The sequence below is a fragment of the Haemophilus haemolyticus genome (assembly GCF_003493605.1).
Taxonomy (GTDB): domain Bacteria; phylum Pseudomonadota; class Gammaproteobacteria; order Enterobacterales; family Pasteurellaceae; genus Haemophilus; species Haemophilus haemolyticus_J.
The window spans coordinates 1-57,671 of the sequence record NZ_QQKA01000004.1; the positions used below are offsets into that span (position 1 = coordinate 1).

Here is a 57,671-nt window from a genome sequence, read left to right on the forward strand (position 1 = left end):
TGATGAATTTTCAGTTAAGCACCTATTAAGACTTCAAAATTAAAAAATATTTTTAAAACAAGTCAATCAACAAGTGCCCACACAGATTGTCTGATACATTGTTAAAGAGCAAAAAACAACGACGCACGCGGAAACTTAAATACTTCACAACAGTGCGTCGTTGTGTGCGGTGCATTATAGGGATTTTCAAAACCCTTGCAAGTACTTTTTGTAAAAATATTTAAAAAAATGATCTTTTGGATAAAGTTAATACAAAAAGGTCTATTTGACATCAATTTTAGTCTATTTTTATTACATCCAAAGATTCAAATCCCCATAGATGTAAAGCTTTTTTAAATTGAGATTCTTCAGGAAAATGCTCGGTACAAAACATTTGATTATGTTTTTCACCTTGAGCTCGTACACATTTACCATCAAGTAAATATTTTATCCGCTTAGCAATCGCCGCGCCAGGATCCATAAAATATTTAATTTGTGGCAAGCACAACTGAATTTCATCTTTGATGAGTGGAAAATGAGTACAACCTAAAACTAATGTATCTAAATCTGCCATGTCTGCCCACGGAGATAACTCATCTTTTAAACTAATTAGATCAACGGAATGACCACGAATTTTTTGCTCCGCAATTTCGACTAATTTTGTTGTTCCCAATCTCTCAACAACACAATCTTGCGCAAATTTATCAATTAAATCATCGACATAATGACGTTTTACAGTACCCTTTGTAGCTAATAAACCAATATGTTTTGTCTTTGTCATTTCTGATGCAGGTTTAATGGCTGGTACAGTCCCAATGATAGGAATATCAAAAGCAGCTCGCAAAGGCGGAAGTACAACTGTACTCGCTGTATTGCAAGCTATCACGATTGCATCTAATGGATAACATTGATTAATAAATTGGCAAACTGCTAAAGTGCGGTGAATAATACTTTCTTCTTCTCGTTCTGAATAAGGGAAACCGGCATTATCAAAACAATAGAGATAATGCCAATTTGGTAATAATTTTTTAGCTTCACGATATACGCTAAACCCACCCACTCCAGAGTCAAAAAAAAGCACAGTTGGGCGTTTTTCTTTTTTATCCATTTAAAACTCTTTGAAAATTGACCGCACTTTTAAGCGTTCGAGTAAATCTCTTTGTTATTTAACCAACGACGAATCAGACTTTCTGCTAGATCTGGGTATTTTTGGATAAGTGATTTCGCATAAAATTGCACCGTTGGTATCATTTTTCTATCTCGCATTAAATTTGCTACTCGCAATTCAGCGATGCCCGTTTGTTTCGTTCCAAGCACTTCACCTGGTCCACGAATTTCTAAGTCTTTTTCCGAAATAACAAACCCATCTTGGCTATCTCGTAGCACTTGCAAACGTTTTTGCGAAACTTTACCGAGCGGAGGTTTATACATTAGTACACAAAAAGAAGCCGTACTGCCTCGACCGACGCGCCCTCGTAACTGATGAAGCTGCGATAAACCTAAACGTTCTGCATTTTCGATAATCATCAAACTCGCATTCGGCACATCCACGCCCACTTCGATGACTGTCGTTGCCACCAATAAATCCAATTCTGCATTTTTAAAACGCATCATAACATCTTGTTTTTCTTGTGGTTTCATCCGCCCGTGCACTAACCCAATATTTAACATAGGTAATGCCTTAGTTAGATCTTCCCAAATTGCTTCTGCGGCTTGAGCTTCTAACACCTCTGATTCATCAATTAACGTACACACCCAATAGGCTTGGCGTTTTTCATTAACACAAGCGTTTTTTACACGCATCACAATTTCAGCGCGACGTTCTTCAGAAACTACCACTGTTGTTATTGGCGTACGACCTGGAGGCAATTCATTAATAATTGATGTATCTAAATCTGCATATACGGTCATTGCCAACGTTCTTGGAATCGGCGTGGCGGTCATAATTAACTGATGGGGATAAAATCCCGCTTTTTCGCCTTTCTCACGCAACATTAATCGTTGATGCACACCAAAACGGTGTTGTTCATCAATAATCACCAATGCTAGATCGGAAAACTCGACTTCTTCTTGGAATAAAGCGTGCGTCCCCACCACCATTTGCACGGCACCAGTTTTGATTTTTTCAAGCTCTGCTTGTCTTGATTTTCCTTTTACTTTACCGGCTAACCAGCCTACTTCAATGCCTAAAGGCTCAAACCAACGTCGGAAATTATTCGCATGCTGTTCTGCAAGAATTTCTGTTGGCGCCATTAAAGCGACTTGTTTGCCGTTATCAATTGCCGTTAAAGCAGTCAATGCAGCAACCAATGTTTTTCCCGAGCCCACATCCCCTTGCACTAAGCGCATCATCGGATAATTTTTAATAAGATCTTGTTCTATATCCGACACGACTCGCTTTTGCGCATTAGTGGGTTGAAATGGCAAGGTGGCTAAAAATCGCTGTTTCAAATCTGTTTGATAATGTAGCGGTAAGGCAGAAAATTGCTGCGTTCCTAACCGCACTTTTTGCATAGCAAGATTATGCGCCAATAATTCTTCAAAAATTAATCGTTGTTGTGCAGGATGCTTACCTTGCTCTAACATTTCTAATGAAATATCTGGCGGTGGACGATGCAATAATCGCAACGCCTCTTTTAAGCTATATTGATGTGGATTAAATTCATTAGGCAAAATTTCTGCAATCTGAACTTTGTCGAGTAATGCCAAAGCCTGATCCGTTAATTTTCGTAATGAATTTTGTTTTAGCCCTTCCGTTGTGGAATAAATCGGCGTTAGAGTTTCTTCCAATACTATGGGCGCATTATCTCGCACAATTTGATATTCTGGATGATGAATTTCTGGCATGTGACGCCCACGTTTTACCTCTCCAAAGGCCTTTACTCGCACACCTGCTTGAAAACTATTACGCATTCCCGCATTAAAATTAAAAAAACGTAACATAATTTTTGATGTGCCGTCTGACAAACTGACCGATAAAATCGGCCGACGACCAAAAGTAACTTCACAGGTTTGTACAATTCCTTCAATGGTAAAATATTGTTCAGGGCGGAGATTAGCGATTGGCGTAATTCGCGTACGATCTTCATAGCGAATAGGTAAATGAAAGAGTAAATCTTGCAGGTTATGAATGCCGATTTTAGCCAGTTTATTAGAAATGGCCGCACCAACACCAGAGAGGCTAGTCAAAGGTACGGCATCAAGAAGTTCAAGGCTCATAGCTCATTAATATTGCGTTTGACATTAACGACGCCAGTGATGCCTTTAATGCGATGAATGATATTGGCTAGGTGTTTGATATCTTTTACACAAACCTGCAAAATCACAAGCAATAAATTATTCTCTAATTCTTCCGTCCAAATATTTTGGAGACTGCTTTCGCTCGCAGAAATTGCAGTCATTAAACTAAGCAAGGCATTCTGCTCATTCAATATTTCTATTTGTAATTCAGCCTCAAAATTCACCGCACTTTGAACATTATCCCATTTAGCCAACGATTGGTGACAAGCATTTTTCAAACTTGCACAATGTTGATGATGCACCACAACGGTGTTTTCTTCGGTACGACATCCCACAATAGGATCACCTGGAATTGGATGGCAACATTGAGCAAATTGTGTTTTACCCACTTGCATTGGTGCAATAGTGAGTATTTTTGCTTCAAATTCAAAATTCTGAGTATTAGCAGATTCTAACGGTACGCCCACAAATTGATGCGCAATGATGGCTGCAGACTGATTACCTAAACCAATTTCTCGTAATAATTCATCTAAAGAAGAAAGTGCTAAAGCATCTAGTACAATTCTAATTTGTTGAATAGAAAAATCACCTAAATTATGAGGCTGTAATGCTGCATTAAGCTCAACTTCCCCTAATTTCACCGCATCCTCTTCACAACGCTGTTTGAGATAATGGCGAATCCGTGTTTTCGCACGAGCCGTTACCACAAAATTTAACCACGCTGCTTTAGGATATGCATTTGGATCAGTAATGATATTGACTGTTTGACCAGACTCAAGGGCTTGTGAAAGCGGATAAGGTTTATGCTCAACAGTCACGCCAACACAAGTATTTCCCACATCTGAATGCACGGCATAAGCGAAATCCACTGCCGTTGCGCCCATTGGCAGCTCAACAATTCGACCTTTTGGCGTAAAAACATAAATTTCTTTCGGGAAAAACTCTGATTTTACATTCTCAATAAACTCAAACGAGTTCCCTACACTTTGTTGAATTTCGACCAAACTTTGCAACCAGCGTTGTGCGCGGATTTGTGCGGTTGTACTGTCGTTTTTACCATTTTCTTTATAAACCCAATGCGCCGTAATGCCCATTTCGGCGACTTGTTCCATATCCTCAGTATGGATATGAACTTCTACGGGAACACCTTTCGGCCCAATCATTGAAGTTTGCAAAGACTGATAGCCATTTGCTTTAGGTACGGCGATATAATCCTTTACTCGACCAGGGCGTGGCTTATAAAGATTATGCATTTGCCCCAAAACGCGATAACAATCATCCACATTTTTTACAATCACACGGAACGCATAAATATCCATAATAGAGTGGAATTCTTGATCCTTTATGCGCATTTTTTGATAGATCTTGTAAAGGTGTTTTTCACGTCCCCACACTCGGGCAAAAATGCCTGCGTTTTCTAACCGCACTTTAATCTCTTGTGAAATACGTTCGATTAAATCTTGTCGATTACTACGCGCAACATCAATGAGTTTTTTTAACACCTCATAACGATGTGGATGCATTGCTTGAAAAGATAAGTCTTCTAATTCATTTTTGATATGCTCAATGCCTAAACGATGAGCAAGCGGACAATAGATTTCAAGCGTTTCTTTCGCAATACGGCGGCGTTTATCTGGTCGTAACGAACCAAGCGTGCGCATATTATGCGTGCGGTCAGCAAGCTTAATTAACACAACACGAATATCACGCGTCATCGCCAAAATCATTTTGCGAAAATTCTCGACTTGTGCTTCTTGGCGAGTACGAAATTTCAACTTATCGAGTTTTGATACACCGTCCACAATTTCAGCTACACTGGCACCGAACTCTTCTTTCAGTTGTTCTTCCGTATAAGGTGTATCTTCAATAACATCGTGCAAAAGCGCAGCCATGACCGCTTCGTGATCTAAATGTAGTTGAGCAATAATAGAGGCTACCGCCACAGGATGGGTAATGTAAGGTTCGCCGCTGGAGCGAAATTGCCCTTCGTGCGCATCTCTTGCAATCACAAACGCACGCTTGATGAGCTCAATTTTATCTGCGGGCAAATACCCTTGAATAATTCGATCTAAATCCGCAAACAGTTCCAAAGGAGACCTACTTATCGTTGAAAGAGAAAGTGCGGTTAAAATATCGTGATTTTTTACCGCACTTTTAAAAGATTATTCTGTAATTAATGCAACAGCTGCTTCTTCAGTTTCTTGCACTTTAGCCATTTCTTGGAATTCTTGTGCATCCATAATATCTTGATTAATCAAACCTTTTTCGATTTCACGCAATGCGATTACTGTTGGTTTGTCATTATCTTCTGGAACTAACGGCGCACTTTGGTTAAGTTGTAATTGTCTTGCACGACGCGCAGCCGTTAAAATTAAATCAAAACGGTTACCAATTTTTTCTACTGCATCTTGCACAGTAACACGAGCCATAATTTACTCCGATTTGTCAAAAATTACTCTATTGAAAGGGCGTTATAATACTCAATTTCGCCCTATTTTGCTAGTAGCTGTTGAATTAACATTGCATTTTGTTTTTGTTGATAATCTTTAGTTAAGCGTTCCGACTGCAAAATACTTTGTAAATCTTTTAATGCTTTCTCAAAATCATCATTCACAATAACATAATCATATTCATCATAATGCGAAATTTCACTTATCGCTTTTGACATTCGTTCAGCGATAACCTCTTCACTATCTTGCCCACGACCAATTAAACGATGTTCTAATTCTGGTAATGAAGGCGGTAAAATAAAAATGCTTTTTACCGAAGGCACTTTTTTACGGATTTGTTGAGCGCCTTGCCAATCAATATCTAAAAATACATCAATACCTTTTGCTAAATTTTCTTCAATCGCAGGTAAAGAGGTTCCATAATAATTTCCACCAAAAACTTTGGCATATTCTAGAAATAAATCTTGCTCAATGAGCGATTCAAACTCTTCTTTTGATACAAAATAATAGTGTACGCCTTCAACTTCACCCAGACGTGGAGCACGAGTCGTATGTGACACAGAAACCATTTTTTGAGTTGAGCTATCTGATGCCAATAATGCTGAAATTAATGAAGATTTTCCCGCACCACTTGGTGCAGACAAAATATAAAGATTACCTTGAGACATAGAACATTTAACCTTCTCTAACAATTTCAGTATATTATGCAGATTTCTCTATAAAAAATCATCAAAAGTGCGATGATTTTTTACGGTACTTTTTCATTCTAATGATGATTTGATATAGATCACAAAAAAGTAGTAGGGTTTATAGTTTTATAAAAATGCTCGTGCTATACTCTGTGCGCTGTCTTACTGAGTGAGCAGTATTACTCAAAGCAAACAGATTTGTTTAACTTAAATAAAAGGTGAAAATCTTATGGCAATTAAAATTGGTATCAATGGTTTTGGTCGTATCGGCCGTATCGTATTCCGTGCAGCACAACACCGTGATGACATCGAAGTTGTAGGTATTAACGACTTAATCGACGTTGAATACATGGCTTATATGTTGAAATATGATTCAACTCATGGTCGTTTCGACGGCACTGTTGAAGTGAAAGATGGTAACTTAGTCGTTAACGGTAAAACTATCCGTGTAACTGCAGAACGTGATCCAGCAAACTTAAACTGGGGTGCAATCGGTGTTGATATCGCGGTTGAAGCGACTGGTTTATTCTTAACTGATGAAACTGCTCGTAAACACATCACTGCAGGTGCAAAAAAAGTTGTATTAACTGGTCCATCTAAAGATGCAACGCCAATGTTCGTTCGTGGTGTAAACTTCAACGCATACGCAGGTCAAGATATCGTTTCTAACGCATCTTGTACAACAAACTGTTTAGCTCCTTTAGCACGTGTTGTTCATGAAACTTTCGGTATCAAAGATGGTTTAATGACCACTGTTCACGCAACAACTGCAACTCAAAAAACTGTAGATGGTCCATCAGCTAAAGACTGGCGCGGCGGCCGCGGTGCATCACAAAACATCATTCCATCTTCAACAGGTGCAGCGAAAGCAGTAGGTAAAGTATTACCTGCATTAAACGGTAAATTAACTGGTATGGCTTTCCGTGTTCCAACTCCAAACGTATCTGTTGTTGACTTAACTGTTAACCTTGAAAAACCAGCTTCTTACGATGCAATCAAACAAGCAATCAAAGACGCAGCTGAAGGTAAAACTTTCAACGGCGAATTAAAAGGCGTTTTAGGTTACACTGAAGATGCCGTTGTTTCTACTGACTTCAATGGTTGTGCTTTAACTTCTGTATTTGATGCAGACGCTGGTATCGCATTAACTGATTCTTTCGTTAAATTAGTATCTTGGTACGATAACGAAACTGGTTACTCAAACAAAGTATTAGACTTAGTAGCTCACATTTACAACTACAAAGGCTAATTAAAACTTTGAAAAAATTAACCGCTCTTCGGAGCGGTTTTTTATTACCTAAAATTTAGTTTACGATCTAAAAATGAACAAGGGATCACTAAAAATAATTTAAAACAATCAATATTCTTCTAGCTTTTATTCCTATTTAAGATTATATTAGCGCACAACTGTTCGCTCAATGAAATGAAAAAATAGGGTTAATATGAATCTCGATCTCCATTTTGTTCATCGTATTCAACAACAAGCCAAAACTCGTGCAAATATGACCGCACTTCGCTATAAAGAATACGGCTTGTGGCGAGATATCTCTTGGAAAAATTTTCAAGATCAACTCAATCAACTTTCTCGAGCATTGCTTGCTCACAATATTGGCGTGCAAGATAAAATCGCCATTTTTGCCCATAATATGGAACGTTGGACAATCGCTGACATTGCGACCTTACAAATTCGAGCAATTACAGTACCTATTTACGCAACCAATACAGCCCAGCAAGCAGAATTTATCCTAAATCACGCCGATGTAAAAATTCTATTCGTGGGCGATCAAGAGCAATACGATCAAGCATTGGAAATTGCTCATCATTGTCCACAATTACAAAAAATCGTGGCAATGAAATCTACAATTCAATTACAACAAGATCCTCTTTCTTGCACTTGGGAAAGTTTTATTGAAACAGGCTCAAACGCACAACAAGATAAACTAACCCAACGATTAAACCAAAAACAATTATCGGATTTATTTACGATTATTTATACCTCAGGCACAACGGGAGAACCTAAAGGTGTCATGTTAGATTATGCTAATCTCGCTCACCAATTAGAAACGCATGATCTTTCACTTAATGTAACAGATCAGGACATTTCACTTTCTTTCTTACCGTTCTCTCATATTTTTGAACGAGCTTGGGCGTCTTATATTCTTCATAGAGGTGCAATACTTTGCTATTTAGAAGACACCAATCAAGTGCGGTCAGCTTTAACGGAAATTCGCCCAACTTTAATGTGTGCCGTCCCACGTTTTTACGAAAAAATTTATGCAGCCGTATTGGATAAAGTTCAAAAAGCCCCAAAACTTCGCCAAATTATGTTTCATTGGGCAATTTCCGTGGGACAAAAACATTTTGATTTACGTGCGAATAACAAAGCTATTCCGTTCTTATTGAAAAAACAATTTGCTTTGGCAGATAAATTAGTGCTCTCAAAACTTCGCCAATTATTGGGAGGGCGTATAAAAATGATGCCTTGCGGAGGAGCTAAATTAGAACCTGCTATTGGGCTATTTTTCCATGCTATTGGTATCAACATCAAATTAGGCTATGGCATGACAGAAACAACTGCGACCGTTTCTTGCTGGCATGATTTCCAATTTAACCCAAATTCAATCGGCACACTCATGCCAAAAGCAGAAGTGAAAATTGGGGAAAATAATGAAATCCTCGTGCGCGGCGGAATGGTGATGAAAGGCTATTACAAAAAGCCAGAAGAAACGGCTCAAGCCTTCACAAAAGATGGTTTCTTAAAAACTGGCGATTCGGGAGAATTTGACGAACAAGGCAATTTATTTATTACCGATCGTATTAAAGAATTAATGAAAACCTCAAACGGTAAATATATCGCGCCACAATATATCGAAAGCAAAATCGGTAAAGATAAATTTATCGAACAAATTGCGATCATCGCCGATGCAAAAAAATATGTATCCGCACTGATTGTGCCTTGTTTTGATAGCTTGGAAGAGTACGCTAAACAGCTCAATATTAAATATCACGACCGTTTAGAATTATTAAAAAATTCTGAAATTCTAAAAATGTTTGAGCAACGTATTAATGCGGTGCAAAAAGAATTGGCTCATTTCGAGCAAGTAAAAAAATTCACACTACTTTCTCAAGCATTTAGCATTAAATTGGGTGAAATTACACCAACATTAAAATTACGTAGAAAAGTGATTTTAGAACGTTATCGTAAGGAAATTGAAGATATGTATAATTCAAAAGGATCAAAAAATTCATAACTAAAAGGCTCTCATTTGAGAGCCTTTCTCTTGCCAATTATTCAGGAAATTTTTCTTCCAAAATTAATGCTAACCCATCTTCATTATTGGTCGTGGTGACTACATTTGCAGCTTGTTTAATTTCATCAGGTGCATTTCCCATTGCCACCCCAAGCCCTGCATGTTCTAGCATATCCAAATCATTAAAATTATCACCAAACGCAATCACCTCATTGGTTTGTACGCCAAAATAATCTTCCAAAAAACGCACCGCACTTCCTTTGGTTACACTCTTGTGCATCACTTCTAAAAAGTTAGCATGGGAACGACAAATACTCAGATGTGGAAATGTTTCCTTTAAAATAATTTCAATCTCAATGATTTCTTGTGCTTCCCCAATAATCTGAATTTTATGTGGCGAACGTGTCGCTACTTCATCAAAAGGATGGATCTCAATTTTGGTAACACTGCGTTCATAAATCACCCATTTATTTTCTACGTCGCGAGCATGGCAATCATTATTTGTATAATAATTCACGCCAAGCAAAGGGTGATCCGCCAACACAGTATTAATATCTAAAATATCTTTTGGCTCAATTTGTACGCTATAAATTGGTTCAAGATGTTGATTCAAAATAAGCGCGCCACTAAATGCAACAAGCACATTATTCGTTTCAAGCTGTTTCCAATAAGGCAAAATACCCAAAGGAGAACGCGCCGAAATTGGCACAAAAGGAATACCATTTGCCGTTAAACGCTTAATTGCGGCAACAGTTCGAGGGGAAATGGTATGTTGAGAGGTTAATAAGGTGCCATCAAAATCACTAAATACCGCTTTATACATCATTACTCCGAATAAAGATTATTTCTCTGCTAGATAAGGATCATCAAAGCCTAATCCTTGCATAATTTGGGTTTCTAAACTTTCCATTTCTTCAGCTTCATCGTCTTCAATATGATCATAACCAAGTAAATGTAAGCTACCATGCACCACCATATGCGCCCAATGTGCCATTAATGGTTTATCTTGTTCTACGGCTTCTCGCTCCACAACTTGACGACAAATAACGAGATCCCCCAGCAACGGTAATTCCACTTCATCGGGACATTCAAATGGAAATGAAAGCACGTTAGTCGGGCGATCCTTGCCACGATAAGTTAAATTTAATTCGTGGCTTTCGGCTTCATCCACAATACGAACCGTCATTTCGACTTCATTGTCCTCAGGCTGAACAGCCGCCGTTGCCCACTGAACAATTTGTTCTTCTGCTGGTAAACCCTCTATATTTTCTGTGGCAATTTGCAAATCAACCAATATACTTCCCATTTTACTCTCCTAAATTCTTTTCAATTTCTGACCGCTCTTTTTGACGTTCGGCTTTACGAAGCTCCGCTAATTCTTTGCGACGAATTTCATCTTGTACTTCCCATTCTTCGTATGCTTGCACCACTTTAGCCACCACCGGATGACGCACAATATCTTTGCTATCAAAATAGTTAAAACTTAATTCTGGTACATTTTCCAACACATCAATAGCATGGCGTAAACCAGATTTGGTGCTACGAGGTAAGTCAATTTGCGTAATATCGCCCGTAATCACGGCTTTAGAATTAAAACCAATACGGGTTAAAAACATTTTCATTTGCTCAACTGTCGTATTTTGGCTTTCATCTAAAATAATAAAACTATCATTAAGCGTACGCCCACGCATATAAGCCAAAGGCGCAATTTCAATAACATTACGTTCCATTAATTTTTGCACACGCTCAAAACCTAGCATTTCAAACAACGCATCATAAAGCGGACGTAAATAAGGTTCGATTTTCTGACCTAAATCCCCTGGTAAAAAACCTAACTTTTCGCCCGCCTCCACCGCAGGTCGAGTAAGTAAAACGCGACGAATTTCTTGACGCTCTAAGGCCTCAACTGCAGCAGCAACCGCTAAGAATGTTTTCCCCGTTCCTGCTGGTCCAATACCAAAACTAATATCGTGAGTTAAAATATTATGCAAATATTGAACTTGATTTTCGCCTCGAGGTTTAATCACACCTCGTTTAGTTTTAATCGTTGTACTAAAAACATTATTTTCAGCACGGTTCGGTTCAACTTGAGATAGCATTCGGCTTTCCTGCAAAGCCATATGCACATCTTCCAAATCTAACTCTTTCACTTTACCTTTTACGGGCGCAGTTTCTACATATAAATCTTGGATTAATTTCACCGCACTTTTTATCAATTTTGCATGATGAGGTTTTGGATCCTCTTCCACTGTATCAATATTAAAAGTGAAATTATGACGAGCAATGACAAGATTAAATTCTTTTTCAATAAGTTTTAGATGATCATCAAATGCACCACATAAAGATTGCAAACGTGCATTATCTTGAGGTTCGAGAGTAAATGAAAGCATGAGGATACTAAGCAGGTGAAAATTGCGGTTATTCTAGCGTAATTACCACTTCATGGGAAATAATCATCGCTTTGTTTTTCCCCATATCCTCTCTATAATATGCATTCTTAATTATGTGACAAACTGGATATATTATGGCTGAGCAAAATAACCCTTACGACGAACTTAGATACTACTCAAAACCCTTTTCTTATACGAGCATTGCGCTTTTGGAAGGAAATGCAACATTATGGGGATTAACACCGCCAGCACTCAAAGGTGCTAAAGTATTAGAATTAGGTTCTTCTTTTGGCGGAAACTTAATTTCTCAAGCGGTTTATTATCCAGATACTGAATTTGTGGGCATTGATTTATCAGATAGTCAAATTACTCAAGGTAATGAAATCATTAAATCAATGGGATTAACAAATGTTCGTTTAGAAGCAAAAAATATTCTCGATATTACGCCTGAATTTGGCGTGTTTGACTACATTATTGTACATGGCATTTATTCTTGGGTACCAAATAATGTTAAAGATAAAATTCTTGAAGTTTGCCGAGAAAATTTAACGCCAAACGGTATTGCTTATATTTCTTACAACACCTATCCGGGTTGGAAAAACCGAGAAGTTGCACGAGATATTATGCTCTATGCTAATAAATACACACAAAATTTACCGCTTTCTGAGCAAACTCGTCGTGGCAAAGCCGTTGTTCAGTTATTCTCCGATGCAATTAAATCGATTGAATCAGAAAAAGAACGAAATAAATTTAGAATTTCAAATTTTGATACTATTCAAAATCAAGATGACCATTATATTGCGCATGAATATCTTGAATATCACAACGACCCTCTCTATTTAAATCAATTTGTGGATAGCGTCAATCAACATCAATTAGCTTATATTGGTGATACAAGTTTCCAACTTTCATATATTTCTTGGATGCCACAACACTTAAGAAATATGATTAATCAATTATCCGAGACAGATTATGTCGCCCGTGAGCAATGTCTTGATTATCTTTACGATGTTGCATTTAGAAGAAGTTTGTTATGTCATGCTAATTTACAAGATAAAATTAACCGTACTGAGAATATAAATATAAGTTTATTAGATAAATTAACCTTTATTAATCAAAGTAAAGAAAATAATCTGAGCAATATATTCAATAATCAAGACATTATAAGATTACTTGAACACTTTATTTATCAAGTAGGTAGTTTTACTATTAAATCATTAACTGATTATGTATCGAATAATAAAGAGTTTAAAAATATCACTAAAAATGAAATTTACTCTTCTGTATTACTATCTATAGTTCTAGGCTATATCAATGTTTTCCGCACACCATATCAAATATATGCATTTGAAGATAACAAAACTTATATACCAAAACGGTTTACTCAATATATACAGGCTTTGTTAGAGGGGGCAAATGAATATATTGGTGCGGGCAATATGTATAATGGAAGTATTGAAGATTTGAATAAACTTCATCTTCACATAATGTCCCAAATGGAAAAACCAACAACCCAAAAAGCACTTAACGCTTCACTCAAGGAATATTTAATTCAGAATGAATACAGAGATATGAACAATAATAAACTTATTGATGAAGAATATGATTGTTCAGGATTGTGTAATTCTCTTTGTGAAACTTTAGCTAACTTAGGTTATATCCAACCTGCCACACTATAAACAAAACTCAAAGAAATCAATATATTGAAGGAGAGCTAACAGCTCTCCTTTTGTTTTGCCATAAATAAAAATTGAGAATTATTTGCATTTGAATGAATTTAGAAATAGAATAAAGGTCATTCAGACTTAATTAAAACATTCATTCTCATAAAACAAGGAGTTTTCAATGACATTCAAATCTTTCAAAATTGCGACACTTGCTGCTGCACTTACATTCTCAGCAAGTAGCTTTGCCGACATTACCGTTTACAACGGCCAACATAAAGAAGCTGCAAAAGCCGTAGCTGATGCATTTACGCAAGAAACCGGCATCAAAGTCACTTTAAATAGTGCTAAAAGCGAACAGTTAGCTGGTCAACTTAAAGAAGAAGGCGATAAAAGCCCAGCCGATGTATTCTATTCAGAACAAACATCTCCATTTGCCGCACTTTCTGAAGCGGGTTTATTAGAGCCACTTTCAGCCAATACAATCAAACAAACCTCTCACCAAGGTGTACCAGTTGCACCTAAAAAAGATTGGATTGCATTAAGTGGTCGTTCTCGTGTTGTGGTTTATGATCACACTAAACTATCTGAAAAAGATATGGAAAAATCAGTGCTTGATTACGCGACACCAAAATGGAAAGATAAAATCGGTTATGTACCAACCTCTGGTGCATTCTTAGAACAAGTTGTGGCCATTGTTAAACTAAAAGGCGAGAAAGTTGCGCTTAATTGGTTAAAAGGCTTAAAAGAAAATGGTAAACTTTACGCGAAGAACAGTGTTGCATTGCAAGCTGTTGAAAATGGCGAAGTGCCTGCAGCCTTAATTAATAACTACTACTGGTATGCATTAGCAAAAGAAAAAGGCGCAGAAAACTTAAAAACTCGCTTGTACTTTATTCGTCATAAAGACCCTGGTGCGTTAGTCACTTACTCTGGTGCTGCAATCTTAAAATCATCTAAAAATAAAGAAGAAGCGAAAAAATTCGTGGACTTCTTAGCAAGCAAAAAAGGTCAAGAAGCCTTAGTTGCTGTACGTGCAGAATATCCATTACGTACAGATGTGACTTCTCCATTCAATATGGAACCTTATGCTAAATTGCAAGCACCTGTCGTTTCAGCAACTACTGCTCAAGACAAAGAACAAGCAAATAAATTAATTGAAGAAGCTGGTTTAAAATAAGCCCGCTAACGTCGCAACTGTATTTTCACCCAAAGTGGAGATACAGTTGCCACATATAAAGGACTATCTTTTGACCCGAACGCCCCCACTTTGGCTCACCATCATTATTTTACTTATTGGTTTACCGCTCTTATTACCATTTCTATATATTCTTTTCCGTGCGATTGAAGTCGGATTAGATCGTAGCCTTGAGCTTCTTATTCGCCCGAGAATGGCGGAATTACTGAGCAACACAATGCTTCTCATGGTCTGCGTAACTATTGGATCCATTTTTCTCGGTACGCTTTGTGCATTTTTACTTGAACGCTATCGTTTTTTCGGCAAATCATTTTTTGAAGTGGCGATGAGTTTGCCACTTTGTATTCCAGCCTTTGTGAGCTGTTTTACTTGGATCAGCTTCACCTTTCGAGTAGAAGGTTTTTGGGGAACAATTGGCATCATGACATTAAGCTCTTTCCCACTCGCTTACTTGCCAATTTCAGCTACGCTTAAACGACTAGATCGCTCCCTTGAAGAAGTAAGCCTTTCATTAGGAAAAAGCCAAACTTACACCTTTTGGCACGCTATTTTTCCGCAATTAAAACCAGCAATCGGTAGTAGCTTATTGCTGATAGCATTACATATGCTCGTGGACTTCGGGGCGGTTTCTATTTTGAATTACCAAACATTCACCACTGCTATTTTCCAAGAATATGAAATGTCTTTTAATAACAGCACCGCAGCACTACTTTCAGCTGTATTAATGGCAATTTGTAGCATTATTGTGCTGGGAGAAACATTTTTCCGCGGTAAACAAACGCTTTACAACAGCGGCAAAGGCGTTACTCGTCCTTATCCAGTAAAAACGCTTTCTTTTGGCAAACAATGTTTAACCTTCGGATTTTTCTCTAGCATATTCATCTTAAGCATTGGCGTGCCGGTGATTATGTTAATTTACTGGCTTATTGTGGGAACTTCACTCGAAAGTGCGGGTGATTTTTCAGAATTTTTATCGGCATTCAGCAATTCATTTATTATTTCAGGCTTAGGCGCATTGCTTACCGTAGTTTGTGCTTTGCCATTGGTTTGGGCAGCTGTACGCTATCGTAGCAAATTAACCGTTTGGATCGATCGATTACCTTACCTATTACACGCTGTACCCGGCTTAGTTATCGCATTATCGCTGATCTACTTTACGATCAACTATGCTAACAGCTTATATCAAACCTTTTTAGTTATCATCGTGGCTTACTTTATGCTCTATTTACCAATGGCACAAACCACACTTAGAGCCTCACTTGAGCAACTTTCTGATAATATTGAGAAAGTCGGACAAAGCCTAGGACGAAGCCCATTCTATATTTTCCGAACTTTAACATTACCTGCAATGCTACCAGGCATTGCGGCGGCATTCTCTCTAGTATTTTTGAATTTAATGAAAGAGCTTACTGCAACGCTTTTGCTCACGCCAAACGACATCAAAACCCTTTCTATTGCCGTTTGGGAATATACCAGTGATGCGCAATACGCTGCGGCAACGCCTTATGCCCTAATGCTCGTTCTCTTTTCAGGGATTCCTGTGTTTTTATTGAAAAAATATGCATTCAAATAAAATGATAAATAATCCGTTATTAACTGTTAAAAATCTTAATAAATTTTTTAATGAACAGCAAGTTCTTCACGATATTTCCTTTACCTTGCAACGAGGTGAAATCCTCTTTTTGCTTGGTGCTTCTGGTTGTGGAAAAACAACGTTATTGCGAGCGATCGCAGGATTTGAACAACCTAATACGGGCGAAATTTGGCTAAAAGAGCGGTTAATTTTTGGCAAGAATTGCAATCTACCAACGCAACAACGCCATCTCGGTTATGTGGTGCAAGAAGGTGTGCTTTTCCCTCACTTAACTGTCTATCGCAACATTGCTTACGGATTAGGGAATGGCAAAGGGAAAACAGATGAAGAGAAAATGCGAATTGAGCAAGCAATGCAACTCACTGGAATTAGTGAACTAGCGGAACGTTTTCCTCACCAACTCTCAGGCGGACAACAACAACGTGTGGCTCTTGCTCGAGCGCTAGCGCCAAATCCAGAACTGATTTTATTAGACGAACCTTTTAGTGCCTTAGATGAACATCTTCGCCAGCAAATTCGTCATGATATGCTAAAAGCACTACGTCAAAGTGGTGCATCAGCGATTTTCGTCACCCATGATCGTGATGAAGCATTACGTTATGCGGATAAAATCGCTGTTATCCAACAAGGAAAAATTTTACAAATCGACACGCCTCGTACACTTTATTGGTCGCCTAATCATATTGAAACCGCAAGTTTTATTGGTGACAACATCGTGCTATCAGCGAATCTGATTGATGAAAACACAGTTCAATGCCAATTAGGTAATATTCCTGTAAAAAACAAATCAATCTCACTGAAACAAGGTAAGATTTTGCTTCGTCCAGAACAATTTAGCCTGTTTAAAACATCGGAAAATCCAACCGCACTTTTCAAAGGGAAAGTAAAACAAATTGAATTTAAAGGGAAAATTACCGCTATTCAAATTGAAATTAATGGATACGCAATATGGATTGAGAACATCATTTCCCCCGATTTATCGATTGGCGATGAGCTGCCAATTTATTTGCATGGAAAAGGGCTTTTTTACGCCTAAGAATAAAGCCTTATCTTCACGATAAGGCTTTATTTTTAAACAATATATTCAGAAAAAATTTGTTCAAGATTTGATATTAAACAGTCTGCGCCTAAAATATTTTCCCCTTTCCACGCCTGTTTCAAAATGTCTGGAGAAAATTGCTGGCTTGCTAATTCAGCTAACGGCAAATAACTGATATGCCAAGGCTCCCGCCCCACTTTTTTATTAGACTGCATATTCATAAAAGGCAAAGCAAAATCAAAGTGCGGTAAATTTTCGGTAAGAAATTCACTCAATTCAAAGAAATAGCCGCCTTTTTCATATTCCCAAGGCTCCAGTTGTAAAGATTGACCTTGTGGTAAAAGATCAGGATCGAAAATATCCACTTCCGTTCCCCAATGATGACGGCTAGCACCCGGCAATGCAGACCAACGTAAAATCGCCTGACATTTTTGCCAGTCCTCTAATTGGCTCAATTCTAATGCTTTTCCTTCGTCATCATGGACTTTTCGCTCGCCCTTAAATTTGCTATTCCAAATAAGCTGTTGGCGTTCAAAATCACGAAAACTACTCGCTGGCTGTAAATTAAAGCCATTTTTTGCCGCACTTTGTTGCAATCCTTGAAATGCTTGCACAGCTTGTGTTTGCAAAAAATGATTTGATGAATGAGTTGCGGGTAAATTGACTAAATGCTCACGGGACTTTCCTGTAAGCATTTCTGGCGTTAATTTCATTTTAGCTATCCAATAAATTCACTAACATTTTGTGATAAATTTCACCGCACTTGCCAAGTTCTTCTACGCTGACACATTCGTTGACTTTATGAATTGTTGCGTTAAGTGGACCAAATTCCACTACTTCAGCGCCCATCAATGCAATAAAACGACCGTCTGACGTGCCACCACCCGTTTCAGCCTTTGGCGTTATGCCTGTGGTTTCCTCAATAGCGCTAGTTATCGAATCTAATAATTTACCCGGTTTTGTTAAAAACGGTTTACCTGATAAATTCCATTCAATACGATATTTCAAATTATGTCTTTCTAGCATTTCAGCTACTTTTTGCTTAATGATTTCATCCGTGACTTCTGTGCAATAACGCAAATTGAACTGAATATATAACTCGCCTGGAATCACATTATTACTTCCTGTGCCCGCATGAATATTAGCAATTTGTAGGCTTGTTGGAGGGAAAAACTCATTGCCTTCATCCCATTGGTAAGTTGTTAATTCTTGCAAAAATGGGGCTGCTTTATGGATCGGATTTTCAGCTAAATGCGGATATGCCACATGTCCTTGAATCCCCTGAATATAAAGGTTTCCTGTAATTGAGCCACGGCGACCATTTTTGACGACATCGCCTAAGTTTTTAGCACTCGATGGCTCACCAACCATACAATAAGTAATTGTTTCATCACGCGCCATTAAAGTCTCAACCACACGCACAGTGCCATCTTTTGCGGCGGCCTCTTCATCAGACGTAATCAATAATGCAATTGTGCCTTTATGATCAGGATTTGCTTTTACATATTCTTCAGCCGCCACAATCATTGCAGCAAGAGATCCTTTCATATCCGCCGCACCACGACCATAAAGCATGCCATCAATAATCTCAGCAGAAAACGGCGGAGACGACCACTGATTTTCATCACCTGTAGGCACAACATCCGTATGACCTACAAAAGCAATAACTGGCTCACCCGTTCCATGTTTTGCCCATAAATTCAACGTATCATTAAAAGGCATCAATTCAATTTGAAAACCTAATTTTTCTAAACGTTCGGCAATAATTTTCTGACAGCCTTCATCATTAGGGCTAATAGACGGGCGACGAATTAAATCTTGCGCCAACAAAACCACTTTTTCTCTCATAAAAACTCCTAAAAAATAACCGCACTTTAAGCAAAAGCAGCCTGATATTCCTTTTCATTAAATCCAATTAATGCCTTTCCATCTTGTAAAATAATTGGACGTTTAATTAAAGTTGGATTCTCAGCCAACACGGAAAGTGCGGTGGTTTTATCAAGAGAATTTTTAACTTGCTCATCCAAATTACGCCAAGTTGTACTGCGTTTATTTACCAACACATCCCAACCAAATTTAGCTTCTGCTTGGACTAAAAAATTCGAATCTAAACCATCAACACGGTAGTCGTGAAGTTTGTGTTCAATATTGTGATCCGCCAGCCATTTCAAGGCTTTCTTCACTGTATCGCAATTTTTAATGCCGTAAACTGTAATCATATTTCACCTAAAAAGAAAAATCCTCAATCTAATCAGATTGAGGATTTTAACCCTTATACTACTTCATCTCAAATGAATTAACCTAACAACTTATTGATACGTTTAATAAACACAGCTGGATTTTCCAAAGATCCACGCTCTGCTAACATAGCTTGTTCAAGTAATAATTCCACCCAATCAGCAAATTCTGTTTCATCGGCAATATCCGCTACTTTTTTCACTAAATGGTGTTCTGGATTAAGTTCAAAAGTATATTTTACTTCTGGTACAGGTTGCCCTGCGGCGGCAAACAATTTCGCCATTTGGGTCGTCATTTGATCATTATCTGTAGAAACTACCGCTGGTGTATCCGTTAAATTGTGAGTTAAACGCACCGTTTTCACACGTTCGCCAAGCAAGTTTTTCACACGCTCAATAAAACTACCAAAGGCTTCATCTTGTTGTTTTTGTGTTTCAGATTCTTTATCTGCTAAATCGCCTAAATCCAAATCGGCTTTCGTGATACTTTGTAACGGTTTACCGTCGAATTCAGTTAAATAGCTTAACATCCATTCATCAATGCGATCGGAAAGCAGTAAAACCTCAATGCCTTTTTTATTGAACAATTCCAAGTGCGGACTATTTTTCGCTGCAACATAACTATCTGCTGTAATGTAATAGATAGCTTTTTGCCCCTCTTTCATACGCGAGATGTAATCTTCTAAAGACACAGTTTGCTCGCTGCTATCATTATGTGTCGAAGTAAAACGCAATAACTTGGCGACGGTTTCTTTGTTAGCAAAATCTTCTGCAGGGCCTTCTTTCAAGACTAAACCAAACTCTTTCCAGAATTGAAGATATTTTTCTGCATCATCTTTTGCTAATTTTTCTAGCATTTGTAATGAACGCTTAGTTAATGCTTTGCGTAATGCAGCCGTAATTTTGTTATCTTGCAAAATTTCACGAGACACATTTAATGGCAAGTCATTGCTATCGATTAAACCACGCATAAAACGGAGATAATTCGGCATAAATTGCTCCGCATCATCCATAATAAATACGCGTTGAACATAAAGTTTTAAGCCGTGTTTATGTTCGCGATTAAATAAATCCCAAGGTGCTTTAGCTGGCACATAAAGCAAACTAGTATATGCTTGATTTCCTTCAACTTTGTTATGCGCCCAAGTCACAGGATCTGAGAAATCATGGCTTAAGTATTTATAAAACTCTTTGTATTCCTCATCAGAAACATCATTTTTAGAACGCGTCCAAAGTGCATCGGATTTATTAATTTTCTCCCATTTTTCACCGCACTCTTTGCCTTCATCATCGTATTCTTTCGTTAGCATTTCCACTGGCAAGCCAATATGGTCAGAATATTTACCGATAATTTCACGTAAACGCCATTCGTTTAAAAATTCTTTCTCATCTTCGCGTAAATGTAAAATCACATCTGTGCCACGGGATTTTTTCTCAATATCCGCCACAGAATATTCGCCTTCACCAGCAGATTCCCAAAGCACCGCTTTATCCGCCTCTTCGCCAGCTGCTCTAGTTTTTACAGTCACTTTATCTGCCACAATAAAAGCTGAATAAAAACCCACACCAAACTGCCCAATAAGCTGGCTGTTTTTTGCTTGATCTTGGCCAAGTGCGGTTAAAAATTCTTTTGTTCCTGATTTTGCAATCGTACCCAAATGATCAATGACTTGCTCGCGAGTCATACCAATGCCGTTATCACTAATCGTGATCGTTCCTTTATCCGCATCAAAGCTAACACGCACACGCAAGTCGCCATCGCCTTCATATAAAGCTGGGTTGGAAAGTGCTTTAAAGCGTAATTTATCTGCCGCATCAGAGGCATTAGAAATTAATTCACGTAAAAAAATCTCTTTGTTGGAATACAAAGAATGAATCATTAATTGGAGGAGTTGTTTGACTTCAGATTGGAAGCCACGAGTTTCTTGATTTTGTGACATAATTTTTTTCCTTCATAAAGATAAAAATTGAACGTCACAGATATAAGAATAAAAAGAAAGATTTCAAGGGGGAAAGCAAAGTGCGGTGAATTTTCACCGCACTTTTATCAGGCTAGCATTAATTACTCTTTTCTTTCCTTCACATTTTCAACCCAGCGTTCTATTAATCGTTTCGCCTCTTGATCCGAACCAAATTTGATGAAATCAATATCAAGTAATTTAAGTTTTGCCGGCTCTGAAAGATGTGGATGTGCTTTGGCATGAATATTTGTTGGCAGTTGGTAAGAATCCGCCTCACGCCAAGGAATTTCTTGAGCTTCAGCAGAAAGCACAAAATCCACAAAGCGTTTAGCATTCTCTAAATTGCGTCCATTTTTAATGATACTGACCGCCCCTAACGTATAGCCTGTGCCTTCGCAAGGTAAAGCACCAATAACCGGTGCGCCTTTATCCTTTTCACGCACATAAGTATGCATAAAACCAATATCAACTGCGGCAGCACCAGTAGAAATATTAGCCGTTGCTAATCCAGTTTTCGTGTATTGTGCAATGTTTTTGTCAAGTTCTTTCAAATAAGCAAAGGCTTTATCTTCGCCCATAATTTCAATTAAAGTTGTAAGAATGGTGTAGCCTGTGCCCGATACTCGAGGATCTGGATATTGAATTAACCCTTTAAATTCTGGTTTTAATAAATCAGCATAACATTGAGGCTTCGCGATATTTTTTTCAGCTAGCAGTTTTTCATTCATCCCAATGCCAAGTTCCATAAGATAAATAATCGATGTGGTATCGCCACGTTGTTCCGTTAGCTTTTTGAATTGAGGCATAATTTCTTTTTGTAGAGGCGAACGATAAGTTTCTAACAAACCAGCATCTCGAGCTTGAAAGTGCGGTTCCAATGTACCACCATACCACACATCTGCTTGTGGATTTTCTTTTTCGGCTTTGATTTTGCCTAATACAGTCCCTGTGCTATTACGCACAAACTGAGTGTCCACATTATATTTTTTGCTAAAAGCGTGAGCGACTTTTTCACAAGTCGTGTTTTGGACGCTGCAATACAGTACTAATTTACCTTCTGCTTGAGCAGAGGTTGATAAACTTAATCCTAATAAGCCGCAACCAAGCACGCTGGAAAGTGCGGTCAATTTAAAAGAATTTTTTAAAGAAAAAGAGAGTTTCATGATGCATCCTTACTTATATGAATACAGAAAAAAGTAAGTCAGCCCTTTAAGGAGGAGAGATTAGTTTCCTACGCCAGTGCTAACTGTTTCAGGTTCACGGGTATTTTCTCAGCGATGTCCGCACCCCGACTAACCGCGAATCAATATAAGTTGTAATACTATTTTTGTAAAGTCGGATAAGTTTATGATTTTCTTGATTGTGATATAAAAAAATTAGACTTATAATTCCTGTAAATTTGAACAGATAAAAATTTCATCATGGATATTTCTGAATTACTTGACGGACTTAACGATAAACAACGCGAAGCCGTAGCTGCTCCTCTAGGTAATCACTTAGTGCTAGCTGGTGCAGGCTCTGGTAAAACGCGTGTATTGACGCACCGTATCGCTTGGTTAATTGCGGTAGAAAATATTTCTGAGGGCAGCATTATGGCTGTGACGTTTACCAATAAAGCAGCAGCAGAAATGCGTCATCGTATTCAAGCTACCCTTGCCAAACACGCACAACATCAATTATTTGGTATGTGGATTGGCACCTTTCACAGCATTGCCCATCGTTTATTACGAGCCCATCATTTAGATGTAGGATTACCACAAGATTTCCAAATTCTGGATTCAGAAGATCAACTTCGTTTAATTAAACGGTTATTAAAATTACATAATTTTGATGAAAAAGCTTTTCCGCCTAAACAGGCTTGTTGGTACATCAATAACAAAAAAGATGAAGGCTTGCGACCAAACGACATTGAAGATTTTAATGATCGTCAAGAACGTGAATGGATTAAAATTTATCAGATCTATCAAGACACTTGCGATCGCGCAGGATTGGTTGATTTTGCTGAATTATTAATTCGAGCCTATGAATTATTTGAGAAAAAACCATTAATTTTGCAACGTTATCAACAACGTTTTCAGCATATTTTGGTGGATGAATTTCAAGACACCAATAAAATTCAATATAAATGGATCAAAATTCTTGCTGGAAAAACAGGCAAAGTAATGATTGTGGGCGATGATGATCAATCTATATACGGTTGGCGTGGCGCACAAATTGAAAATATTCAAAAATTCTTGAAAGATTTCAACGCCGAAACAATTCGTCTTGAACAAAATTATCGTTCTACAGCCAATATTCTAAACAGTGCAAATGAATTGATTGCAAACAATAGTGATCGTCTTGGTAAAAATTTATGGACAGAGGGCGAAAAAGGCGATCCTGTGGGCATCTATGCCGCCTTTAATGAATTGGACGAAGCAAAATTTGTCGCTTCACAAATTCAGGATTGGGTAGAACATGGCGGAAAACTTGATGATTGTGCTGTACTTTATCGTAGTAATAGCCAATCACGGGTTATTGAAGAAGCCTTAATTCGTTGTCAAATTCCATATCGTATTTATGGCGGTATGCGTTTCTTTGAACGACAAGAAATTAAAGATGCCCTAGCCTATCTTCGTTTGATTAATAATCGTCAAGATGATGCGGCTTTTGAGCGTGTCATTAATACGCCCACCCGTGGCATTGGCGACCGCACTTTAGATATATTGCGTAACTTAACACGGGAACGCCAAATTACCTTATGGCAAGCAGTACAAGTCGCAACACAAGAAAATATGTTGGCTGGGCGAGCCTCAACAGCATTATTACGTTTCCAGGAATTAATTAATTCACTACAACTTGATACTGCAGAAATGCCACTTTTCGCACAAACCGATTTTGTGATTAAACATTCGGGTTTATATGAAATGTATCAACAAGAAAAAGGCGAAAAAGGCGAAGTGCGTATTGAAAACTTGGAAGAGTTAGTCAGTGCAACCCGTGAATTTATCAAACCTGATGATGCAGAAGAAATGACCGAACTCACTGCCTTTTTAACTCACGCCTCTTTAGAAGCTGGTGAAGAACAAGCCTCGCCGCATCAATCTTGTGTAGAAATGATGACATTACACTCCGCTAAAGGCTTAGAATTTCCTCGTGTATTTATGGTTGGCGTAGAAGAAGGTTTATTCCCAAGTTTCCGTTCTTTTGAAGAACCTGGACGTTTAGAAGAAGAACGTCGTTTAGCTTATGTTGGTATTACTCGCGCGAAGAAAAAACTAACCATCTCTTATGCGGAAAGCCGTCGATTATATGCCAAAGAAGAACGCCATTTACCATCACGCTTTATTGCGGAATTACCGAGAGAATGTATCCAAGAAATTCGTTTACGAGGAACTGTCACGCGCGCAATGAATCTAGCCAAAGTCGGTTCATTGTCGAATACAAGTGCGGTCGAAAATGAATGGAAAATGGGTCAAAAAGTCAAACATGAAAAATTCGGTTTTGGCACAGTCATTAATGTGGAAGGATCTGAAAATAACACACGCTTACAAATAGCATTCCAAGCACAAGGCATTAAATGGTTGATTGCTCATTTGGCAAAATTGGAAAAAGTACGGTAGAATCCAAGAGTATTATATTTTTTACCGATTAATTTCTTTGAAAAGTGCGGTGAATTTTTACCGCACTTTTATTATCTACGAGTGATGGAATGTTTAAATTTGTATTCAAACGAATCTTAATGGTAATCCCTACTTTTATTGCCATTACTTTTATTACCTTTGCCCTTGTGCATTTTATTCCTGGCGATCCTGTGGAAATTATGATGGGAGAACGTGGCTTAACGGCAGAAGTACATCAACAAATGATGCACCAATTGGGTTTAGATTTACCTCTTTATCAGCAATATTTCCACTACATTGGCAATGTAATTCAAGGGGATTTCGGTGCATCGTTCCGCACTCAACAACCTGTCCTTACTGAATTTTTTACACTTTTTCCTGCCACCGCCGAATTAGCATTTTTTGCATTATTTTGGTCGTTATTAGGCGGGGTGATTTTAGGCACAATTGCCGCAGTAAAAAAAGACAGTTGGATTTCTCACACCGTTACAGCCGCATCGCTCACTGGTTATTCTATGCCAATTTTCTGGTGGGGATTGATTTTAATTTTATATGTTTCACCACAACTCGGTTTACCGCAAGGTGGTCGTTTAGATAATGAATTTTGGATCGATACACCAACAGGATTTATGCTTATTGATAGCTGGCTTTCAGGTGTTTCTGGTGCTTTTGAAAATGCAGTGAAATCCTTAATTCTTCCTGCCATAGTCTTAGGCACAGTTCCTCTCGCCATTATTACGCGTATGACACGATCTGCGATGCTGGAAGTATTAGGCGAAGATTACATTCGGACGGCAAAAGCAAAAGGTTTAAGCTATACTCGAATTGTTATTGTTCACGCATTGCGTAATGCGTTAATTCCTGTTGTCACTGTGGTGGGATTAATTGTAGGTCAATTGCTTTCTGGTGCAGTTCTCACAGAAACCATTTTCTCTTGGCCGGGAATTGGGAAATGGATTATTGATGCTATTCAAGCGCGCGATTATCCAGTATTACAGGGTTCTGTACTGATTATTGCGACAATTATTATTGTGGTGAATTTAACTGTTGATTTACTTTACGGCGTGGTCAATCCGCGTATCCGTCATTAATTGTAGGAGAAATTATGTCTGACACGCCTTCAACTTTCGCGCCGAAAACGCCCTTACAAGAATTTTGGTTTTACTTCAAACAAAACCGAGGCGCGCTAATCGGTTTAACCTTTATTGTGATTGTTGCCTTAATCAGCATTTTCGCGCCTTATATTGCGCCTTTTGATCCAACAGAACAAAATCGTACCGCACTTTTACTGCCTCCCGCGTGGTATGAAGGCGGCAATCCTGCCTATCTACTCGGAACAGATGATATTGGGCGAGATATCCTTTCTCGCATCATTTACGGAACGCGAATTTCTGTCTTTGCGGGATTTGTCATTGTATTACTATCTTGCGCCTTTGGTACCAGCCTTGGCTTAATTTCTGGTTATTATGGCGGCGTGCTAGATACAATCATCATTCGCCTAATTGATATTATGCTCGCGATTCCAAACTTGCTTTTAACAATTGTTGTCGTCTCTATTTTAGAGCCATCACTCGCCAATGCCACTTTAGCGATCGCTGTGGTATCGATTCCTAGCTATGTGCGTTTAACGCGAGCGGCAGTAATGAATGAAAAAAATCGTGATTATGTCACCTCCTCTAAAGTCGCTGGCGCAGGTATTTTACGCCTCATGTTTATTGTGATTTTACCAAACTGTCTAGCCCCTTTGATTGTGCAAATGACGATGGGCATTTCTAATGCGATCTTAGAACTCGCGACACTTGGTTTCTTAGGCATTGGTGCAAAACCGCCAACACCAGAACTTGGCACAATGCTTTCCGAAGCACGCGGTTTTATGCAAGCGGCAAACTGGTTGGTTACAATTCCCGGCTTAGTGATTTTATCTTTGGTATTAGCTTTCAACTTAATGGGTGATGGCTTGCGTGATGCCCTTGATCCAAAACTCAAACAATAGGAAAACAGAATGGCATTATTAGACGTAAAAGAACTTTCTGTTCACTTTGGCGATAAAAAAACGCCATTTAAAGCAGTGGATCGCATCAGCTATCAAGTCGCACAAGGTGAAGTGCTCGGCATCGTTGGAGAATCAGGCTCAGGTAAATCAGTGAGTTCGCTCGCTATTATGGGATTAATTGATCATCCCGGACGTGTATCGGCAGAATCCTTGCAATTTGAAAATACTGATTTACTCACTTTAGAAAGTAAAGCTAAACGCCAGCTTATTGGTGCTGATGTAGCAATGATTTTCCAAGATCCGATGACAAGCTTGAATCCAGCTTATACTGTGGGTTTCCAAATTATGGAAGCGTTAAAAACTCATGAAGGCGGCACAAAAAAGGCGAGAAAAGACCGCACTTTAGAGCTTTTAAGATTGGTCGGTATTCCTGATCCTGAATCTCGGATTGATGTTTATCCCCATCAGCTTTCTGGCGGAATGAGTCAGCGTGTGATGATTGCGATGGCAATTGCTTGCAGACCTAAATTATTAATTGCAGATGAACCCACTACGGCATTGGACGTGACTATCCAAGCTCAAATTATGGAACTCTTACTTGAATTGCAAAAGAAAGAATGTATGTCCCTAATTTTGATTACTCACGATCTGGCACTTGTGGCAGAAGCAGCAGATCGAATTATCGTGATGTATGCAGGGCAAATCGTTGAAGAAGGCACCGCAAAAGATATTTTCCGCGAGCCAAAACATCCTTACACTCAGGCCTTGTTACGTTCATTACCTGAATTTGCAGAAGGAAAATCTCGCTTAGCGTCATTACAAGGTGTGGTACCTGGAAAATACGATCGCCCAACAGGCTGCTTATTAAATCCTCGCTGTCCTTATGCAACCGAATACTGTCGCCAAGTCGAACCTCAATTGCATCATATCGGTTCTCGCAAAGTAAAATGCCATACTCCGCTGAACGAGCAAGGCAATCCCGTTGAATATCAAGGAGCTTAATAATGACGAATGAACTAAAAGAAAATGCGCCATTATTAAATGCCATTGGCTTAAAAAAATATTACCCTGTAAAAAAAGGCTTGTTTGCAAAACCACAGCAAGTAAAAGCGTTAGATGGTGTATCTTTTCAGCTTGAACGAGGTAAAACTTTAGCTGTCGTGGGGGAATCTGGTTGTGGAAAATCAACGCTAGGGCGTTTGCTAACCATGATTGAACAACCAACCGAAGGCGAACTGTATTACAAAGGGCATAATTTTTTAGAAAATGATCCTGAAACAAAGGCGCTACGTCGTAAAAAAATTCAAATAGTTTTCCAAAATCCTTATGCATCATTAAACCCACGTAAAAAAATTGGTTCAATTTTGGAAGAACCATTGATCATCAACACAAAACTTTCCGCCAAAGAACGTCGAGAAAAAGTTTTATCGATGATGGAAAAAGTGGGCTTGCGCGCTGAATTTTATGATCGTTATCCCCATATGTTTTCAGGTGGACAACGCCAGCGTATCGCCATCGCTCGTGGTTTAATGTTAGAACCTGATGTTGTCGTTGCCGATGAACCTGTTTCTGCATTAGATGTGTCCGTGCGTGCACAAGTACTGAATTTAATGATGGATTTACAAGATGAATTAGGCTTGTCTTACGTGTTCATTTCACACGATCTTTCTGTGGTAGAACATATCGCTGATGAAGTGATGGTGATGTATTTAGGTCGTTGTGTTGAAAAAGGAACGACAGAGCAAATTTTCTCTAATCCTCAGCATCCGTATACCAAAGCGTTACTTTCAGCAACGCCACGTTTGTCACCAAACTTGCGCCGTGAACGTATAAAGCTTACGGGCGAATTGCCAAGCCCGATTAATCCGCCAAAAGGCTGTGCATTTAATCCTCGTTGTTGGAAAGCAACAGAAAAATGCCGTGAAAATCAACCGCACTTGGAGCAACATACTGATGGCAAATTAATCGCTTGTTTCCATATTGATTAAATTCATTTTGTCAGACTGATAAATAGGCTCATTTTTTCTCTCGCCAATAGGTTGCAAATCGAGGTTTTCCACTATTCGTAATGCCTCGATATTTATAAGTAATCACGGATCCTATCGGAGGGGGATTTTCTCGTTCGTTTAAATTAAAACCCGAACCGATTTTAAATTCTCCCCGATGATTTTTACAAGTTAAAGCACCCATCACATTTTCAAATTGTCCTTTGCCTTTATGGTGTGCAATGACCGTACATTCTTCATCTTGAGTCGTTTTTAATTTTAAAATTCTATGGCTACGTTTTCGTTCATAAGATGCATTAGGATCTCGTACTACGACGCCTTCCCCCTTCAAAGATTCGATTTGATTAAGAAACTCATATAAATGCGCTTTATCTCTCACTGGAATTTGTTCAATAATTTCAATATAAGTTGTTGGATGTTCAACTAAATACGCTTTCAATTTAGCTAAGCGATCAAATAAATTGCCTTCTGCATCAGGCACATCAAAAACATACAATTTAAGTTTTTCCCAACCATCGCCTTTAAAAGATTTTGTGATTGATGAAATTTCCTCAAAATAATTTCGCTCACTAAATAATTCACCATCAATGGCAAAAGGCGGAAAATCCTTAATGAAATAGGCTGGCGGTAATAAACGTTGCCCTTGTCGGGTTAATAATTGCTTTCCATCCCAATAACCGCGTACGCCATCTAATTTTTCAGACATTACCCAACCTTCTATTGGTTGATTATCGTAGGTATGAAGAAGCATTAAATCTGTGTTAGCCAAAGCGAAAGAGCTCACGAAGAAAAGTAACAAAGTGCGGTAAAATTTCATGATATTTTTGTAAATTTTAGTGCTGGTCATTTTTCTCAGAATAAGTTTATCTGGAATAATCTAAAAGCACGCAAATTCACTATTACGATCTAAATCGCAAAAAATCTTTACTTCATTGGAAAAAGATGAATTTTTATTTACGCTAGCGGAGAATGTTTATCTGCTATACAATGCCATCGCGATTTTATTCCCAACAAGGAGCAATCAATGTATTTAGAGCAAATAAAAGCAGAACTTGTGGAAGCACAAGATGTGTTAAACAAATTTATTTCTGATGAAAATAACATTAAATTAATTCAAGAAGCGGCATTATTAATTTCGAATAGCTTCAAACAAGGAGGCAAAGTGCTTTCTTGTGGTAATGGCGGTTCGCACTGTGATGCGATGCATTTTGCAGAAGAATTAACGGGTCGTTATCGTGAAAATCGTCCTGGCTACCCCGCTATTGCGATTTCAGATGTAAGTCATTTAAGCTGTGTAAGTAATGATTTTGGTTATGAATATGTCTTTTCACGCTATGTTGAAGCGGTGGGTCAAAAAGGCGATGTGTTATTCGGATTATCGACTTCAGGCAATTCAAAAAATATCTTAAATGCCATTGAAGCGGCAAAAGCAAAAGGCATGAAAGTGATTGCGATGACAGGCAAAGATGGCGGAAAAATGGCTGGATTAGCAGATGTTGAAATCCGTGTACCACATTTCCGTTATGCAGATCGTATTCAAGAAATCCATATCAAAGTCATTCATATTTTAATGATGTTAATTGAGTTTGAAATGGCAAAACAAGCTTAAAGTGCGGTTGATTTCAAGCGAGTTTTTTAAATCCCAAAATTTTTTGGGATTTTTTATTTATGCCACTTGCATAATTATGCATAAAAATGTAATATTTTTTCATCTTATAAAGCATAGAGAAGAAAAATGGCTATTCGTGTTAAAAATCTCAATTTCTTTTACGGTTCATCACAAGCGTTATTTGATATTAACCTTGAAGCAGAAGAAGGCGATACCGTTGTGTTACTGGGCCCAAGTGGCGCAGGAAAAAGCACATTAATTCGTACATTAAATTTGTTAGAAGTGCCAAAATCTGGCGAATTAAGCATTGCAAACAATGATTTTAATTTATCCAATGCAATAGCAAATCCAAAAGCAATTAGACAACTACGTCAAGATGTAGGAATGGTATTTCAACAATATCATCTTTGGCCTCACTTAACGGTAATTGAAAACCTAATTGAGGCACCAATGAAAGTACGTGGCGTAAGTGAAAATGAAGCGAAAACCGATGCAATGGAATTGTTAAAACGTTTACGTTTAGAACAACTTGCCGATCGCTTTCCATTACATTTATCAGGCGGGCAACAACAACGTGTTGCAATAGCCCGCGCACTGATGATGAAGCCACAAGTTCTGTTATTTGATGAACCAACGGCTGCATTAGATCCAGAAATTACGGCGCAAGTTGTAGATATTATTAAAGAATTACAAGAAACTGGCATTACGCAAGTGATTGTGACCCACGAAGTCAATGTGGCGCAAAAAGTGGCGACAAAAGTCGTCTATATGGAACAAGGTAAAATCGTCGAAATGGGATCGGCTGATTGCTTTGAAAATCCAAAAACCGAACAATTTAAACACTATCTTTCTCACTAGAAAATAAGGAGCTTACGATGAAAAAAACATTATTAACTGCAATTTTATTAGGCGCATCCGTAGCAGCAAGCGCACAAGAACTCACGTTTGCAATGGAACCTAGCTATCCACCATTTGAAACCACAAATGAAAAAGGCGAAATTATCGGGTTTGATGTGGATGTGGCAAATGCAATTTGTCAAGAGATTCAAGCAACCTGTAAATTCAAAGGGGAAGCCTTTGATGCGTTAATTCCAAATTTAAAAGCAAAACGTTTTGATGCTTCAATTTCCGCTATTGATATTACTGATGCTCGTGCAAAACAGGTTTTATTCTCTGATGCATATTACGATAGCACTGCAAGCTATGTTGCTCTTAAAGGCAAAGCGACATTAGAAAGTGCAAAAAATGTCGGTGTTCAAAATGGCACCACATTCCAACAATATACCGTAGCGGAAACCAAGCAATATAGTCCAAAATCCTATGCAAGTTTACAAAGTGCCATTTTAGACTTAAAGAGCGGTCGGATTGACATTATTTTTGGCGATACCGCCGTGCTCGCCGATATGATTTCCAAAGAGCCAGAAATTCAATTTGTAGGCGAAAAAGTGACCAATAAAAAATATTTTGGTAATGGTTTAGGTATTGCAATGCACAAATCAAACAAAGATTTGGCTGCACAATTAAACAAAGGTTTAGCTGCAATTAAAGCAAATGGTGAATACCAAAAAATCTATGATAAATGGATGACAAAATAATCTATGAGTTATGATTTTCTTTCTTTAATGCTTACCGCAGCCCTAATGACTTTAGGGCTTGCGGTCTGTTCATTGATCTTAGGCTTATTTTTAAGCCTAATTTTTGCCGTACTTGAGGCAAATCGTTTTGTAGGTAAACCAGCGGCTATACTCATTGCCTTATTGCGTGGCTTACCCGAAATTCTTGTTGTATTACTTGTCTATTTTGGTTCTACTGAATTAGTAGAAATGCTGACAGGAGAATACATTGAATTTGGAGCATTTGGCTGTGGTGTGTTTGCGCTTTCTCTTATTTTTGCAGCTTATGCATCGCAAACATTACGCGGAGCAATTCAAGCTATCCCGAAAGGTCAATGGGAGTCTGGCGCAGCGTTAGGCTTAAGTAAAAGCTATACCTTTATTCACATTGTTATGCCACAAGTATGGCGTCACGCCTTACCAGGTTTAAGCAATCAATGGCTTGTATTACTAAAAGATACGGCATTGGTTTCATTAATTGGCGTAGATGATTTAATGCGCCAAGCGGATCTGATTAATACCAATACACATCAACCCTTTACTTGGTACGGTATTGCTGCGTTAATTTATTTATCGGTGACATTAATTAGCCAAGTTGGTATTCGAAAATTAGAGCTGCGTTTTACTCGTTTTGAAAGGGGCGTGAAATAATGTTTCAAGAATATTTAAGCGTGATCGCACAAGGGATCCCAACGAGTTTACTACTCACAGTCGTATCCTTACTGATTGCTTTCTTTTTAGCCTTATTTCTTACTTTTTTACTTTCAATGGAAAATAAATGGATAAAAAGTGCGGTCAATTTATACCTTACTTTATTCACAGGCACGCCACTGTTAGTACAGTTCTTTTTAATTTATGCAGGACCCGGTCAATTCCAATGGATTATTGATAGCCCATTATGGTTTTTCTTATCCAATGCGTGGTTCTGCGCCGCATTAGCTTTAGCACTAAACAGCGCGGCCTATTCCACACAATTATTTCACGGCGCAGTAAAAGCTATTCATAAAGGACAATGGGAAAGTTGCGCAGCGTTAGGGTTAAGCCGATTACAGACACTCAAAATCTTAATTCCCTACGCATTAAAACGCGCATTGCCGTCTTACAGTAACGAAATTATTTTGGTATTTAAAGGCACGGCGTTAGCTTCCACCATTACCATTATGGATATTATGGGCTACGCACGCCAACTTTATGGTACAGAATATGATGCACTCACAATTTACGGCATTGCGGGTGGTATCTATTTAATTATCACAGGCATTGCGACTTTATTACTACGTAAATTAGAGAAAAAAGTGTTGGCATTTGAACGTTTTGAAGTAAGCAAAGCATAAAGTGCGGTAAAATTTTTAGTGATTTTTAAATCCCAACCTAGGTTGGGATTTTTTCATTTGAAAAGTAAAAGCTACTTCGTCACATCTTTGCCTTGTGCTATACTTTGCCAAAATATAGTATTAGCGAGGAAAATAATGAATTTTGAGCAAATTATAGAACAACGTATTAAAGCCCTAAAAGAAGCCCATGTCAGCAATCAAATTGAAGGAGCAGATATGGGCGATAGTGCATTTTCTACTATGCTTGAAAGAGCTAGCGCACCGATTACCAATGAAGAATTTGAACGACAAGAACTATTATTTGTTAAACAATTATTCGCCCAATGAGAGAAGACTATCAATTATTTGAAACACAAATCTTTAACAAATATTTTTATCCAAATAACACGTTAAAGAACAAACTAAGCATTCAAGACAAATCGAAACTTCTTCAATATGAAGATATGATTGTTTCATTAAAAATGCCGACTCGACCTAAACTTCAGTCTTTTTCTCTACAAGAAATTCAATTACTTCATTATCATTTATTCAATGAAATTTATGAATGGGCAGGTAAAATAAGAGATTACCAAACAATGAGAGGTAAAAATGCTATTTTTTGTGCACCTAAGTATATTTATTCTTACTATAATAAGACGATTACAAAAAGATTAGAAAATCTAATTTTTCCTATCAAAGAAAATTTTATTTATCAGGCTGCATATTTCATTAATGAATTTAATGTTATTCATCCCTTTCTTGATGGAAATGGTAGAATCACACGACTTTTCTTACAAGATTTAGTTGAAAAAAATGGTAATTCTATTGACCTAACAAAAGTCAATAAAGATTCTTGGTATATGGCTATGGCTCACGGATTTGATACTGATTTATCGCTTTTAGAGCGAGAAATCGAATCTCTGATCATTTAATATTAATTACTACAGGTTGTATATAGTAATTTGTTAAAAGCACGTTAATTTTATATATCTCAAAATCAAAAAAGGATAAACGTGATGACAAACAAACAAACAAACAAACAAACAAACAAACAAACAAACAAACAAACAAACAAACAAACAAACAATACTAGCACTTTCCGCCAGAGGCACAACACCTTTTAAGCTGAGGCGATACATCTCTTCTGTGTTGTGTGGATGTCTTTTTTCTGCACTTCATCGCACAAATCCAGTTCATTTTAAAGAAAACATTATTCTTTAGTCTCGCTGTGTTTTTCAACCTTAAAACACGGCTGGGGTTTTCTTTGTCTTTTTTATTGTAAACATAAACGAAAAATCAAATCGAGGTTAGTATGAATCATATTTATAGAATTATTTTTAATCGGGCATCAGGTGTTTTTCAAGTGGTCTCTGAACTTGCTAAAGGCAAGGTAAAATCTGCAAAAACATCCGTAAAATTAACCGCACTTTGTATGGCATTAGTGAGTGGTGCGGTGTTGGCGGAGGATAATACAAATTCTAGCCCTACTAATGAAGAAATTAAAAAACAATATGAAGAAATAAAAAAACAAAATGAAGAACTTAAGACAAAAGTTAATATGCTGCTCAAAGTTGTTAATGTTAAAACAGTAAACACTAATTCAGTAGATGCAAATGCAGCAGATGATGGTGGAATTGCTATTGGATCAGGGGCTAATGCTTCAAATAAAACAGCTACCGCCATTGGTGTAAATGCCACATCTTCTAATGTCTCTGCTGTGGCATTGGGGCATAATGCTACAGCTTCTAATGTCTCTGCTGTGGCATTGGGACATAATGCTAAATCATCCAATGTTTCTACTATTGCGATTGGAAATGCGTCAGCAACACAGAAAGAAAACATCGCTATTGGTAATAGAACCGTTGCAACTGGACAAGGGGCTATGGTAATAGGGATCAATTCCACTGCTTCAGGTAATCGTGCAATAGTATTTGGGGAAGAGTCAAAGGCATCAGAGGCATATACTATAGCAATAGGACATAATGCTACGGCATCTAAAGGAGAAGCTATTTCTATTGGTTATGATACAAAAGCAAGTGGCAACTATTCTGTTACGTTAGGACCTTGGGCAACAGCGTTAGAAGATAGTGCTTTAGCCTTGGGAGCTCAATCAAACGCATCTGGTAAATATACCGTTGCTATCGGTCGTAGTACCAGAGCCTTAAAAGAAGGTGGAATATCAATCGGACTGAATTCGGTAACTTATGCTGAACGTGCGATAGCTCAGGGTTTTGCATCTATTAGTACAGGAAATGGGGCAATCGCTATCGGGGATCACGCAATCAGTCAAGGAAAATATGGTATTTCTATAGGGGTTAATTCTGCTATCAATAATGTGGGAACAGCAACAAATATTATTATTGGTAATGGCGCTTATGCAGGGCGTGGCACGCAACCTAGCAAGCTAACAATGTTGTTAAAACCGGGCGAACAAAAAATTTCTGTGGATGAAAATCCAGAAAAAATTGGTGGCTCGGAATATATTGCAAACTCAGCTGAAGGTATTAAACGTATTGCAATATCAAAGTATCGCCTTATTTTTCCTGAATACGCCAAACAATTTGAAAATAGTATTGCCTTTGGCACACTTGCACAAACTGTAGGACATCAAAGTATCGCATTTGGTGCAGGCACTCGTGCATCAGGAGCTGATTCGCTTTCTTTTGGTATTACTGCTGAATCACGTGGGCATTATTCTTTAGCAATTGGTTCGTCTGCTGTAGCGAAAAGAGAAAGTGGCATAGCCATAGGTCGAATTGCTACCGCTCACGCAGACAATTCGGTTTCTATTGGTACATATTCGCAAGTAATTATTGATGGTGGTGTTGCTCTTGGGTCGCATTCTATTACCGATCGAGGAGCAAACTCGGTGGGTGTTGATTTCAGTGGCGAATATACAGGTATAGATGCTAATAATCAGTACATTCTAAAAGGAGAATTGAAAACTAAATCAGAGGCTATGCAAACTGACATTAATAATGCAAAAGAGATATTTAAAACGGATGTAGAAAAATACAGCGAGTTATCAGAATTGCGGAATTTGATCGAGGGAGAAATTCCTGCTGCAAACAATACATTCAATTCTCGAAATACTGCGTATACTACATTGCAAAGCAAAATGAATAGTACAAGTTCAAACAATCAAAAACCGAAAGCCGAAGATGTACAGAAAGCCAGAGAAGCTAAAGAAACAGCTGAAGCAAATTTGAATAAGTTAAAGGCTCGCCGTAGTGAATTGGAAACCAAACATAACATTAACAATGAAGTAGCAATGTCATCTGATACGGCAAATAATAACAATTCAGAGAAAACTAAAAAAGAACTCGAAGAAATTGAGAAAAAACTGACCGCACTTGATGCTCAACTTGTTACAGATGAAGGAAATCTAAAAGAAAAACAAATAGCTCAAAATAAAATTGTTTCAGTATGGCGAGGCACTACGGGAGCATTTTCTGTAGGAAATCGCTATCGCAATCTAACCCGCCAAATTACTGGTGTAGCAGCGGGGACGGCAGACACTGATGCCGTAAACTTGGCACAGTTGAAATCGGCAGGCTTGCGTTTTGCGGTTAATTCTGACAATCAAGGTTTTGCTGGAACGGATAAAACCCACAACTTCTACAAACACGTGGGCGAAACGCTCTCTATTTTAGGCGAGAGTGGTGTTGGCTATAAAGCAGATTTGTATAGCAGTCGCAACTTGATTACTTATCACGACAATGACGGTATTCGCATTGCAATGAAAACTAATCCAGTATTTGACCGTTTAACCTTAGTTAATAAAGATGATCCGAGTAAATCTTTAGAACTTTATGCTAAAACAGGCGACGATGGCAAAGCCCATTTAATTCAGGCAGAAAAAGCACCTGAAACAGACAATGCAGTCAAAGAAAAACCACAAACCCCTAATAATGGCACAGACGGTAATCACAACACAGCAGGTCAAGACGGTGCTAACGGACAAAATGGACAAGCTGGTGGCACAGGTTCGGCAGGTAATGCAGGTTCTGCTGGTAGCCAAGGTTCAAATGGTACAGCAGGTCACAATGGTGCAGCAGGTCAAGGCGGTGCTAATGGACAAGCTGGTGGCGCAGGCTCGACAGGTACTGCAGGTTCTGCGGGTAGCCAAGGTTCGAATGGTGCAGCAGGTCACAATGGTTCGACAGGTCAAGACGGTGCTAATGGACAAAATGGACAAGCTGGTGGCACAGGCTCGACAGGTAATGCAGGTTCTGCAGGTGGTCAAGGTTCAAATGGTACAGCAGGTCAAGATGGTGCAGCAGGTCAAGGCGGTGCTAATGGACAAAATGGACAAGCTGGTGGCACAGGCTCGACAGGTAATGCAGGTTCTGCTGGTAGCCAAGGTTCAAATGGTACAGCAGGTCACAATGGTTCGGCAGGTCAAGGCGGAGCCAACGGACAAAATGGACAAGCTGGTGGTTCAGGTTCGACAGGTAATGCAGGTTCTGCAGGTAGCCAAGGTTCAAATGGTACAGCAGGTCAAGACGGTGCTAATGGACAAAATGGAGCTAACGCTAATCACGGTATAAATGGTAACAATGGTTCAAATGGACTTTCTGCCAATGAAACTGATCTCACTCGTGCAGCAATCAAAGGATTGAATCAAGCGACTGGCGAAATCAATCGACAAATCCGAAAAACCACTCGTGAAAACCGTGCTGGTATTGCGGCAGCAATGGCAATGGGGCAAATTTACCCAGTGCAAGGAAAACGCTTTACCGTTGGGGCTGCAGCAGGAACTTATCGAGGACAATCAGCCGTTGCAGTTGGGGTTCGTTATACACCTAAACCAAATATGGTAATTAGCCTTTCTGGCTCTGCGGATACCAATAACGGTGTGGGTGCTGCAACTGGGGTAAGTTTTGGGTTTTAGCCTATTGAAATAATCCAAAAATAAATAACGGTGATTGTTTTAAACGATCACCGTTAAATTAAAGTGTTTTATAAAAAGATTTTTGTATTCTAAAAATTAGAATCCGTAACCCACGCCAACTTTCGCGCCATAGTTATTAACTTTAGTATTATCAAAACTACCTAGACGGTTATACTCTACACCGCCATTTGCATACCAATTACCATCTAATTTATATTTCGCACCTGCTACAACCCCATAGCCGAGCTTAATTTCTGAAGAACTTTTAAAATCTTGTTCTGCACGGTTGGTGTATTTAAATTGATTAGCCGCTACACGAGCACCAACATAAGGTTGCACTTTAGAATTTGTATCAAAATCATAAAATACCGAAGTACCTAAACCTTGAATTTTTGTGCCATCAACTTTTCCGTGATGTGTATAATCAGCCGCAACGCGTGTATTTCCTACTTTATAACCCACGGATACACGAGGTTCAACTCTTGTATTGTTACTACCATTTGCTTTGGTTCGAGATAAACCAACATCGCCCTCAGCATAAATATTCGCATTTGCAACAGAAGCAAAGGCAAATGCACCAACAATAACTGCTAATAAAGATTTTTTCATTGGATAATCCTTTTATTTATTGAATAAACTGGGAAAATATATCACAAAAATTATTCGTCTTCATCGACAAAAATTAATTTTCCCTTACATTTTTTACACAAATATTCAATCTTTTCTCTTACTATTCTATTATGACGGCGAATACTTAGAAAATGTGTTTGGCACGCACAACGATATTCAAAGGTTTCACCTTGCACATTTTTTATATCAAATTGATGGCAAGTGTCTGCGGGAAGCTTAAAAATTTCATTCATTACAAGCTGCCACTCTTTCCCGTGTGGTTTTACGCGACCAAACATTTGATACACAATCAAATGCGCAAGCTCGTGTGGCACGACTTGTCGAATAAATTCATCTGCATTTTCTAATAACAAAGTGCGGTTAAATTTTATTTGATTTTTTTGCAGATAAGCCACGCCTGCCTTTATACCACGTAAATCATAATTTACCTCAGGCATTGTAAATTTTCGCTTAAAATAAGCTTCTGCAAGCAGCAAAGACTGATTCAATTTACGTTGCACTTGCATTTTTAAGTGACGGAATGGAATGAATGATATTGATGTCATAGGTAAAAGCAAAAACCGCTAGATAAGCGGCTTTTATATGATAGAATGATCAGTGGCTGGTCAGGTGTTGTCATTACCTGACTGGGGGGTCAGGTAATGCAATCATCTCGATCAGTTTGTTTTAACACTGATTGGGAGACAAAATTGATGAAAATTATCTTTATAATCGTCATCATATTTATTGTGTTACTGTATAGCTCGCCAGCTTGGTAACACTTATCAGTCAAGGCAGCAAGTAACCTTGTTGCCTTTCCAATATAAGCCTTTCAAACTAAAAATTCAAGCCTATTATTTTAAACCTGCCGCAATACGTAATTCTGCTGCACGATCCACTTTTTCCCAAGGGAATTGCTCACGACCGAAATGACCATAAGCTGCCGTTTCACGATAGATTGGTTGAATTAAATCTAACATTTTAATTAAGCCATAAGGACGTAAATCAAAAAATTCACGAACTAATGACACTAATAATTCATTTGCAACTTTTCCAGTTCCAAAGGTTTCGACCATAATAGATGTTGGATCAGCCACACCAATCGCATAAGAAAGTTGGATTTCACAACGATCTGCCAAACCAGCTGCCACAATATTTTTTGCGACATAACGTGCAGCATAAGCAGCGGAACGATCTACTTTAGATGGATCTTTTCCTGAGAATGCGCCACCACCGTGACGAGCGGCACCACCGTAAGTATCTACGATAATTTTACGACCTGTTAAACCACAATCGCCCATTGGCCCACCAATAACAAAACGACCAGTCGGGTTAATGAAGAATTTTGTTTCTTTAGAAAGCCATTCACTTGGTAATACAGGTTTGATAATTTCTTCCATCACACCTTCGTGTAAATCTTTTTGGCTAACTTCTTCAGAATGTTGAGTAGAAAGCACAACCGCATCCACACCAACAATTTTATTATCTTCATATTTTAACGTGACTTGGCTTTTCGCATCTGGGCGTAACCATGCTAATTTACCGCTTTTACGCACTTCAGCTTGTTTTTCCATTAAGCGATGTGCATAAGTAATGGCTGCTGGCATTAATACATCTGTTTCATTGGTGGCATAACCAAACATAATACCTTGGTCGCCTGCACCTTGATCTAATGGATTTTCACGATCAACGCCTTGATTAATATCTGCAGATTGTTTACCAATCGCATTAAGCACCGCACAAGAATGGCCATCAAAACCCATTTCAGAATGTTCATAACCAATATCACAAATCACTTTACGCGTTAAATTCTCAATATCGACCCATGCTGATGTTGTAATTTCGCCACCAACTAATGCCATACCGGTTTTTACGTAGGTCTCACAAGCGACTCGTGCTTTTGGATCTTGTTTTAGGATTTCATCAAGTACCGCATCAGAAATTTGATCGGCAATTTTATCTGGATGCCCTTCAGAGACTGATTCAGATGTAAATAAATAGCTAGACATATTTTCTCTCTTTTTCTTTTAAATTTGGATGTATTGACGTATAGACGTCTATAATACGTATTTTAGCTTAATAAGCAAGCGCTATTATTGATTTATCATCGTAGGAATAGCCAACCAATTACGCAAAATTTGCTCACCAAAGTCTGACATATAAGACTCAGGATGAAATTGAACCCCATAAATTGGTAAAGATTTATGCTGCATAGCCATTACCACGCCTTCATCACAAAATGCTGTGATTTCTAGGCTGTAAGGAAAATCTTCTTCCTGTACGCCCCAAGAATGATATAGCCCTATATTAAATTCGCTTGGAAGGCTAAAAAATAATGGAGAATTTGACCGCACTTTTAAAATTCGTTTCTGGCCATGACGGACTTTCTCTAAGTTATACAATGTACCACCAAAAAATTCACATAAGGTTTGATGCCCTAAACACACACCTAAAATAGATTTCTGCTGATAATATTTTTCCAACATGGAAAAAAGTTGTGGATAAGCACATGGCACATCAGGCCCTGGTGAAATCAATATATGACTATATTTTTCCGCTGTACTTTCCTTTAAATCTTCCACGTTTAAAACATCATAAGGCACATTTAATTTTCGAATTAAATCCACCAAGTTAAAAGTAAAAGAATCGTGATTATTAATGATGAGTAATTTCATAACCGCTCGGCATTCGTTATAATCGGGCAATTCTACGCTAAATGACACAAATCACAATGCAACATTTTATTGAACAGGCTAATCATTATGGCAAACAACGCACGCCATTTTTCTTTCTGATTGATTTTGAAAAAGAAAAACCATTGATTTGTCCTCTCGAAAATTCTGTACAACAAGGCATTTATTTTGATATTTTAGGGAAAAGAAATTGCACAATTTCTCCACAACCTCTCCCTCTTAATTTTACCAAACATCCAATGCCCTTCTCGCGTTATCAACAAGGTTTTGAACTTGTTCAAAGTGAATTGCAAAAAGGCAACTCTTATTTATTGAATCTCACCTACCCCACTGAAATTTCAGGAAATATTTCACTTGAACAAATTTTTCATCAAACCAATGCACCTTATAAATTGTGGTTACAAGATCAATTTGTTTGCTTCTCACCAGAATGTTTTGTCAATATTCATGACAACAGCATTTTTACTTATCCAATGAAAGGGACAATTAATGCCACCCTACCCGATGCAGAAAATCAGTTACTCACAAATGAAAAAGAACAACGCGAGCATTACACAATTGTTGATTTAATGCGTAATGATTTATCTATGGTGGCAGAAAACATTCAGGTGAAAAAATTTCGTTATATCGATCGCATCAAGACACAAAAAGGCGAAATACTGCAAACCAGTTCTGAAATTTACGGAAAATTGAATGAAAACTGGCAAAATCAAATTGGGGATATTTTAGAGAAACTGTTGCCTGCTGGGTCTATTAGCGGCGCACCAAAAGAAAAAACCACACAAATTATTCAGCAAGCAGAAAAACAAAAACGCGGTTATTACACGGGAATTTTTGGCATATTTGATGGCAAAACACTACAAAGTGCGGTGGCAATTCGATTTATTTCTCAAGTAGATGAAAAATTTTATTTTCATAGTGGAGGTGGAATTACCATTCATAGCAATGTGCAAGATGAATATGAAGAATTGTTAGAAAAAGTCTATTTGCCTATTTCAGAAACTTACGCGATATAAAAATCTGTTATACCGTGGGTAAGTGTACCCACGGTTACGCATATTCCCCTTTGGGGTATTTCTAACTACCGCCCCAAAATCGGTTGCATTATGCTTACCCTAGTCAATAACTAACAGGAATACTTTAATGTTCCCTTTATTTGAAACCCTTTGCATTGAAAAGGGGGAAATTAAAAATATCGATTTACACCAAGCGAGATATGAACGTAGTTTGCGTGAATATTATGGCAAAAGTGCGGTAAAAATTTTTAATCTTTTTTCCCTTATTCAACTACCTGAAAATTTACAAAATCGATTAGTTCGCTGCCGTATTGATTACAATGCCGAAACCACACAAATTCAATATTTTGAATACCATCGAAAAATTTACCGCACTTTTCAATCTGTAATTTGTGATGACATCGAATATAGCTTGAAATATTCTGATCGCAGTTTAATTAATACATTATTTGATCAACGAGGCACTTATGATGAAATTATGATTATCAAAAATGGAAAAGTGACAGATTGTTCAATTGGTAATTTAATTTTCCGTCAAGGAAAAAAATGGTACACATCAGACACGCCATTGCTTTTAGGCACACAACGAGAAAAATTATTACAAGAGGGGAAAATTCAAGAACGTACAATATTCCTAGAAGATATTGGCAATTTCGATGAAATTAAAATCATTAATGCAATGAATGGCTTATAAAAATAAGCCGACTGATTCAGCCGGCTATTTTATTACAATTATTTTTCAGAATTTTTCAACAATTCCGCATGCGCTTTTTTCTGACTTTTCATTTTCGCACTGATCTCTCGACGTTGCGTAGAAAGCTCCGCATTGCGAATCGTATAATCATCGACACGACCTTCATAGTCATCATGCATACTTTCAATAATTCCGCGCACCTCTTCGATGGTCATATCATCACGAATGTATTGATTTAAGTTATCTAACAATAATACGCGTTTTTGATTGTCACGGATTTTACGATTATTGTCTTCCATGTCGCGCTTAATTTTGTTTTTCGAACGATACATACGCACGTATTCCAAAACATCTTGGAAAGATTGCTTGTTTACAGTTTCCATAATGACTCTCTTTTAGTAAGAAAATTGATGGCGGTAATGTAGCCTTTTTTTGGTAATTCGTCAAAAGCTGAAAGTAAATTTTGTGAGTCAGCTCAAAAAAATTTTTTATTTACCAAAAAAGCGTTTGATTCTCTGCTTTTGTAGTGATAAAACAGATTCAACTGTCTACAAAAATAAGGAAACACAATGTCACAAGTCTTTAATTTTAGCGCTGGCCCAGCGATGATTTTTCCAGAAGTACTACAAAAAGCACAAGGTGAACTGACAAACTGGCTCAATCAAGGCGTATCTGTGATGGAGGTGAGCCACCGCGGTAAATATTTCATGGAACTTATTGCACAAGCAGAAAAAGATCTACGTGAGGTTTACAATATTCCTGATAACTATCGCGTACTTTTCTTACAAGGCGGTGCTCGCGGTCAATTTGCAGCAATTCCGATGAACTTGATCGGTAAAAAAGGCAAAGCCCTTTATTTAAACAGTGGGCATTGGTCAGCTACAGCGGCAAAAGAAGCAAGAAATTTTGCAGAAATTGATGAAATCACTATTGTAGAAAATGGCGAACAAACTCGAATTACCAATCTTGATTTTAGCCATATCGCTGATCAATATGACTACATTCATTATTGCCCAAATGAAACCATCAGTGGTGTAGAGATTTTTGATGTACCAAATGTGGGCGATGCCGTATTGGTCGCAGATATGTCTTCAAATATTCTTTCACGCCAAATCGATATCAGTAAATTTGGTGTAATTTATGCAGGTGCGCAAAAAAATCTTGGTCCTGCGGGCATTACATTAGTCATTATTCGTGATGATTTAATCGGTAATGCACGTAAAGAAACCCCATCTATTTGGAATTATGCAACTCAACGTGATGCAGACTCAATGATCAATACACCACCAACATTTGCTTGGTATTTATGTTCCCTCGTATTTAAACATCTTAAAGAGATGGGTGGCTTAGAAGTGATCGCAAAACGTAATGAATTAAAAGCACAAACCCTTTATGATTATATTGATTCGAGCAAACTTTACCGCAATGTGGTAGCAAAAGAAAACCGCTCAACAATGAATGTCACTTTTATCACTGGCAATGCTGAATTAGATGCAAAATTTGTCGCAGAATCTACTGCTGCGGGCTTACAAGCCTTGAAAGGTCACAAGGTTTTAGGTGGAATGCGAGCATCTATCTATAATGCTATGCCACAAGAAGGCGTTGAGGCACTCATTTCATTTATGAAAAAATTTGAAGCTGAAAATCTTCCTCAATAGTTAAAGAACATTTTCAATGGGCGTATTTACTACGCCCAAATTTACTTGAAAATTCATCCTAATCCACATCAATATTTTCAAATAACACTATGCAGTACATCAACATTGCCAATCGTGGCGTAAAATCCTTATCCCCTTATCAAGCAGGAAAACCCACTGAAGAATTAGAACGAGAACTTGGTATTTCCAATATCGTTAAACTTGCCTCAAACGAAAACCCATTTGGTTTTCCAGAAAGTGCAAAAAAAGCAATTATCGAACAATTAGATAAACTGACTCGTTATCCAGATGCGAATGGCTTTGAACTAAAACAAACTATCGCAAAAAAATTTGGTGTTCAACCAAATCAAATTACGCTCGGAAATGGCTCAAATGATTTATTAGAACTTTTTGCTCACACTTTCTCAAGCGAAGGCGATGAAATCATTTATTCACAATATGCCTTTATTGTTTATCCTTTAGTAACTAAAGCAATCAATGCAGTTGCAAAAGAAATTCCAGCTAAAAATTGGGGGCACGATTTACAAGGATTTTTGACCGCACTTTCTGATAAAACAAAGCTAATTTACATTGCAAATCCCAATAATCCAACGGGTAATTTTTTAACAACACAAGAAATTGAAGATTTTTTAGCAAAAGTTCCCCAAAACGTAATCGTGGTATTAGATGAAGCCTACACTGAATTTACCAGATCTGAAGAACGAGTGGACTCCTTCCGATTATTAAAAAAATATTCAAATTTAATTGTTTCACGCACTCTTTCTAAAGCCTATGGTTTAGCAGGTTTACGTATTGGTTATGCGGTATCTAATCCTGAAATAGCAGATTTATTAAATCGAGTTCGACAACCATTTAACTGTAATTCTTTGGCATTAACCGCTGCGGTTGCCGTAATGAATGACGATGAATTTGTTGAAAAAGTATCTGAAAATAATCAAGTAGAAATGCGACGTTACGAAGACTTTTGTCAAAAAAATCAATTGGAATATATTCCCTCAAAAGGAAATTTTATAACCATTGATTTCAAACAACCTGCAGCCCCAATTTATGATGCATTATTACATGAAGGCGTAATTGTTCGCCCAATTGCTGGGTATGGAATGCCGAATCATTTGCGCATAAGCATTGGTTTACCTGAAGAAAATAATCGATTTTTTACCGCACTTTCTAAGGTATTAAAACTTGCCTAGACTATTTGTTCAATAAAAACAAATTTATTTGTATAAAAAACCCGCTATAAGCGGGTTTCATTTTTCTCATATCTTAAGCGTGTTTTGCTGCAACTTCAGCTAATAAAGTTTGTAATTCACCAGATTGATACATCTCTAAAATGATATCACAACCACCAATTAATTCTCCCTCTACCCATAATTGCGGAAAAGTTGGCCAGTTTGCATATGCTGGTAATTCAGCACGAATATCTGGATGTTGCAAAATATCTACATAACCAAAAGGTACTTTACAATTCATCAATGCTTCAGATGCACGAGCAGAAAAGCCACAAGATGGTAATTTTGGTGAACCTTTCATATAAATAAGAATTGGATTTTCACTAATTTGCTTTTTGATTTTGTCTAAGGTTTCCATAATGTTCCCTATAAATAAATGAGAACCGCATTCTATCATAAGTTAAAACTTGATTGAAATGCTTGGTTTTAGATTCATATAAGACAAAAGGCTTAAACCGAAGTTTAAGCCTTTTGCTGTATTTAATCTTTCGTTAAACGTACACTAAAATTATTTAGTACCGTTAACTGCGATTTCTACACGACGGTCTGGAGCAAGACATGCGATAAGCGCTTTACGACCTTTAACTTGGTCACAAGTTGCGCCAGTCACTGGGTTTGCTTTACCATAACCAGTTGCAGAGATTGCATCTGCAGAAACACCTTTAGCAACGAAGTAGTTAGCTACAGTGTCTGCACGACGTTGAGAAAGTTTTAAGTTACCAGCGTCAGAACCAATACGGTCAGTGTAACCAGCAACAGCTACTTTAGCGTTGTTAACTTGTGCGATTTCACCGTAGATACCATCTAAAGCCGCTTGAGCTTGTGGTTTTAAGTTTGCTTTACCGAATGCGAAAGTCACATCAGAGTTTAAGTTGAAAGTTTTGCTTACAACTTCAGGTGCTGCTACAACTGGCGCTGCGCCTTGACCAAAACGGTAAGAAATACCAGCATTGATAGAACCAATCCAAGGGTTGTAGTCAATTGCGCTATTTGGTTCACCTTGAGTGCGTAATTTACCTACGCGAGTTAGCCATTGGTATTCTAAACGAACTGCTAATTCTGGTAATACTGCATATTCTGCACCTACAGCGAATAAACCAGAGGTACGTAAGCTGTGACGACCAGCTTCATGATCACGAACGCCATCTGGATCGTAGAATTTATAGTCAGAACGAACTAAAGCAACACCTGCTTTACCATAAACATCTAAACCTTCTAACACTTCATAGCTACCTTTTAAGCTTAAGTGTGCACCGTGGTTAGTGTGTTTAGCTACAGTTTGACCACGTGAGCGAAATTTAGCACGACCAAAATCATCGTAACCTAATTCAACTGCTAAACCTAAGTTATCTTGATTTAAAATTTGATAACCACCGAATACTCCATAAGTGAAAGAATTACGGTGATAACCATCATTATTTTCACGAGCTAGAGCACGAATGCCATCATGGAAAGATGCTTGACCAGCTTTAACACCAGCGTAAAAAGTATTTTCTTGTGGAGCTGCTTGAGCTACTGAAGCAGCTGCTAAACCAGCAACTACTAATGCGATTGCAGTTTTTTTCATTTTGATGTCCTCTATTTAGTCATCGAATAGTAATAAAAAAGTGTCCTTGTTTATACTGAACTTTTAATTAAAGTTACACTCTAAACAGTTGCTTAACTAGGGTTTTGAATTTGCCCTACTTTTTACCTTTTGACAAATTCAATTCCTTTGTTTACGCCAAAGGAACGTTCAAAAGTACGCTTATTATCCTATAAAAATTGAAAAGATCAAATTCTTTTGAACTTTTTGTTTATTTTTTATCCAGGAACACTCTATTCTTGACTCATTTACTCCAAAAAATACTCCTTTAAAATGCTCAAAATCTAATTCGACATTATTAGCACCTTAAGATATTATCGAGAACACCCCGCTATTTATACCTTTAAATGAGTTAAATGCTATGTTGCCAAGTCTAAATCGCACGCCACAAATTGAACAAGATGTCCTTAACTATCTCCAAGCACTTAAAAAACAACATTTTGAAGGAGATATCGCTACAAACTATGCAGATAGATTAAGTCTTGCTACGGATAACAGCGTTTACCAACAACTTCCACAAGCGATTCTTTTTCCGAAAACTGTTGCTGATATAGTGCGTATAACCAAATTGGCAAATTTACCTGAATATCAATCTATCAGCTTTACGCCTCGCGGTGGAGGCACTGGCACTAATGGTCAATCCATTAATAACAATATAATAGTGGATCTTTCTCGTCATATGACTGCCATCTTAGAACTCAATGTAAAAGAACGTTGGGTTAAAGTACAAGCAGGTGTCGTAAAAGATCAACTTAATCAATTTTTAAAACCACATGGTTTATTCTTTGCGCCAGAGTTATCCACCAGCAATCGAGCGACTTTAGGCGGAATGATTAACACAGATGCCTCGGGGCAAGGTTCATTACAATACGGTAAAACATCTAACCACGTTTTGGCATTGCGTGCCGTATTAATGAACGGTGAAATTTTAGATACAAGTGCGGTCAATTCTGTTGATGTTTTAGAAAACATTGATGCGCTTGAATTAAGTGACAGTAGCAAAAGACTCCATCAAACCATTGCGCAACATTGTAAAGAAAAAAGAGCAGCAATCATTAAAGATTTGCCACAACTTAACCGTTTTTTAACGGGATACGATCTCAAAAATGTATTCAATGAAGATGAAAGTAAATTTAATCTAACAAGGATTCTCACTGGCTCTGAAGGTTCTCTCGCATTTATTTGCGAAGCCAAACTCAATCTTCTGCCTATTCCGCGGTATCGCACACTCATCAATATTAAATATCGTTCTTTTGATGCGGCATTACGCAATGCACCTTTTATGGTGAAAGCCAATGCGCTTTCTGTGGAAACCGTTGATTCCAAAGTCTTAAACCTTGCCAAACAAGATATTATTTGGCACTCGGTGAATGAACTTCTTACAGAAGATGAAACGGATCCAATTCTTGGTTTAAATATTGTGGAATTTGCTGGTAATAATCAAGAAAAAATAGACCGCCAAGTTACCGCACTTTGTCGCTCACTTGATGAAAAAATCGAACACAACCAAGATCACATTATTGGCTATCAAGTTTGTTCTGATTTACCTTCTATTGAACGTATTTATGCAATGCGAAAAAAAGCAGTGGGCTTACTTGGTAATGCAAAAGGTGCCGCCAAACCGATTCCTTTTGTAGAAGATACTTGTGTCCCCCCAGAAAATCTTGCGGATTACATCAGTGAATTTCGCGCTTTATTAGACAAGCACAATTTACAATATGGCATGTTTGGGCACGTTGATGCGGGCGTATTGCACGTTCGCCCTGCGCTTGATTTATGCGATAAAGAACAAGTGAAATTATTCAAACAAATTTCAGATGAAGTGGCAGAACTTACGATTAAATATGGAGGATTACTCTGGGGAGAACACGGTAAAGGCGTGCGTTCCCATTACGGCGAAAAATTCTTTACGCCAGAACTCTGGCACGAACTTCGTTATATCAAAACCTTATTCGATCCAAACAATCGCTTAAATCCTGGCAAAATCTGTACGCCTTTGGATTCCAAAGAGGAACTTTATTCTATTCTTTCGCCGATGCGGGCTGATAACGATCGCCAAATTCCTCTCCAAATGCGCGATGAATTTAAGGGTGCGATGAACTGCAATGGAAACGGTTTATGTTTCAATTTTGATGAACACAGCATTATGTGCCCATCGATGAAAGTCAGTAAAAACCGCGTATTTTCACCTAAAGGTCGCGCAGCCATGGTTCGAGAATGGCTTCGATTGATGGCAAATGAAAATTTTTCGCCCGCACAATTAGACTTCCGTAAAACAGAAATAAAATTAACCGCACTTGTGAAAAGACTAAGCAATACGGTTCAAAAATGGCGAGGCGATTATGATTTTTCTCACGAAGTGAAAGCTGCAATGGACACTTGCCTTGCTTGTAAAGCCTGTGCAAGCCAATGCCCGATTAAAATCGATGTACCAAGTTTCCGCGCAAAATTCTTTCATTTTTATCACAGCCGCTACTTACGCCCCGCAAAAGATCACGTTGTGGCAAATTTAGAAATCGCTGCGCCTTATATGGCAAAACAGGCAAAATTCTTTAATTATTTTACCAAGCTGAAAGTCACGCAAACATTAGTGGAAAAAACGCTAGGCATGACCGATTTGCCCTTGCTTTCTGAACCCAATTTGCAACAACAGCTGGTGGAAATTCATTATCAAGGCAAATCCTTGGAAGAATTGGAAGACCTAAGTGCGGTAGAAAAAAACGATATTTTATTTATTGTGCAAGATCCTTATACCTCTTACTATGATGCGAAAGTGGTACGCGATTTTGTTATGCTTACGCAGAAATTAGGCTTCAAACCCATTCTGTTGCCATTTAAACCAAACGGCAAAGCAATGCACATTAAAGGTTTCTTAAAACGCTTTAGCAAAACAGCACAAAACCAAGCCGAGTTTTTAAATCGAATGGCAAAATTAGGCATTCCTCTTGTGGGCGTTGATCCAGCAATTGTGCTGTCTTATCGAGACGAATACAAAGAAGCACTACAAGAAAAACGTGGCGACTTTCACGTTCTCACCGCACACGAATGGTTAAAACAAAGATTACAAAATACGGAATTACAAGATAAACTGAAAAACATCGCCAAAACTGACCGCACTTCCGATTGGTATTTATTCCCGCATTGTACGGAATCTACTTTTATGCCGAATAGTCCAAAAGAATGGCAAGAAATTTTTGGAAGATTTGGACAACAACTTAATGTGGAAAAAGTCGGATGTTGTGGTATGGCTGGTGTATTTGGGCATGAAGTGCAAAATCAAAAAATGAGCCGAGAAATCTACGATGTATCATGGCATAAAAAACTGCATGGAAAAGATCCGCACTTTTGTTTAGCAACTGGTTATTCTTGTCGCAGTCAGGTAAAACGTTATGAACATGTGGTGTTAAAGCATCCTGTGCAGGCATTACTTGAGATATTTAAATAAAGAATGATAACTTGCCTTCCCCTGCTTGCGGGGGAAGGTGCCCGAAGGGCGGAAGGGGGATATAGGGATATAAGGATATGCGAAATAAAAATAAACGATTAGCCCAATATGCTACAGAATTAAGACATAATATGACAGATGCAGAGTATGCACTATGGTACCATTTGAGAAATAAACTCTTTTGTGGTATCCGTTTTAATAGACAGGTTATTATTGGTCATTACATTGTGGATTTTTGCAGTAGAAAATTAAAACTTGTTATTGAATTAGATGGCATTCAGCACATAGAACAAGAACAATATGATTTAGAAAGAACAAAATTCTTAACAGCACAAGGCTATAAAGTTATTCGGTTTTGGAATGATGAAGTACTAAAAAACATAGATAATGTACTTGAGGCAATTTATGTTGAAATTGAGCATTTATCCCCCCTCAGCCTTCGGCAGCTCCCCCCATAAATGGGTGGAGCCAAGATTAGAAGTTATAAAATAAATAATGATAACTTACCTTCCCCTGCTTGCGGGGGAAGATGCCCGAAGGGCGGAAGGGGGGATATAGAGATATGCGAAATAAAATTTTGGAATGATGAAATATTAAAAAAATAGATAATGTACCTAAAACAATTTATGTTGAAATTGAACATTTATCCCCTCTCAGCCTTCGGCAGCTCCCCATAAATAGGTGGAGCCAAGATAATTGATAATATGGAATAGATTAAATGCTCTGGAAAAAAACTTTTACCCTTGAAAACTTAAATCAACTTTGTGCTAACAGTGCAGTTAGCCATCTTGGCATTGAAATTTCTGCGTTTGGCGAGGATTGGATTGAAGCGACAATGCCAGTGGATCATCGTACTATACAGCCGTTTTGCTTATTACATGGCGGGGTTTCGGTTGCTTTAGCTGAAACAATTGGTTCCCTTGCGGGTTCGCTTTGTTTAGAAGAAGGCAAAACTGCGGTGGGATTGGATATTAACGCCAATCATCTTCGCCCTGTTCGTTCAGGTAAAGTAACCGCAAAAGCTACGCCAATTAATTTAGGCAGAAATATCCAAGTTTGGCAAATTGACATCCGCACAGAAGAGAATAAACTTTGTTGTGTTTCTAGATTAACCCTATCCGTAATCAATTTATGACAAAATCCGCAAAAATCGGCGTATTACTTGCCAATCTAGGCACGCCAGATAGCCCGACACCAAAGTCAATCAGCCGTTATTTATGGCAATTTTTAACGGATCCTCGCGTGGTGGATTTACCGCGTTGCAAATGGTATCCACTGCTTAAAGCTATTATTTTACCATTGCGTTCAAAACGTATCGCTAAAAATTATCAAGCGATTTGGACAGAACAAGGTTCGCCTTTACTTGCCATTTCACGACAACAAAAAGACGCATTACAAGCCTATTTAGATAATCAAAATATCGATACACAAGTAGAAATTGCCATGACATACGGCAATCCATCAATGCAAAGTGCGGTGAAAAATTTGCTTAAAAATCAAGTTGAGCGAATTATTGTTTTGCCACTTTATCCGCAATACTCTAGCTCAACTACGGGCGCAGTATTTGATGCTTTCGCTAACGCCCTTAAAGAAGAACGAGGATTAGTGCCTTTTGATTTCATCCATTCTTATCATGTTGATGAAAATTACATTAACGCCTTAGCAGATTCAATAAAAGTGCGGTTAAAACCCGATGAATTTTTACTATTTTCTTATCACGGTATTCCTCTGCGTTATGAAAAAATGGGCGATTATTATCGTGAACATTGTAAACAAACGACTATTGCAGTTGTTAATAAGCTGGGCTTAACAGAAAACCAATGGGGAATGACGTTTCAATCGCGCTTTGGGCGTGAAGAATGGTTACAGCCTTACACAGATAAATTTCTTCAAAATGCAGCACCACAAGGCATTCATAAAATAGCTGTCATTTGTCCAGGTTTCTCCGTAGATTGTTTAGAAACTATTGAAGAAATTGACAAAGAAAATCGAGAAAATTTTCTAAAAAATGGCGGGCAATCTTATCAATATATTCCCGCACTTAATGTAGAGCATGCACATATTGAAATGATGGGAAAATTGATCCTAGAAAAACTTGCTTAATAATAGAAATGGTAAAACGTTTCTAAAATCTTCCGCACTTTGCTAAAATCAGCCATTATTTTTTCACAAGGATAAAACATGGCTGATTTTCCTTTTATCGTTGAGATCAACGAACAAAATCTTACTGAAATACTGCAACAATCCTTAGAAAAACCACTTGTCATCAATTTTTACGCACCAACACATAAAGAATCGGCGGATTTTTTGGTGCTACTTGAGCAAGTTGCAGAACAATATCAAGGACAATTTATTCTTGGAAAAGTAAATTGTGAAAAAGAGCAAATGATTGCCGCACAATTCCGCATCCAAGCATTGCCAACCACCTATTTGTTTAAAGAAGCACAGGCATTAGATGCATTTCCTGGCGCGCTTGATAAAGCATCGTTAATCCAACGATTAAGCATTATTTTACCTAAAGAAGAAGATTTAAAATTCCAGCAAGCGTTAGATTTCTTGCAAGTAGAAAACTATGAGGCAGCATTACCATTGTTGAAAGACGCATGGGAACTTTCTGATAAGAAAAATAGTGATGTTGCCCTGCTCTACGCTGAAACCTATATTGCAATGAAGAAAACGGAGCCAGCACAGGAAATTTTAAATCAAATTCCATTACAAGATCGTGATAGCCGTTGGCACGGATTACAAGCACAAATTGAGCTACAAATCCAAGCTGCCGACACACCTGAAATCCAACAATTACAAGCCGATTATGCTAAAAACCCAACAGCTGAAATTGCAATAAAACTTGCGGTACAACTTCATCAAGCTGGACGAAATGAAGAAGCGCTGACACTACTTTTCGGTATTTTAAAAACAGACTTAGGCGCGCAGAATGGTGAAGTGAAACAACAATTTTTATCCATTTTAAGTGCAATGGGCAATGCGGATCCCTTAACAAATAAGTTTCGCCGATTGCTTTATTCACTGCTCTATTAATCGAAAGGTTTATAATTGATAAGCTGTATGGAACAATTTCATGCATAGCAATCATTAGAATAGGCTTGAATTTAATTAATTCTCTCTTTACGAAAAACAAGGATTCTTTATGTCAGATATCAAACATGCAAAACTTTTAATTTTAGGCTCAGGCCCTGCTGGTTATACAGCAGCTATTTATGCGGCACGTGCAAACTTAAAACCAGTATTGGTAACGGGTTTACAACAAGGCGGTCAGCTTACCACTACAGATGAAATCGAAAACTGGCCGGGCGATTTTGAGATGACTACAGGTTCAGGTTTAATGCAACGTATGTTGCAACATGCAGAAAAATTTGAAACAGAAATCGTCTTCGATCATATCAATCGCGTAGATTTATCCTCTCGTCCATTCAAACTTTTTGGCGATGTACAAAATTTCACTTGTGATGCGTTAATTATCGCAACAGGTGCCTCTGCACGCTATATTGGCTTACCTTCAGAAGAAAACTACAAAGGTCGTGGTGTTTCCGCTTGTGCAACCTGTGATGGTTTCTTTTATCGTAATAAACCAGTCGGTGTGATTGGTGGTGGAAATACTGCGGTGGAAGAAGCGCTTTACTTAGCCAATATTGCAAGTACAGTGCATTTAATTCACCGTCGCGATAGCTTCCGTGCGGAAAAAATCCTTATCGACCGTTTGTACAAAAAAGTGGAAGAAGGAAAAATCGTTCTTCATACTGACCGCACTTTAGATGAAGTGTTGGGTGACAACATGGGCGTAACCGGATTACGTTTAGCCGACACAAAAACTGGGGAGAAAGAAGAACTCAAATTAGATGGCTTATTCGTAGCGATTGGTCACTCGCCAAATACGGAAATTTTCCAAGGGCAACTAGAATTAAATAATGGCTATATCGTTGTAAAATCTGGTCTTGAAGGAAATGCAACAGCCACCTCAGTGGAAGGCGTGTTCGCAGCAGGCGATGTAATGGATCATAATTATCGCCAAGCCATTACTTCCGCGGGAACTGGTTGTATGGCAGCCTTGGATGCAGAACGCTACTTAGATGCGCAAGAAGCATAAATTTTCTAGCTAATTCCCCTCTTTTAAAAGAGGGGAACTTTTTCTATATCTCGATAAACCTATGAATAAAGTTCGTCAAAAATATTTACAACAATGGCTTCGCGCACAACAAGAACCTATCAAAAAATTAATGCGTGCAAACATTGCTCTCGCTACGCTTTCTGCACTCATTTTAGTCGCGCAAACTTATTTTCTTGCGACGTTGCTCGATAAACTGATTATGCAAAATGTGCCTCGTGATGAACTTATTCCTTATTTTCTCGGGCTAATTATCGGCTTCGGGATGCGTGCTATTATTTTATGGGTACGAGAAAAAATTGGTTTCCGAAGCGGACAATTATTACGCAACCATATTCGTCAAAAAATTCTGGATAAAATCCATCTTGTCGGTCCTGCGACAATCAATCAAAAACCAGCTGGAAGTTGGGCAAGCATTATGTTAGAACAAGTAGAAAACTTACATAATTTCTATGCCCGTTTTCTGCCTCAACAAAGCCTTTCAGCCATTGTTCCAGTGGTTATTTTCATTGCTGTATTTCCGTTGAACTGGGCTGCAGGCTTAATCTTAATGATTACCGCACCGCTTGTTCCTCTGTTTATGATCATTGTCGGTATTGCTGCGGCTGACAACAGCCAAAAAAATATGGATACCCTTTCTCGCCTAAGTGCCCAATTTTTAGATCGCTTACGCGGCTTGGAAACCTTGCGTCTTTTTAACCGCACTTCTGAACAAACGGAGCATATTGAAAATGCCACTGAAGATTTCCGTGAAACCACAATGGATGTGCTAAAACTCGCTTTTCTATCTTCTGCCGTATTGGAATTTTTTACCTCTATTTCCATTGCACTGATGGCGGTCTATTTTGGTTTTAGCTACTTAGGTCAAATTGAATTTGGCACCTATAATGCACCGCTTACACTTTTCACAGGTTTCTTTTGTTTAATTCTTGCGCCTGAATTTTATCAACCCTTGCGTGATCTTGGTGCTTATTACCACGACCGCGCAGCGGGCATTGGTGCAGCAGATGCCATTGTTGATTTCTTAGAAGAAGATTTTTTAACTGTTCATCAAAATGAAAAAACAATTTCTTTAGAAAGTGCGGTTGAAATTTCTTCCGAAAATTTAGTGGTGCTTTCTACACAGGGTTCAGCATTAACCAAGCCGTTAAACTTCCAAATTCCAGCAAATCACAATGTTGCACTTGTAGGACAAAGTGGTGCAGGTAAAACTTCATTAATAAATGCTATTTTGGGCTTTTTGCCTTATGAGGGCTCGCTCAAAATTAATGGTCAAGAACTTCGCGAAAGCAATCTAGCTGACTGGCGAAAACATATTGCGTGGGTAGGACAAAATCCATTGTTATTACAAGGTACAATTAAAGAAAACTTACTACTTGGCGATATTCAAGCCAACGATGAAGAAATTAATCAAGCATTAATGCATTCTCAAGCGAAAGAATTTACCGATAAACTTGGACTTCATCACGAAATCAAAGATGGTGGATTAGGCATTTCTGTGGGACAAGCGCAACGTCTTGCCATTGCTCGTGCTTTGTTACGCAAAGGCGATTTGCTTCTGCTTGATGAACCAACCGCAAGCCTAGATGCGCAATCAGAAAATCTTGTTTTACAAGCATTGAATGAAGCAAGCCAGCATCAAACTACGCTGATGATTACCCACCGAATTGAAGATTTGAAACAATGTGATCAAATTTTTGTGATGCAACGAGGAGAAATAGTACAGCAAGGTAAATTTGCCGAATTACAACATGAAGGTTTCTTTGCTGAACTCCTCGCTCAACGACAACAGGATATCCAATAATGCGCACATTACTTCCGTTTATACGTTTATTTAAATTCGCCAAATTTCCTCTTATTTTAGGCTTAATCCTAATAATTTTAGGCTTAGGCTCTA

General features: G+C 38.1%; 52 protein-coding genes and 1 riboswitch (1 of these 53 running past the window's edge). Of the genes, 31 read left to right on the forward strand and 21 right to left on the reverse strand.

The features are described 5' to 3' along the window. Positions 1–277: 277 nt before the first annotated feature. The 5 genes from murI to gmk form a co-directional block, all read right to left on the reverse strand. Entirely contained in the window at positions 278–1,087 is an 810-nt protein-coding gene (gene murI, locus DV424_RS04080) for a glutamate racemase (RefSeq protein ID WP_118859167.1), read from the reverse strand. Positions 1,088–1,116: 29 nt separating this feature from the next. Next, positions 1,117–3,198, reverse strand: a complete 2,082-nt coding sequence (recG, locus tag DV424_RS04085) for an ATP-dependent DNA helicase RecG (protein ID WP_118859168.1) — start codon at positions 3,196–3,198, stop codon at positions 1,117–1,119. Beyond that, entirely contained in the window at positions 3,195–5,309 is a 2,115-nt protein-coding gene (spoT, locus tag DV424_RS04090) for a bifunctional GTP diphosphokinase/guanosine-3',5'-bis pyrophosphate 3'-pyrophosphohydrolase (RefSeq protein WP_118859169.1), read from the reverse strand. Before spoT ends, recG begins: the two co-directional genes overlap by 4 nt. A 72-nt stretch (positions 5,310–5,381) precedes the next feature. Continuing rightward, complete coding sequence (gene rpoZ, locus DV424_RS04095; protein ID WP_005625717.1) at positions 5,382–5,648, reverse strand: DNA-directed RNA polymerase subunit omega; 267 nt, start codon at positions 5,646–5,648, stop codon at positions 5,382–5,384. Between the two features lie 62 nt (positions 5,649–5,710). Then, positions 5,711–6,337: a guanylate kinase gene (gene gmk / locus DV424_RS04100; protein WP_118859170.1), complete on the reverse strand. Its 627-nt coding sequence runs from the start codon at positions 6,335–6,337 to the stop codon at positions 5,711–5,713. 250 nt (positions 6,338–6,587) lie between these two features. Between gmk and gap the strand changes: the two genes are divergently transcribed. Then, positions 6,588–7,607, forward strand: coding sequence for a type I glyceraldehyde-3-phosphate dehydrogenase (gene gap / locus DV424_RS04105; RefSeq protein WP_005646416.1), 1,020 nt, complete (start codon positions 6,588–6,590; stop codon positions 7,605–7,607). A gap of 193 nt (positions 7,608–7,800) precedes the next feature. Further along, a complete protein-coding gene (locus DV424_RS04110; protein ID WP_118859171.1) occupies positions 7,801–9,609 on the forward strand; it encodes an AMP-dependent synthetase/ligase in 1,809 nt (602 codons plus the stop codon). A gap of 37 nt (positions 9,610–9,646) precedes the next feature. Here the strand turns inward: DV424_RS04110 and DV424_RS04115 are convergent, their stop codons facing one another. Genes DV424_RS04115 through DV424_RS04125 form a run of 3 tightly spaced genes read right to left on the reverse strand, consistent with a single transcriptional unit; the run spans position 9,647 to position 11,999 of the window. After that, on the reverse strand, positions 9,647–10,432 hold the full coding sequence (locus DV424_RS04115) for a Cof-type HAD-IIB family hydrolase (protein ID WP_192880650.1): 786 nt from the start codon (positions 10,430–10,432) through the stop codon (positions 9,647–9,649). Positions 10,433–10,450: 18 nt separating this feature from the next. Then, entirely contained in the window at positions 10,451–10,915 is a 465-nt protein-coding gene (gene ybeY / locus DV424_RS04120; protein ID WP_041175359.1) for an rRNA maturation RNase YbeY, read from the reverse strand. 1 nt (position 10,916) lies between these two features. Then, positions 10,917–11,999: a PhoH family protein gene (locus DV424_RS04125; protein WP_118859173.1), complete on the reverse strand. Its 1,083-nt coding sequence runs from the start codon at positions 11,997–11,999 to the stop codon at positions 10,917–10,919. Between the two features lie 134 nt (positions 12,000–12,133). On the opposite strand from DV424_RS04125, the gene DV424_RS04130 reads away from it, so the two are divergent. The 4 genes from DV424_RS04130 (at position 12,134) to fbpC (ending at position 17,491) form a co-directional block, all read left to right on the forward strand. Next, entirely contained in the window at positions 12,134–13,678 is a 1,545-nt protein-coding gene (locus DV424_RS04130) for a class I SAM-dependent methyltransferase (protein ID WP_053465488.1), read from the forward strand. A 166-nt stretch (positions 13,679–13,844) separates the two neighbouring features. Beyond that, on the forward strand, positions 13,845–14,843 hold the full coding sequence (locus DV424_RS04135) for an iron ABC transporter substrate-binding protein (RefSeq protein ID WP_005643670.1): 999 nt from the start codon (positions 13,845–13,847) through the stop codon (positions 14,841–14,843). Between the two features lie 70 nt (positions 14,844–14,913). After that, positions 14,914–16,434 (forward strand): ABC transporter permease, encoded by a 1,521-nt coding sequence (locus DV424_RS04140; RefSeq protein ID WP_118859174.1) that lies wholly within the window; start codon positions 14,914–14,916, stop codon positions 16,432–16,434. Next, complete coding sequence (gene fbpC, locus DV424_RS04145; RefSeq protein WP_192880647.1) at positions 16,421–17,491, forward strand: Fe(3+) ABC transporter ATP-binding protein FbpC; 1,071 nt, start codon at positions 16,421–16,423, stop codon at positions 17,489–17,491. Before DV424_RS04140 ends, fbpC begins: the two co-directional genes overlap by 14 nt. A gap of 35 nt (positions 17,492–17,526) precedes the next feature. On the opposite strand, the gene DV424_RS04150 is transcribed toward fbpC, so the two are convergent. From DV424_RS04150 to DV424_RS04170, 5 genes are all read right to left on the reverse strand, one after another. Beyond that, complete coding sequence (locus tag DV424_RS04150) at positions 17,527–18,207, reverse strand: M15 family metallopeptidase (RefSeq protein ID WP_118859175.1); 681 nt, start codon at positions 18,205–18,207, stop codon at positions 17,527–17,529. A 1-nt stretch (position 18,208) separates the two neighbouring features. Beyond that, positions 18,209–19,342, reverse strand: coding sequence for a succinyl-diaminopimelate desuccinylase (gene dapE / locus DV424_RS04155; protein WP_118859176.1), 1,134 nt, complete (start codon positions 19,340–19,342; stop codon positions 18,209–18,211). A 26-nt stretch (positions 19,343–19,368) separates the two neighbouring features. Further along, positions 19,369–19,713, reverse strand: a complete 345-nt coding sequence (locus DV424_RS04160; RefSeq protein WP_118800901.1) for an ArsC family reductase — start codon at positions 19,711–19,713, stop codon at positions 19,369–19,371. Between the two features lie 77 nt (positions 19,714–19,790). Then, positions 19,791–21,671, reverse strand: a complete 1,881-nt coding sequence (gene htpG / locus DV424_RS04165) for a molecular chaperone HtpG (protein WP_118859177.1) — start codon at positions 21,669–21,671, stop codon at positions 19,791–19,793. Positions 21,672–21,793: 122 nt separating this feature from the next. After that, positions 21,794–22,855, reverse strand: coding sequence for an ABC transporter substrate-binding protein (locus DV424_RS04170; protein ID WP_118859178.1), 1,062 nt, complete (start codon positions 22,853–22,855; stop codon positions 21,794–21,796). Positions 22,856–22,903: 48 nt separating this feature from the next. Then, positions 22,904–22,993, reverse strand: a riboswitch (TPP riboswitch). A gap of 120 nt (positions 22,994–23,113) precedes the next feature. On the opposite strand from DV424_RS04170, the gene uvrD reads away from it, so the two are divergent. The 5 genes from uvrD (at position 23,114) to DV424_RS04195 (ending at position 29,275) form a co-directional block, all read left to right on the forward strand. Next, entirely contained in the window at positions 23,114–25,294 is a 2,181-nt protein-coding gene (gene uvrD, locus DV424_RS04175; RefSeq protein ID WP_192880648.1) for a DNA helicase II, read from the forward strand. An 89-nt stretch (positions 25,295–25,383) separates the two neighbouring features. Beyond that, entirely contained in the window at positions 25,384–26,385 is a 1,002-nt protein-coding gene (locus tag DV424_RS04180) for an ABC transporter permease subunit (RefSeq protein WP_192880649.1), read from the forward strand. 14 nt (positions 26,386–26,399) lie between these two features. Then, a complete protein-coding gene (locus DV424_RS04185) occupies positions 26,400–27,287 on the forward strand; it encodes an ABC transporter permease subunit (RefSeq protein ID WP_118775149.1) in 888 nt (295 codons plus the stop codon). A gap of 9 nt (positions 27,288–27,296) precedes the next feature. Further along, positions 27,297–28,289 (forward strand): dipeptide ABC transporter ATP-binding protein, encoded by a 993-nt coding sequence (gene dppD, locus DV424_RS04190; RefSeq protein WP_118782102.1) that lies wholly within the window; start codon positions 27,297–27,299, stop codon positions 28,287–28,289. A gap of 2 nt (positions 28,290–28,291) precedes the next feature. After that, on the forward strand, positions 28,292–29,275 hold the full coding sequence (locus tag DV424_RS04195; protein ID WP_118775150.1) for a peptide ABC transporter ATP-binding protein: 984 nt from the start codon (positions 28,292–28,294) through the stop codon (positions 29,273–29,275). 28 nt (positions 29,276–29,303) lie between these two features. On the opposite strand, the gene DV424_RS04200 is transcribed toward DV424_RS04195, so the two are convergent. After that, on the reverse strand, positions 29,304–30,110 hold the full coding sequence (locus DV424_RS04200; RefSeq protein ID WP_118859236.1) for a DNA ligase: 807 nt from the start codon (positions 30,108–30,110) through the stop codon (positions 29,304–29,306). 207 nt (positions 30,111–30,317) lie between these two features. Here DV424_RS04200 and lpcA point away from each other — a divergent pair, with 207 nt between their 5' ends. The 8 genes from lpcA to DV424_RS04240 all read left to right on the forward strand — a co-directional run bounded on the left by lpcA (position 30,318) and on the right by DV424_RS04240 (position 38,722). After that, complete coding sequence (lpcA, locus tag DV424_RS04205; RefSeq protein WP_114891743.1) at positions 30,318–30,902, forward strand: D-sedoheptulose 7-phosphate isomerase; 585 nt, start codon at positions 30,318–30,320, stop codon at positions 30,900–30,902. A gap of 126 nt (positions 30,903–31,028) precedes the next feature. Beyond that, on the forward strand, positions 31,029–31,760 hold the full coding sequence (gene artP / locus DV424_RS04210; protein WP_118775151.1) for an arginine ABC transporter ATP-binding protein ArtP: 732 nt from the start codon (positions 31,029–31,031) through the stop codon (positions 31,758–31,760). A 17-nt stretch (positions 31,761–31,777) separates the two neighbouring features. After that, positions 31,778–32,497, forward strand: coding sequence for a lysine/arginine/ornithine ABC transporter substrate-binding protein (locus tag DV424_RS04215; protein WP_118775152.1), 720 nt, complete (start codon positions 31,778–31,780; stop codon positions 32,495–32,497). Positions 32,498–32,500: 3 nt separating this feature from the next. Continuing rightward, positions 32,501–33,166: an arginine ABC transporter permease ArtQ gene (artQ, locus tag DV424_RS04220; RefSeq protein ID WP_118775153.1), complete on the forward strand. Its 666-nt coding sequence runs from the start codon at positions 32,501–32,503 to the stop codon at positions 33,164–33,166. Beyond that, entirely contained in the window at positions 33,166–33,849 is a 684-nt protein-coding gene (gene artM, locus DV424_RS04225; RefSeq protein WP_114893364.1) for an arginine ABC transporter permease ArtM, read from the forward strand. The genes artQ and artM overlap by 1 nt, the downstream gene beginning before the upstream one ends. Before the next feature lie 135 nt (positions 33,850–33,984). Continuing rightward, a complete protein-coding gene (locus tag DV424_RS04230) occupies positions 33,985–34,176 on the forward strand; it encodes a hypothetical protein (RefSeq protein ID WP_105888186.1) in 192 nt (63 codons plus the stop codon). Next, positions 34,173–34,760: a Fic/DOC family protein gene (locus DV424_RS04235; RefSeq protein ID WP_118859180.1), complete on the forward strand. Its 588-nt coding sequence runs from the start codon at positions 34,173–34,175 to the stop codon at positions 34,758–34,760. The genes DV424_RS04230 and DV424_RS04235 overlap by 4 nt, the downstream gene beginning before the upstream one ends. A gap of 380 nt (positions 34,761–35,140) precedes the next feature. Next, entirely contained in the window at positions 35,141–38,722 is a 3,582-nt protein-coding gene (locus DV424_RS04240; RefSeq protein WP_118859181.1) for an ESPR-type extended signal peptide-containing protein, read from the forward strand. Positions 38,723–38,818: 96 nt separating this feature from the next. Here DV424_RS04240 and DV424_RS04245 read toward each other — a convergent pair whose 3' ends face one another. The 4 genes from DV424_RS04245 to DV424_RS04260 all read right to left on the reverse strand — a co-directional run bounded on the left by DV424_RS04245 (position 38,819) and on the right by DV424_RS04260 (position 42,006). Next, on the reverse strand, positions 38,819–39,331 hold the full coding sequence (locus DV424_RS04245; protein ID WP_105888184.1) for an opacity family porin: 513 nt from the start codon (positions 39,329–39,331) through the stop codon (positions 38,819–38,821). Between the two features lie 50 nt (positions 39,332–39,381). Continuing rightward, positions 39,382–39,897 carry a SprT family zinc-dependent metalloprotease gene (locus DV424_RS04250; RefSeq protein ID WP_118859182.1) on the reverse strand — a complete coding sequence of 172 codons (516 nt, stop codon included), beginning with the start codon at positions 39,895–39,897 and terminating at the stop codon, positions 39,382–39,384. A gap of 288 nt (positions 39,898–40,185) precedes the next feature. Continuing rightward, positions 40,186–41,340, reverse strand: coding sequence for a methionine adenosyltransferase (metK, locus tag DV424_RS04255; protein WP_118859183.1), 1,155 nt, complete (start codon positions 41,338–41,340; stop codon positions 40,186–40,188). 84 nt (positions 41,341–41,424) lie between these two features. Next, positions 41,425–42,006, reverse strand: a complete 582-nt coding sequence (locus DV424_RS04260) for an anthranilate synthase component II (protein WP_118859184.1) — start codon at positions 42,004–42,006, stop codon at positions 41,425–41,427. Positions 42,007–42,047: 41 nt separating this feature from the next. Here DV424_RS04260 and DV424_RS04265 point away from each other — a divergent pair, with 41 nt between their 5' ends. Beyond that, positions 42,048–43,040, forward strand: a complete 993-nt coding sequence (locus DV424_RS04265; protein WP_118859185.1) for an aminodeoxychorismate synthase component I — start codon at positions 42,048–42,050, stop codon at positions 43,038–43,040. A 127-nt stretch (positions 43,041–43,167) separates the two neighbouring features. Further along, on the forward strand, positions 43,168–43,734 hold the full coding sequence (locus tag DV424_RS04270; protein ID WP_048951365.1) for an aminotransferase class IV family protein: 567 nt from the start codon (positions 43,168–43,170) through the stop codon (positions 43,732–43,734). A gap of 38 nt (positions 43,735–43,772) precedes the next feature. Here the strand turns inward: DV424_RS04270 and DV424_RS04275 are convergent, their stop codons facing one another. Beyond that, positions 43,773–44,117, reverse strand: coding sequence for a DUF496 family protein (locus tag DV424_RS04275; protein WP_118859186.1), 345 nt, complete (start codon positions 44,115–44,117; stop codon positions 43,773–43,775). Positions 44,118–44,303: 186 nt separating this feature from the next. Between DV424_RS04275 and serC the strand changes: the two genes are divergently transcribed. Both serC and hisC read left to right on the forward strand, forming a co-directional pair. Continuing rightward, positions 44,304–45,392, forward strand: a complete 1,089-nt coding sequence (gene serC / locus DV424_RS04280) for a 3-phosphoserine/phosphohydroxythreonine transaminase (RefSeq protein WP_118859187.1) — start codon at positions 44,304–44,306, stop codon at positions 45,390–45,392. An 89-nt stretch (positions 45,393–45,481) separates the two neighbouring features. Then, positions 45,482–46,582, forward strand: coding sequence for a histidinol-phosphate transaminase (gene hisC / locus DV424_RS04285; RefSeq protein ID WP_118859188.1), 1,101 nt, complete (start codon positions 45,482–45,484; stop codon positions 46,580–46,582). A 73-nt stretch (positions 46,583–46,655) separates the two neighbouring features. On the opposite strand, the gene grxD is transcribed toward hisC, so the two are convergent. Both grxD and ompA read right to left on the reverse strand, forming a co-directional pair. Further along, positions 46,656–46,979 carry a Grx4 family monothiol glutaredoxin gene (gene grxD, locus DV424_RS04290; RefSeq protein WP_005627223.1) on the reverse strand — a complete coding sequence of 108 codons (324 nt, stop codon included), beginning with the start codon at positions 46,977–46,979 and terminating at the stop codon, positions 46,656–46,658. A gap of 150 nt (positions 46,980–47,129) precedes the next feature. Beyond that, a complete protein-coding gene (ompA, locus tag DV424_RS04295; protein WP_118815583.1) occupies positions 47,130–48,188 on the reverse strand; it encodes a porin OmpA in 1,059 nt (352 codons plus the stop codon). Between the two features lie 379 nt (positions 48,189–48,567). On the opposite strand from ompA, the gene ydiJ reads away from it, so the two are divergent. The 8 genes from ydiJ to cydC all read left to right on the forward strand — a co-directional run. Next, on the forward strand, positions 48,568–51,651 hold the full coding sequence (gene ydiJ, locus DV424_RS04300) for a D-2-hydroxyglutarate dehydrogenase YdiJ (RefSeq protein ID WP_118859189.1): 3,084 nt from the start codon (positions 48,568–48,570) through the stop codon (positions 51,649–51,651). Between the two features lie 77 nt (positions 51,652–51,728). After that, the gene (locus DV424_RS04305; protein WP_192876931.1) at positions 51,729–52,109 is read left to right on the forward strand and encodes an endonuclease domain-containing protein; all 381 of its coding nucleotides are present in this window, start codon (positions 51,729–51,731) and stop codon (positions 52,107–52,109) included. Positions 52,110–52,369: 260 nt separating this feature from the next. Next, positions 52,370–52,786 (forward strand): hotdog fold thioesterase, encoded by a 417-nt coding sequence (locus tag DV424_RS04315; protein WP_118789054.1) that lies wholly within the window; start codon positions 52,370–52,372, stop codon positions 52,784–52,786. Beyond that, entirely contained in the window at positions 52,783–53,754 is a 972-nt protein-coding gene (gene hemH, locus DV424_RS04320) for a ferrochelatase (RefSeq protein ID WP_118789055.1), read from the forward strand. The genes DV424_RS04315 and hemH overlap by 4 nt, the downstream gene beginning before the upstream one ends. Positions 53,755–53,832: 78 nt before the next feature. Then, the gene (locus DV424_RS04325; protein ID WP_118859190.1) at positions 53,833–54,690 is read left to right on the forward strand and encodes a co-chaperone YbbN; all 858 of its coding nucleotides are present in this window, start codon (positions 53,833–53,835) and stop codon (positions 54,688–54,690) included. 109 nt (positions 54,691–54,799) lie between these two features. After that, the gene (gene trxB, locus DV424_RS04330; RefSeq protein ID WP_118859191.1) at positions 54,800–55,756 is read left to right on the forward strand and encodes a thioredoxin-disulfide reductase; all 957 of its coding nucleotides are present in this window, start codon (positions 54,800–54,802) and stop codon (positions 55,754–55,756) included. A 61-nt stretch (positions 55,757–55,817) separates the two neighbouring features. Beyond that, positions 55,818–57,578 (forward strand): heme ABC transporter permease/ATP-binding protein CydD, encoded by a 1,761-nt coding sequence (cydD, locus tag DV424_RS04335; RefSeq protein ID WP_118859192.1) that lies wholly within the window; start codon positions 55,818–55,820, stop codon positions 57,576–57,578. Beyond that, a protein-coding gene (cydC, locus tag DV424_RS04340) for a heme ABC transporter ATP-binding protein/permease CydC (RefSeq protein WP_118859193.1) crosses the window boundary here: on the forward strand, positions 57,578–57,671 show its 5' end (the start). It continues 1,637 nt past the right edge of the window; only the first 94 of its 1,731 coding nucleotides appear in the window; its start codon is at positions 57,578–57,580; the stop codon falls past the right edge of the window. Before cydD ends, cydC begins: the two co-directional genes overlap by 1 nt.

Coding starts and splice junctions, on each gene's coding strand:
- murI (WP_118859167.1), bottom strand. CDS start 1,087: ATGGATAAAAAAGAAAAACGCCCAACTGTGCTTTTTTTTGACTCTGGA.
- recG (WP_118859168.1), bottom strand. CDS start 3,198: ATGAGCCTTGAACTTCTTGATGCCGTACCTTTGACTAGCCTCTCTGGT.
- rpoZ (WP_005625717.1), bottom strand. CDS start 5,648: ATGGCTCGTGTTACTGTGCAAGATGCAGTAGAAAAAATTGGTAACCGT.
- gmk (WP_118859170.1), bottom strand. CDS start 6,337: ATGTCTCAAGGTAATCTTTATATTTTGTCTGCACCAAGTGGTGCGGGA.
- gap (WP_005646416.1), top strand. CDS start 6,588: ATGGCAATTAAAATTGGTATCAATGGTTTTGGTCGTATCGGCCGTATC.
- DV424_RS04110 (WP_118859171.1), top strand. CDS start 7,801: ATGAATCTCGATCTCCATTTTGTTCATCGTATTCAACAACAAGCCAAA.
- DV424_RS04115 (WP_192880650.1), bottom strand. CDS start 10,432: ATGTATAAAGCGGTATTTAGTGATTTTGATGGCACCTTATTAACCTCT.
- ybeY (WP_041175359.1), bottom strand. CDS start 10,915: ATGGGAAGTATATTGGTTGATTTGCAAATTGCCACAGAAAATATAGAG.
- DV424_RS04125 (WP_118859173.1), bottom strand. CDS start 11,999: ATGCTTTCATTTACTCTCGAACCTCAAGATAATGCACGTTTGCAATCT.
- DV424_RS04130 (WP_053465488.1), top strand. CDS start 12,134: ATGGCTGAGCAAAATAACCCTTACGACGAACTTAGATACTACTCAAAA.
- DV424_RS04135 (WP_005643670.1), top strand. CDS start 13,845: ATGACATTCAAATCTTTCAAAATTGCGACACTTGCTGCTGCACTTACA.
- fbpC (WP_192880647.1), top strand. CDS start 16,421: ATGCATTCAAATAAAATGATAAATAATCCGTTATTAACTGTTAAAAAT.
- DV424_RS04150 (WP_118859175.1), bottom strand. CDS start 18,207: ATGAAATTAACGCCAGAAATGCTTACAGGAAAGTCCCGTGAGCATTTA.
- dapE (WP_118859176.1), bottom strand. CDS start 19,342: ATGAGAGAAAAAGTGGTTTTGTTGGCGCAAGATTTAATTCGTCGCCCG.
- DV424_RS04160 (WP_118800901.1), bottom strand. CDS start 19,713: ATGATTACAGTTTACGGCATTAAAAATTGCGATACAGTGAAGAAAGCC.
- htpG (WP_118859177.1), bottom strand. CDS start 21,671: ATGTCACAAAATCAAGAAACTCGTGGCTTCCAATCTGAAGTCAAACAA.
- DV424_RS04170 (WP_118859178.1), bottom strand. CDS start 22,855: ATGAAACTCTCTTTTTCTTTAAAAAATTCTTTTAAATTGACCGCACTT.
- uvrD (WP_192880648.1), top strand. CDS start 23,114: ATGGATATTTCTGAATTACTTGACGGACTTAACGATAAACAACGCGAA.
- DV424_RS04180 (WP_192880649.1), top strand. CDS start 25,384: ATGTTTAAATTTGTATTCAAACGAATCTTAATGGTAATCCCTACTTTT.
- DV424_RS04185 (WP_118775149.1), top strand. CDS start 26,400: ATGTCTGACACGCCTTCAACTTTCGCGCCGAAAACGCCCTTACAAGAA.
- dppD (WP_118782102.1), top strand. CDS start 27,297: ATGGCATTATTAGACGTAAAAGAACTTTCTGTTCACTTTGGCGATAAA.
- DV424_RS04195 (WP_118775150.1), top strand. CDS start 28,292: ATGACGAATGAACTAAAAGAAAATGCGCCATTATTAAATGCCATTGGC.
- DV424_RS04200 (WP_118859236.1), bottom strand. CDS start 30,110: ATGAAATTTTACCGCACTTTGTTACTTTTCTTCGTGAGCTCTTTCGCT.
- lpcA (WP_114891743.1), top strand. CDS start 30,318: ATGTATTTAGAGCAAATAAAAGCAGAACTTGTGGAAGCACAAGATGTG.
- artP (WP_118775151.1), top strand. CDS start 31,029: ATGGCTATTCGTGTTAAAAATCTCAATTTCTTTTACGGTTCATCACAA.
- DV424_RS04215 (WP_118775152.1), top strand. CDS start 31,778: ATGAAAAAAACATTATTAACTGCAATTTTATTAGGCGCATCCGTAGCA.
- artQ (WP_118775153.1), top strand. CDS start 32,501: ATGAGTTATGATTTTCTTTCTTTAATGCTTACCGCAGCCCTAATGACT.
- artM (WP_114893364.1), top strand. CDS start 33,166: ATGTTTCAAGAATATTTAAGCGTGATCGCACAAGGGATCCCAACGAGT.
- DV424_RS04230 (WP_105888186.1), top strand. CDS start 33,985: ATGAATTTTGAGCAAATTATAGAACAACGTATTAAAGCCCTAAAAGAA.
- DV424_RS04235 (WP_118859180.1), top strand. CDS start 34,173: ATGAGAGAAGACTATCAATTATTTGAAACACAAATCTTTAACAAATAT.
- DV424_RS04240 (WP_118859181.1), top strand. CDS start 35,141: ATGAATCATATTTATAGAATTATTTTTAATCGGGCATCAGGTGTTTTT.
- DV424_RS04245 (WP_105888184.1), bottom strand. CDS start 39,331: ATGAAAAAATCTTTATTAGCAGTTATTGTTGGTGCATTTGCCTTTGCT.
- DV424_RS04250 (WP_118859182.1), bottom strand. CDS start 39,897: ATGACATCAATATCATTCATTCCATTCCGTCACTTAAAAATGCAAGTG.
- metK (WP_118859183.1), bottom strand. CDS start 41,340: ATGTCTAGCTATTTATTTACATCTGAATCAGTCTCTGAAGGGCATCCA.
- DV424_RS04260 (WP_118859184.1), bottom strand. CDS start 42,006: ATGAAATTACTCATCATTAATAATCACGATTCTTTTACTTTTAACTTG.
- DV424_RS04265 (WP_118859185.1), top strand. CDS start 42,048: ATGACACAAATCACAATGCAACATTTTATTGAACAGGCTAATCATTAT.
- DV424_RS04270 (WP_048951365.1), top strand. CDS start 43,168: ATGTTCCCTTTATTTGAAACCCTTTGCATTGAAAAGGGGGAAATTAAA.
- DV424_RS04275 (WP_118859186.1), bottom strand. CDS start 44,117: ATGGAAACTGTAAACAAGCAATCTTTCCAAGATGTTTTGGAATACGTG.
- serC (WP_118859187.1), top strand. CDS start 44,304: ATGTCACAAGTCTTTAATTTTAGCGCTGGCCCAGCGATGATTTTTCCA.
- hisC (WP_118859188.1), top strand. CDS start 45,482: ATGCAGTACATCAACATTGCCAATCGTGGCGTAAAATCCTTATCCCCT.
- grxD (WP_005627223.1), bottom strand. CDS start 46,979: ATGGAAACCTTAGACAAAATCAAAAAGCAAATTAGTGAAAATCCAATT.
- ompA (WP_118815583.1), bottom strand. CDS start 48,188: ATGAAAAAAACTGCAATCGCATTAGTAGTTGCTGGTTTAGCAGCTGCT.
- ydiJ (WP_118859189.1), top strand. CDS start 48,568: ATGTTGCCAAGTCTAAATCGCACGCCACAAATTGAACAAGATGTCCTT.
- DV424_RS04305 (WP_192876931.1), top strand. CDS start 51,729: ATGCGAAATAAAAATAAACGATTAGCCCAATATGCTACAGAATTAAGA.
- DV424_RS04315 (WP_118789054.1), top strand. CDS start 52,370: ATGCTCTGGAAAAAAACTTTTACCCTTGAAAACTTAAATCAACTTTGT.
- hemH (WP_118789055.1), top strand. CDS start 52,783: ATGACAAAATCCGCAAAAATCGGCGTATTACTTGCCAATCTAGGCACG.
- DV424_RS04325 (WP_118859190.1), top strand. CDS start 53,833: ATGGCTGATTTTCCTTTTATCGTTGAGATCAACGAACAAAATCTTACT.
- trxB (WP_118859191.1), top strand. CDS start 54,800: ATGTCAGATATCAAACATGCAAAACTTTTAATTTTAGGCTCAGGCCCT.
- cydD (WP_118859192.1), top strand. CDS start 55,818: ATGAATAAAGTTCGTCAAAAATATTTACAACAATGGCTTCGCGCACAA.